A 57,671-nucleotide genomic window follows, 5' to 3' on the forward strand; every position below is an offset into this window, starting at 1 on the left:
TTGGATAGTTAGCAGCCAATAGCGACCATGGCCTTCCGGCCGACAGTCGTGTTGTGTCAATGTCCGCTTCTGGCCGAAAGCTGACGCCCGAACAATGGGAACTACTCCCCATCAACCTGCTTCAGCCAGTTCCAGAATGGATCGTTCGATTCCAGCGCATCCATACTTTCAGTGTCGCGAACAACCTCCGACGCTCTCACCGGAATGCTCAACCCAAGCGTTCGCTCTACATGGACCCGCAACAGAAGCGGCGGAGGCGGGTAATCGTCATCGCCGTATTCTTTTTCACGCACTTCTTCAGGTGTCAGCTGGAACTGTTCTGGCCAGCAGAGTTCGTCATACCCGATGGCCAGCAGGCGTAATAGATCCTGCACGTTATCGGTCAACACACAGAGCATGTCGGATCCTGACCCCGAACCTAGATGGACAATTCGTTGTTGCCCGTTGTCGTCCCGCCACAGTCCGGCCCATGAACCATCGCCACCGGTTCTCAAGAATATCGTTAGTCGGTGATTCACTTCGGGATCGTCACTTCGGGTCCATAGCGCGGTAAAGGCAGGATCCGGGACGTAGAAAGTTGTCGTGGCGATATCGCTGTTTTCAGGTTCCGGATGCAGCGTCATGTAGCGCACGCCATCGCGGTGTGTCCGGACACAGCCGTGTTCTTCCAATAGCTGAAGGGTTTGCTTCAGTTGCGGCGGCATCGGATTGCTGATGGGGAAGGCCGCGCTGATTTCCTCGGTGAACTTCATTTCTTTCTTGATCCAAGCGTGTGTTGACGAAGGGTAATGGGGATGACGATAAACAGACCATCCCTCCAATGAGATCTTTAAAAAACAAAGGGTGAGGGCCGCTCCTGATCCACCCGTTTAACCACCCCAAAAATCCCCGTTTAAAAGACACCATCCGTTACGTCCTCGAGGCTACATCACCTTGCGTCATTGCCTACGACTACGCCAGAATCCGCCGGCTTGTGCGTCCAGGGCGCGGGTCTTATCGTTCCATGGTCACTGAAAAACAGTGATCGGGTTTGGTAGCCCGGTTCCCCATATGACGCATAACGTCACCTAGCGCGGATGCTCTTTCGGCATCAGTCTTATGGTGGCCATGCGCAGGGCGTCCTCGGGCGCGCCGGATTTTCCATATGGGCCGGTCTACCAACCTTCGTATGGCCACCACCCCTCGTTTGGTAGCGAGAGTGATGGCTCCTTAAGTCCCATATGGAGTTTCACCATGATCAAACCAACACCCAACCCACCAGAAACCGACCCGGTTTCCCCCTACCAATTCCCCGATTCCCGAACCCTCAACGAAGCCGCCGAGCGCGCCCTCGATCATTACCTCACCCCGCAACAACGCATCATGGGCAGTCACACCAAACACGATCCCATGTTCCTGGCCAACCCCGCCTACAACAGCGAATCCCTCCTGGCCAACGCCAGCGAATCGCTCGGCTCCGTCACCGAAATGCTCAACAACTTCGCCGCCATCCTGGAACCCGCCCACCGCAAAACTGCGCTGGGTATTGCGCAGGTGGTCATGGTTGCGGGATTGGCTGTGAATCAGGCGCTGGATCATGTCGAAGTGAAGACGTGATCGGCTGATTGCTGTCGCTCAACAGCCGGAAAGAAAATGGCGAGGTTGTCAGGTGTATCTGACGACCTCGGCCATATTTTTATTTTTTCAGCACATCTCAAAACAAAGGCAACAAAACAAAGATGCCTCTCTGACCGCTCCCGGCCCGATGATAGAATCCGGTTTTTGAAAAGGGAGTTTCATCTGTGGTGGCTGGAAAAAAGAATTGCCCCTATTGCGCAGAAGTCATCATGGCTGACGCCATTTTATGCAAGCACTGCCAATCCAACCTTGGGCAGAAAGTACGGATTGCGCCGGAAGCGGCACCACGGTCAGAAGGAAAAGTGCGCTTCCCCAGCAAACTCCTCGCTGGAATCATGACTGCCGTCGCCTTGTACTGGGCTTTTGGTGTTTATCTCAGAGACAAGCCGCAAAACAACGAAGAAGCCCAAGTCCAGGATGCCATCGACCGATGCCGCCAGGAGGTAGAGAGCTACTCTGGCCCGGCACTCGGAAAAAGCGTAATCGCAGATGCCTGTCAGAAGCTGGAACACGAACTGCGTAAGAGTTTTAGCCACGCACCCTAGAACAAACCGATTACAAAGCCCGCCGTTGAGCGGGCTTTTTTGTTCTTGGGATCAGACCGGCATCCAGTTCGACAGCCTTGTCAGTCAGCGAGCTCTGAACTTTCCACCCGCTTGGTCACCACTTGGCGAGCATCCCGCCGCACCGCCTGTGGAGGCACGCCGAATCCTCGAATGAACGCTTCCCGCATATGGCGCCGATCACGAAAACCGGATTCGCTGGCGACCACATCGAGGGAATGTCGGCTTTGTTCGATCATCAATCGAGCGGCCTCCAGTCGAAGGCCTTCGATGGCTTTGGCGGGGGATTGGCCGGTTTCTGCGCTGAATATGCGGGTGAATTGGCGAGGGCTCAGGTGCGCCACGTCGGCCAGTTCTTCGACACTGAGCGGTCGGTTCAGATGCTGTCGTGCATAGTTCAGCGCGCTTTGGATGCGGTCGGATTTGGGGGCGAGGTCGAGCATTTCCGAATGTTGCGACTGGCCGCCGGACCGGTGCTGATGCATCACCAGTTTGTGTGCCACCGAGCGGGCGACCTCGGCGCCCAGATCCTTCTCCACCATGCCGACCGCGAGGTCGAGGCCGGCGGTCATGCCTGCAGAGGTCCAGAAGGGGCCGTCGACGATATAGATGCGGTCAACGTCGACGCTGATTTCGGGGTGACGCTTCTGCAACGCCTGCGCGTAGGCCCAGTGGGTCGTGGCGCGGCGTCCGGTCAACAGGCCGGCTTCGGCGAGGATGAAGCCGCCGGTGCAGATGCCGACAGTGCGCCGCGCCTGATTGCCGGCCTGACGCACGAAATCGAGCACCGCAGAGGCCGTATCGGTTTTTACCGGATCGTTGACCCCGACAACGATCCAGGTATCGGCCAGTCCGGGCGCCTCAAGCGGGCGGGTTTCCATGGCCAGCCCCAGCGAGGAGCGCACCATGCCGCCGTCCGGCGAGAAGTTTTCGACGCTGTAGAAGGGTTCTTCGGTGATCTGATTGGCAAACTCGAAAACGGCTTGAGTCGCCAGGGAGAGCACCTGAAAACCGTCGGTGAGCAAGTAGCCGATGCGGTGCATGGTGATTTCTCGGATGTCTTGAATCACTACCATATACGTCATTTGAGATGTGGCCAAGCCGTCGCATTCTGTTCTCCAGTACTTCCCACAACCCTGGAGACTCGACATGACTCAATCCCGCCTCGGTACCGCCCTGATCACCGGTGCGTCGTCCGGAATCGGTGCCATTTACGCTGAACGCCTTGCTCGCCGTGGCCATGACCTGATTTTGGTCGCGCGAAATCGCGATCGCCTGAATGTTTTGGCTGAGCGCCTGAGTGAAGAAACCGGCCGCCACGTTGAAGTTCTAGCGGCCGACCTGTCCGAAAGGGCCGATCTGGCACGGGTCGAAGATCGTCTCAAAACGGACGCCAACATTTCTTTGCTGGTGAACAATGCCGGGGTTGGCGCGACTCAGCCCTTGCTGGAGTCGGACGTCGACAAACTCGACGACTTGCTCACGCTCAATGTGAACGTGCTGATGCGCCTGACTTACGCGGCGGTCCCGGGTTTCGTTGCCCGTGGCGGCGGCACGCTGATCAACATTGCTTCGATCGTGGCCATCGCCCCAGAGGTGTTGAACGGTGTTTACGGCGGCTCCAAGGCTTTCGTCCTGGCGTTCAGCCAATCCTTGCGTCACGAACTGGCGGACAAGCATGTAAGGGTTCAGGTAGTCCTGCCGGGCGCGACGGCCACCGAATTCTGGAGCGTGGCCGGCACACCGCTGGAGCACCTGCCGGAAGCGATTGTGATGCGGGCGGACGATATGGTGGACGCTTCGCTGTCCGGCCTCGACCAAGGCGAGTTCGTCACCATTCCGGCGCTTCCTGAAATCGCCGACTGGAATGCCTACGAGGCGGCGCGCCAGAAGCTGATGCCTGATCTGTCGCGCAGTGAGCCGGCTGCACGCTATCGCAACTGATGCAAAAAGGGGACGGATTTATTTTCTGAAAATAAATCCGTCCCCTTTTCCCGTTGGCGCGACTCTCCTGTCAGCCAGACAGGGGGCCCAATGGGCACACAGGTTGGTATGGAAAATCAGGAGTGAACCGGGTAATCCACGTAGCCACGCTGGTCGCCACCGAAGAAGGTGCTCGGGTCTGGGGTATTGAGCGACAACCCGTCGCGAATTCGCCTTGGCAGATCGGGGTTGGCCAGAAACGGCCTGCCGAACGCGATGATGTCCGCGCGGCCATCAATCAGGGCCTGTTCCGCCGTCTCGGGGTCGTAGCCTCCGGCGATCATCAGCACGCCATCCCAGGCCGCACGCAACTGACTGATGATGGCATCCCAACGCGGATCGTAGTTTTCATCCTTGACGGTGCCTACGACGGCGGGCTCGACCAGATGCAGGTAGGCCAGTTTCCAGCGATTCAACGAACGCACGATATAGCCGAACGTCGCTTCAGGCGTCTCATCACCCATGCCCATGAAGCGCCCCATCGGCGTCAGACGAACGCTCACGCGCTCTTCACCGACTTCGTCGACCACGGCGGCGACCACTTCCAGCAACAGGCGTGCACGATTTTCCAGGTTGCCACCGTACGAATCTTCACGCTGGTTACTGTTGCTGTTGATGAATTGATCGAGCAGATAACCATTGCCCGCGTGAATTTCCACGCCATCCATCCCGGCGTTCAGCGCATTGCGCGCGGCCCGGCGGTAGTCGCTGATGATGTCGGCGATTTCCGACGTCTGCAGTGCGCGCGGTACCGGAACATCTCCCCAGATACCGTTGCCATCCGCGTCGACGATGAAGGTCTTGCCCGGTACGGGCAATGCGCTCGGGGCCACCGGCAATGCGTTGTCGGGTTGAAAACTGGGGTGCGATACGCGACCCACATGCCAAAGCTGCATGAAGATCAACCCGCCGGCCTCGTGTATCTGGCTGCTGACTTCGCGCCAGGCTTGCACCTGTTCATCGCTGTAGATTCCAGGCGTCCAGGCATAACCCTGGCCCTGGCGGGAAATCTGCGTTGCTTCGGTGATGATCAACGCGGCACTCGCGCGTTGGCGGTAGTACTCGGCGTTCATGGCCGTCGGAATGTCGCCGGGTTGTCCGGCGCGCGAGCGGGTCAACGGCGCCATCGCCACTCGATGGGGGAGTGTGTAGGGGCCCAGGGCGATAGGGCGGAACAGGTGCTGCGTCATGAGTGTTCTCCAGTCTTTGAAAAGCGTCGGCAGAGGGTGTCGGACGTTGGGTTGGGTCTGGCACCGGATGGCCTTACGTTAAGCGGCTGCGCAGCGCTTGATAATCCACGCGTGTCGCTACGCTGCATTGCGTGAAGTGCAACGCTGCGACGTTCAGGACGGTTGATCCGAGCGGGTCAGAGGAAGGTTCAACCAGCGCCGGCCGGTGGCGTTCGCCACGGCATTGCCGATGGCTGCCGCCATGGGGCCCTGGACGATTTCGGCAGCCCCCAGAAACGGTTGTCCCGGTTGGTCGAGCAGATGAACGTCGACCTTTTTCGGCACCTGTGGGAAGCGCAGGATCGGGTAGCCACTCCAGTCGTAGCTGCGTATGCCGCCGGCGTCGTAGGCGACTTTTTCATACAGCGTCCAACTGGTGGACTGGACAATCCCGCCTTCGACCTGGTTGCGCAGCCCATCGGGATTGACGATCTGTCCCACGTCCACTGCCGTGACGACATGATCGATCTGCACTTCGCCGGTCTGCGGATGCACCCGAAGACGCACGGCGATGGCGCAATAGCCCATGATGTTTTTGTAGCGAGCGAATGCGAAGCCGAGGCCCGTGCCAGGCTCGCTGCTTTTTTGCGGCCAGTCGACGGCGTCGCGAACCTTTTCCACCACGGCCCGTGCCCGGGAATCCGTCAGGTGCGCAAGGCGCAAGGCAACCGGATCGACCCCGGCCCTGGCGGCAAGCTCGTCCAGGCACGCTTCAATCGCGAAGATGTTGATGTGCGCGCCCAGCGAGCGCATGGCCGAGGTGCGAAACGGCATCTCGGTGACGAAATTCATGTTGATGCGTTTGGAGGCTAGCGCGTACAGCGGCACTGCATTGCGATCGCCGTCGCCTTCAGGTTGTGCGATCGGCACCGAAGGCGCGGAGACGAAGGGTCGAGCCAGAAGTCGCGCTGGAAGCAATCGTCCGGCATTGACGATGCGTTCGTTGTGCGGTGTTGTCCACAGTTCATAATTCCAGTCCTGCATTCTTCCGTGTACATCAAGGTTGGCTTGCACTTCGGTGACCATCGCTGAACTGTAAGGCTCCCAGAGGTTCTCCTGTTCGCGCATCCATTGCACTCGCACCGGCGTGCCCGGCAGGCGCATCGCAATCAACGCCGCGTCGGCCGCTGCATCGTCTGCGCCGTTGTGGCCGTAACAGCCGGAGCCTTCGGTATGGATACAGCGAACGCGCTCTGGCGGTAATCGCACCATTTCGGCGATCCCGGCACGCAGGGGATACACACCCTGGGTGTGGGTCCAGACGGTGAGGGTGCCGTCCTTGAACCTGGCCACGGCGCATGACGGGCCGATGGAACCGTGCATCAGATACTGCTTGGTCACGCGTGCGCGATAGCTGTTGTCGGTCGTACCCTGCGGCGTGCCCTCCTGGCTGATGGGGTAGCGGCGCGAGGGGAGGCTCTCCAGCAACGCATGAATGTCCTGCGCTTCGGGTATCGCCTGCCCGCCAGTCCAGCGCGCCGATTCGTATCCGCTGCGCATGGCTTTGATTGCTTGCCACTCGTCACGCGCCACTACGGCCAGATAGTTGCCGTCGCGAATCACCTGCACCACACCGGACTGCGTTTTGATCGACTGCGCGTCGAAGGCTTCCAGCGTGCAGCCCGGCCGAGGCGGGCGAATGACCCGGGCGTGCAACATGCCCGGCAGCCGTATGTCCTGAACAAACGCGGCGCCGCCGCTGACTTTGGCTGGAATATCCAGCCGTTGCAGCGAATGGCCGATCACCTTGAATGACGTCGCGGACACGCTAGGCGATTCGGGCTTGGCGTAGAGGTGCAGATCGACGTTTCTGACGGCATCGGCGTAGGACATTCTTTGTCCGGTGGGGCCGTGAATGATGCCTTCCCGAGTCGTCAGTCGGGCAGGTGCCATCTCCCAGCTTCGCCCGGCCGACGCCAACAGCAGCTCACGCACCTGTGCCGCCGCGTTGAACAGCGCGGTTCCGCTGTCGAAAATACTGTGGCTGCCGGCGGTATAGCCTTCGTTTGGCGTCAGTGCAGTGTCGGCGGTAAGCAGGTTGATCGCTGTCGGGGACACCTCCAGACGTTCAGCGGCAATTTGCAGCAAGGCTGTTTTGACGCCGGTGCCCAGTTCAACCTTGCCGGTGTAGACGGTGATGCCTTCAGGGCCGACGCGGATCCAGGCATCAAGCCAGGGGTTGGTGCGCAGGCTGCCGGGGAGGTCAGGCGCCAGCACCACGGTGCCAAGCGTATCGACTTCGGTGTCCGCCCAGGCACGCCGCGTTGCAGGCACCAGGGTAAACGCTACCAGCAAGGCGCCTCCACGCAAGAACGCGCGGCGACTGTGATCGACCTCTTTGACTCCTGTCATGGCGCGCTCCCGTTTTGCCCGGCCACCAGGCTGATCGCTTCGATAATCCGCAAGTGAGTGCCGCAGCGACACAGGTTGCCTGCCATGTGCTCGCGAATGGTCTGTTCGTCCGGGTGTGGGTTGCTTTCCAGCAACGCCTGCGCGCGCATCAACATGCCGGCAATGCAGTAACCGCACTGGGCCGCCTGTTTGTCGATAAAGGCTTGCTGCAAAGGGCCGGGGTGTTCGACGGTGCCGAGGCTTTCGACCGTTCGGACTTTTTTGCCATCGAGGCCCGCGCAGGGTGTCAGGCAGGAAAAGACAGGCTTGTCATCGACGATGACGGTGCAAGCGCCGCATTGCCCCAGGCCGCAGCCGTACTTGGCGCCGTTCAACCCCAGATGATTGCGCAGCGCATAGAGCAGCGGCATGTCAGGTTCCAGCTCCAGAGTCTGGACGGCGCCGTTGACGTTGAGCGTGAGTTGGGTCATTTCGTCTCCTGACGTAGCGCTTCGAGGGTGGCAGAAAGGTCGGTCCAGGGCTGGTCGGGTCTGGCTTGTCGACGCAGGTATGTCGCCAGGGCTGTGAGTTGATCGTTGTCGAGACTGGCGGCAAACGGCGGCATCACCGGCCCGGGCAAACCCGGTGTTGCCGGGACACCTTCGAGTACTGTTTTCAGGAAGTTGCGTGGGTGTAAGGCTTGCAGCGCTGAGGTGCGATCCAGCGACGGACGCCCGTCGATTTCGCGCATCGGTGCTGCGGAGGCATGGCAACCGGCGCAGGCGCTGGCGAACAGCAAGGCGCCCGTGGACGGATCTGAAGGGCCTGCATTTGTCGTTGCGACATGCGTTTCGGTGATCGTTTTTTTTGCCGGCAGGCTCAGCAGATATTCGGCAATCGCCTGTGCATCACCGACCGGCAAGCTGGCCAGACCGAGGCTGACCGGGCGCATCGGGCCGGCCGCCGTGCCGTGTCCGTCCACCACGTCTGCCCGCAGGTAGCTCACCAACTGATCGTTGCTCCACGCGTTTGCACGGTGAGCCATGCCGAGCAGCGACGGCGCTTCCCAGCCATCAACAGCACCGCCCGACAAGCTTTCGCCGGACTTCTCGGCACCGATCAGGTTCAACGGAGAATGACAGCCTGCGCAATGGCCGGGCCCTTCGACGAGGTAACGCCCGCGATTCCAGGCATCAGACTGCTGCGCCATCGGCGTCAGTGGTTTTGCATGCAGGAACAGCAGATTCCAGAACGACACCAGCGGGCGAATGTTCATCGGGAAATTCATGCGGTTCTCGCGGGCCGGCGAGTTCACGGCCGGGCCGCTCATCAAATAGGCATACGCATCGGCGATGTCGTCTGCGGTCATGCGCCGGTAGTGAACGTACGGAAAGGCCGGGTACAGGAAGTGGCCGTCGCGGGCGATTCCTTCACGCATCGCCCGTTCGAACGCCGGCAGCGACCATTGCCCGATGCCGGTCTGCGGATCGGGTGTGATGTTGGTGCTGTAGAGCGTGCCGAACGGCGTCACCAGGGGCAGTCCCCCCGCCAGGTATTGGCCGCCGGGACGTGTATGACACACCGCACAGTCACCGGCCTCGACCACTCGCGCACCGCGCTGCAGTTGCTCGGAACTGAATGTTCGCGGGCGTTCGACGGGCGCAATCGCCGGGTGCCACATCAGTACGACGGCCCCGATTGCACCGAGCGAAGCGAGAACTGCTGCGCTGATCCATAGAGGCCTGGATCTCAAGAGGCTGCTAATCATGAGGGTTTGACACACGAGAGGCGCGCGGCGGGCATTGATGACGGATTCGGGATCATGAACAGCTCCTTGTGCGACCGGGGGAAGGGCGCCGATGGGGAGCCCTGCGCCAGGTGCCCAAGGGTAGAGAAGGCGCTGGTGTTCGAGTATTGCCGGGCCGCGCAATAGCGTATTGCGCCAACTGCAACGCTCTGGGTGTTGCGGATGGCGCATCACTCAATTGCCCGAAGGATGGATTCTAGGTGTCGACCGGAGCCCTTAGCCTTGCCATCACTTTTACGAATCAGATGAGGTGTCACCATGCTCACGGGTAACCCGGCTGCGGCGGCCAAGGCCGAACAATCCGCTTCACTCTCCGGCCTGATGGTCGCGTTCCTGGCGTTTTGCTGTGGCGCGGTCGTGGCCAACCTCTATTACGCTCAACCTATTGTCGAACTGATCGCGCCGCAGATCGGTCTGTCCAGCGCCAATGCCAGCCTGATCGTTTCACTCACTCAGATGGGTTATGCGTTGGGTCTGTTGTTGCTGGTACCGCTGGCCGATCTCATGGAGAACCGACGTCTGGTGGTGGGGTTCACGCTGGCGGCGAGCGTGGCCCTGATGTGTGCCGGCCTCACGCATTCGCCATCGATGTTCCTCGTTTTGTCGTTGCTGATCGGTCTTACCTCGGTAGCGGTGCAGATTCTGGTGCCACTGGCAGCGCATCTGGCGCCCGAAGCAACCCGTGGCCGCGTGGTGGGTAACATCATGAGCGGTCTGTTGCTGGGCATTCTGCTGTCGCGTCCGCTGTCGAGCCTGCTGGTGGAAGTGTTCGGTTGGCGCGGGGTGTTTTTCAGCGCGGCGGCACTGATGGCCTTCATCGCCCTGATTACTGCGATTGCGCTGCCGCGTCGTGTTCCGACGCATCAGGCGACTTACGTGGCGTTGATCGGCTCGGTGTTTGCGCTGGCCCGTCGTCATCCGGTTCTGCGCCAGCGCTCCTTGTATCAGGGATTGTTGTTTGCCAGCTTCAGTCTGTTTTGGACCCTCGCGCCCATCGAGCTGATGCGTCACCACGGTTTCAGCCAGGTACAGGTTGCGATTTTTGCATTGGTCGGCGCCGTCGGTGCAGTCGCAGCGCCGATTGCCGGACGCCTGGCCGATGCCGGGCATGGCCGGCGCGGGACACTCGTTGCACTGCTGCTGGCACTGGTCTCATTGTTGATCGGCGCGTTGCCCGGCAGCAGTTACATCTGGCTGGTGGTCTGTGCGGTGCTGCTGGATTTCGCCGTGCAACTGAACATGGTGCTGGGCCAGCGTGAGGTGTACGCCATCGATCCGCATAGCCGTGCGCGCCTCAATGCCGTGTACATGACCAGCATTTTCGTGGGCGGGGCGTTGGGGTCGCTGGTGGCGAGCCCCCTCTACGAGCATTTCGGCTGGCACCTGTCTGCCGTCACCGTGGCATTGCTGCCGGCACTGGCCCTGGCGATGTTCCTGGGGCGCAAGGCCAATGCCTGAGGAACTGGCATCGAAGAGTCCGAGGGGGCACGGTCATACAAGACGCCTGGCGTTCGGTGATGCACAATCATCGCCGTTCCTTTTTGACCGGGTTGCGCTTATGGACAAGTTACTGGCACTGAAGATGTTTGTTGAAACCGTGCGGTGCGGCGGATACTCCTCTGCGGCGCGCAAACTCGGTATTTCGACTTCATCGGTGACTCGCCAGGTCGCGGGGCTGGAACACGAACTGGGTGCCAGTCTCCTCAACCGCACGACTCGCAACACCAGTGTGACCGTCGCCGGGCAAAACTATTTCGAGAAGGCCGTGGCCATTCTCGATGCCATCGACGAGGCTGACGCGGTCGTCGCCGACCGTGGAAGCGAGGTGCAAGGGCGCTTGCGCATCAGCGTTCCGGTGGAGTTTGGTCGAAGGATCATCGCCCCCCATCTGGGCCGATTGCTCGAGCGACATCCGGGACTGGAATTGAGCATTTCGTTGAGCGATCAGGTCAGCGACCTGCTGAGCGAGCAGATCGATGTGTCGGTGCGTCTCGGGTCGACAGTGGTCAGTGAAGACATCGTCAGCAAGCGGGTCGGCGCGTTCGAACGCTGGGCGGTGGCCAGTCCGGATTACCTGAGCCGTCACCCGGTGCCGTGTCATCCCCGTGACTTGCTCGAGCACTCTTGCCTGCGCTTCGATTACGGTGGCCCGCACCAGAACTGGACGTTCCAGGGTGATGAGGAAACCCTCCAGCTGAATGTGCACGGCCGCCTGCAAAGCAACAATGCCGACATCCTGCGAGAAGCGGCAGTGGCGGGTGGCGGGGTGACTTTGCTGGCCGATTGGCTGGTGCGCGACGATGTCGCTGCTGGCCGGCTGACGCGATTGCTGGCAGGTTATGAAATCAATCCCGGCAGTGCGAGCAGTTGCATCAATGTGCTGTATTTGCCCAATCACCGGGGTTCAAGCCGGATCAATGTGTTCATTGATTTTCTTGAAGAGATTCTTGCGCCAGGTTCATAGACCTCACGTACGACATCCATGTCCCTTTGATGTCGTCACAGTGGCGTAGGAAGTCTCCGATACTTATTTCGCGGTTTCCTACATTTTGTTTGCCTCTCCAGCAAAAAACGTGGTTATTATCCGGCGGCGCTTCGGGTCACAAACCCGGCGCCAGAAGATTGCCGTGTGTCTACAGACCCGGCAGTCGCAGCCGATCGGGACCACCCTGGCGCTGTCACCCACCGCGCAGGTTGTTCCTCGTCGTTGACCCTCAAATGGAAGTCGAGGTTTCAATTGATCACGCGGTTTGCAATCGACGATGCATTGGACAGGGCGACGGACGTCGTCAACGATTCTGTCATCTCCCCAGCTGCCTGCGCGGACCGCGCCGCGGTGTTCTTCGCCAGCCTTTCTCCCCCCGGTTTCCTGTGTGTGCCTGCGTGTGACGCGAGTCTGCATGCGCGCGCCGCGCCATCTTCCTGAATTCGAATGACCGAACCGGTACCTGATGCCGGGCCTGACTGGCAGGGCGCGTGCTGTCTCTGCCTGATCACAAAAATAATGCAGTCATGGACGGTAGCCTCCGATGCTCGACAACACTTCCTTGCGTGGGACGAATCCCGCGCAGCCCGACGTTTCATCCTCGATTCCGTTCGACACCGATCTGTGCGTGCACGGTCTGTTTGAAGCGCAGGTGCTGCGCAACCCCGTGGCCATTGCCGTACGCTGGCAGGAAGAGGCGCTCAGTTACCGCGATCTCAACACCCGCGCCAACCGCCTGGCCCATCACCTGTGCAGCCTCGGAGTCGGGCCGGACGTGCGGGTCGGGCTTTGTCTTGAGCGCTCGCTGGAGATGCTGGTGGGCGTGCTCGCGGTGCTCAAGGCTGGTGGCGCCTATGTGCCGCTGGATCCGGCGTATCCGACGGCGCGGCTGGCGCACATGCTGGCCGACAGCGCGCCGCCGGTGGTGCTGACCCAGAGCCAGGCGCGGCATGTCTTGTTGGCCGCGCTTGAACAATCGGCCACTGCACCGACGGTGCTCGACCTGGGCGATTCAACACATTGGGCTTCACAGTCACCTGACAATCCCGATCCCTACGCGACAGGCCTGACACCTCGGCACCTGGCCTACGTGATCTACACCTCGGGTTCGACCGGCACCCCGAAAGGCGTGATGGTCGAGCACCGCGGTCTGATCGCCGTGAGCGCTGCCTGGGCGCAACTCTATGCGCTGGATGAGCCGATCAATCACCTGCAAATGGCCGGTTTTTCCTTCGACGTGTTCAGTGCCGATCTGATTCGTGCGCTGGGGTTTGGCGGCACACTGGTGCTGTGCCCTCGGGACACTTTGATGGATCCGCCGGCCCTGTATCGCCTGATGCGGGAAGCGCAGATCGGTTTTGCCGACTTCGTCCCGGCGCTGCTCAATCCCTTGTTGGCCTGGATCGAAGAGACCGGTCATGACTTGTCGTTCCTGCGCACCGTGGTCTGCGGCTCGGATATCTGGACTGCCCACAGCGCACGGCAATTGCGCAGGTTGTGCGGTGAGCGGGTGCAGATCGTCCAGGCCTATGGCGTGACCGAAGCGAGCATCGACAGCACCTGTTTCGAGTTCACCGACGCCAGTCAGGTCGACACTGTGCTGCCCATCGGTCGGGCACTGCCCAATACCCGGATTTACCTGCTCGATGCTGACGGCGCACCGGTTGCCGAGGGTGTCGCGGGCGAACTGTACATCGGTGGCGTCGGCGTGGCGCGGGGTTATCTGAACCTGCCGCAACTCACCGACGAGCGCTTCATCGACAACCCGTTCGTGGTGGGTGAGCGCTTGTACCGAACCGGCGACCTTGCGCGTTATCGGGCTGACGGTCAGCTGGAGTTCCTCGGCCGCAACGACTCCCAAACCAAGTTGCGCGGCCTGCGCCTGGAGCTGGGAGAAATCGAAACCCGGCTGGCGGACATTGCGGGCGTGCGTGAAAGCGTGGTGCTGCTGCGACAGGACGGCCTCGGTGAACCTCGACTGGTCGCTTATTACTGCGAAAAACCGGGCACAACGCTGAGCCCGCGTTCCCTGCGTGACCAGCTGCAAACCAGCCTGCCGGATTACATGGTGCCGACCGCGTTCGTGCGTCTTGACGCGCTGCCGCTGACCGCCAACGGCAAGGTCGATCGGCCCGGTCTGCCGGCGCCGGACGTTGAGGCATTCGACCAACGGGATTACCAGGCACCACAAGGCTCGCTGGAAACCGCGCTCGCCGCGATCTGGGCCGAAGTGCTCGGCGTCGAGCGAGTGGGGCGTGAGGATCAGTTCTTTGCCCTCGGCGGTCATTCGCTGCTGGTGATGCGCGTGCTGGCGCAGGTTCGTCACACGCTGGGGCTGGAAGTCGCGCCTTCGACACTGTTTGCCGCGCCCGTTCTGGCAGCGTTCGCCGAACGGCTGCAAGCCAGTCAGGCTGCGGCTCGTCCAGCCATTGCGGCCCTTTCACGGTCGGGCGCGCAAACGTTGTCGTCTGCTCAGCAGCGCCTGTGGTTTCTGGCGCAAATGGAGGGGGGCAACGCGGCGTATCACATGCCGCTGAACCTGCGCTTGAGGGGTTCGCTGGATGTGCCGGCGCTCGAACGCAGCTTCAATCAACTGGTGGCGCGCCATGCTGCGCTACGCACGACGTTCATCGCCGTTGAAGGGGAAGGGCGTCAACTGGTTTCGCCGCCTGCGCACAGCATCCGGCTGACGGTGACTGACGTGCAGGGGCACGATGCGCAAGAGCGCCTGACCCGCTTGATCGACGAGGAGGGTGCCCGGCCGTTCGATCTGAGCCACGGCCCGCTGATGCGGGTCAGCCTGCTGCGGCTGGCGGCAGATGATCATGTACTGATGCTGACCCAGCACCACATCATCTCCGATGGCTGGTCGATGGGCGTGCTCACCCGGGAACTGGGCCAACTGTACGAAGCAGCGTTGCAGGATCGCGACGATCCGCTGCCGCCATTGCCCGTGCAGTACGTGGATTACGCCGTGTGGCAGAAGCAATGGCTGACCGGTGAAGTGCTGGAGCAGCAAAACCGCTATTGGCGCGAAACCCTTACCGGCGCGCCGGTGTTGCTGGAGTTACCGACCGATCACAAGCGTCCGCCCGTGCAGGATTACCTCGGCGGTTTTGTGCCGCTGGTCTTTGACGAAGCCTTGACCGCGCGCCTGAAAGCCTTGGGCATGCAGCAAGGCACCACGCTGTTCATGACTTTGCTGGCCGGTTTTTCGCTGCTGCTGTCGCGCCTGTCGGGGCAGAGCGATGTGGTGATCGGCGTGCCGTCGGCCAACCGTCCGCAACAGGAGCTGGAGGGGTTGATCGGCTTCTTCGTCAACACCCTGGCCCTGCGCATGACCCGGTCTGGCACACCATCGGTGGCGCAATGGCTGCAACAGGCGCGGCGGGTCGCGCTGGGCGCTCAGGAGCATCAGGATTTGCCGTTCGAGCAAGTGGTGGAGTTGCTCAATCCGCCGCGCAGTCTGGCCCACAGTCCGCTGTTCCAGGTGCTGTTTGCCTGGGAGCAGGATCAGGATTCCGATCTGCTGCTGACCGGGCTTGAAGTCACGCCGGTCGAGAGCAGTCATCACGTGGCCAAGTTCGATCTGCAACTGGCGCTCAGTGAACGGGACGGGCAGATTGTCGGCGGTCTGGAATACGCCTCGGGTCTGTTCGAGCGGGGCACTGTCGAGCAGTTCGGCGAGTACCTGCGTCGGGTACTGACGCAGATGGTCGAGGACAGCGAGCAGTCGCTGGCAGGGATCAAGCTGCTGAGCGCCGAGCAACATCAGCAGATTGTTCATGACTGGAACCGCACTTCACGCGATACGTCGTCACTGCCCGATTGCGTGGCGCGATTCGAGACCCAGGCTCGGCAACGTCCCGAAGCCGTGGGGCTGCTCGCCGAGCGCGAGCAACTGAGCTACCGCGAGTTGAATCGGGCGGCCAACCAACTTGCGCATTACCTGATCGAACAAGGTGTCGGCCCCGAGCATTGCGTCGGTTTGTGCCTGGAACGCTCGCCGCAAATGGTCATCGGCCTGTTGGCGATCCTCAAGGCCGGCGCGGCGTACGTGCCGTTCGACCCGGCTTATCCGAGTGAGCGTCTGGCGTTCATGTTCAGCGATGCCGCGCCGACTATGCTGCTGACGCAATCGAGCCTGATGGCCGGACTGCCGGCTAACGAGACGAAAATCTGCTGCCTGGACACTGACGCATCGCAATGGGCACAACACCCAACTGATGATCCGCAGGTCACGGTGAGCCCGGAGCACCTGGGCTACGTGCTCTACACCTCCGGCTCCACCGGGCGCCCGAAAGGCGTCGCCCACAACCGTCGCGCGCTGGATAACCTGATCGCCTGGCAACTCGATCAAGCCACAACACCACATCGCGTGCTGCAATTCGCCTCGCTGAATTTCGACGTCTCTTTCCAGGAAATCTGCAGCACCCTGTGCCAGGGCGGCAGCCTGTTGCTGATGACTGAAGACAGCCGCAAGGACCTCGCCGCATTGCGCCCGACCCTGGTGGCCGAAGGCGTGCAACGGGCGTTCCTGCCTTTCGCCGTGTTGCAGCAACTTGCCGGCCTGACCGAGGCTGATGCACCGATGCCGGCCGGTGGTTGCGAAATCATCACCGCCGGTGAAGCCTTGCAAATCAATGACGAGCTGCGCGGTTTTGTCCGTGGACTGGGCGGCGCGCAGTTGCACAACCAGTACGGGCCGACCGAAACCCATGTGGTCAGCCAGTTCAGTCTCGACTGCAACGAGGTTGAATCCTGGCCGGACGCGCCGTCCATTGGCCGTCCCATCGCCAACGCGCGGCTGTACGTGCTGGACGAGCATCTGAATCCGGTGCCGGTCGGCGTGGCGGGCGAGTTGTACATTGCTGGCACCTGCCTGGCCCGGGGTTATCTGAATCGCCCGGACCTGACCGCCGAACGCTTCCTGCCGGACCCGTTCACTGACGAACCGGGCGCGCGGATGTACCGCAGCGGTGACCTCGCGAAGTTCCAGGCCGACGGCAACGTGCAGTACCTGGGTCGTATCGATCAACAGGTGAAACTGCGCGGCTTCCGCATCGAGCTCGGCGAGATCGACAGCCTGTTGCACCAGCAACCCGGCGTGCAGGAAGCCGCCGTGCTGTTGCGCGAAGACGTGGCCGGGGACAAGCGTCTGGTGGCCTATGTGGTCGGCTCCGCGACCAGTGAGTTCTTGCGTGCCGAACTGCAACGCCAGCTGCCCGAACACATGATCCCGAGTGCCTGGGTCCGGCTTTCGAAATTGCCGCTGACCCGCAACGGCAAGCTCGACCGACAGGCGCTGCCGGCACCGGAGCGCAGTGCCGGAGCGACCTACGAGGCGCCGCGCAACGACATTGAACGGCAAATGGCCGAGATCTGGGCCGAAGTGCTCAAGTGCGAGCGGGTCGGCATCCACGACAACTTCTTCGACCTCGGCGGCCATTCGCTGCTGGCGACGCGGATGATCTACGCGATCAATCAGCGCATGGGCGCGCAGATGTCCCTGAGCAGCCTGTTTCAGACGCCGGTGTTGATGGATCTGGCGGCGCAGGTCTCGACTGATGATCAAAGAATCGAACCGGCGTTCATCCAGATCGAGTCGGATCGCAATAATCGACATGAACCATTCCCCCTGACCGATATCCAGCAGGCCTACTGGTTCGGTCGCGAAGCCACGGTCAGCCTCGGTGGCGTCAGCGCCCACGGTTACGAAGAACTGCGTATTCCCGAGTTCGACGCCGAACGTTTCGAGTTAGCGCTGAACCGCATGATCCAGCGGCACGACATGCTGCGCGTGATCTTTCTCAGCGACGGCACGCAACAGGTGCTGCCGATGGTGCCGACCTATCGCATGCCCCGCAGTGATCTGCGCGGTCTGCCCGCTGACGTGTCGCAGCGCACCCTTGAAGCAACCCGCGAACGCCAGTCCCATCAGGTGCTGGATGCCAGTCGCTGGCCGCTGTTCGAGTTCAGCCTGTCGCTGCTCGACGACGGCATCACTCATTTGCACATCAGCCTCGACGCGTTGATTGTCGATGCCGCGAGCACGCAGATTCTGGCGCGCGAACTGATGGCGTTCTACGTCGAACCGACGTTGGAACTGGCGGAACCGGGCCTGACTTTCCGCGACTACGTGCTGGCCGAACAGCAACTGCGCAACGGCCGCCGCTACGAACAAGCGCTGAGCTACTGGCGAGAGCGGGTGACCACTCTGGCCCCGGCGCCAGACCTGCCGCTGGTGCGCCAACCCGAAAGCATCGCCAACCCGCACTTCACCCGCCGCGACCGCGACATGTCGGCCGCGCAGTGGACTCAGCTCAAGGCCGTCGCCAAGCAGTTTGCGGTGACGCCGTCAGTGATGCTGCTGACCGCCTTCAGCGAAGTACTGGCGCTGTGGAGTCGCACGCCGCGTTTCACCCTGAGCCTGCCGCTGTTCAACCGTATGCCGCTGCACCCGGATGTCGACGAAATCATCGGCGACTTCACCTCGCTGGTGCTGCTGGAAGTCGGCATCGACGGGGCGCTGAGCTTCACCGACAAGGCTCGCGCCGTGCAGGCGCAACTGTGGCGCGACATCGACCATTCGGTGGTCAGCGGTGTGCGGGTGCTGCGCGAATTATCCCAGGCTCGGGGCGTGCAGCAGACGGCGATGCCGATCGTGTTCAACAGCACGTTGTCCGAGGCGGCGCCGGAACTGGCCGAATTCAACCTGGCCGACGCGTTGAATGCCAAACACATGCACAGCATCACCCAGACCCCGCAGGTGTGGCTCGACCACACGTTGCTGGAGCTGGAAGGACGCCTGTTGTTCAACTGGGACAGCATCGACGAACTGTTCCCGGAAGGGATGATCGAGCAGATGTTCGTCGCCTATAACACGCTGCTGGATCGCCTGTGCGAGCCGCAAGCATGGGCGGCGAACACGCCACAACTGTTGCCGCAGGCACGGTTGCCAGCGCCGGTCGACACTCAGAAAACGCTGCCCCTGATGCACGAACTGTTCGAGCATCAGGCCCTTGTCACGCCGAATGCACTGGCGGTAATCGGCGCGCGACAACTGACTTACGCCCAGCTACGCAATGAGGCCCGGCAACTCGGCGCCCGCCTGCAAGCGCACGGCGTGCTGCCGAACCGGTTGGTCGCGGTGGTGATGGAGCGCGGCTGGGAGCAAGTGGTCGCGACCCTTGCGATTCTGTATGCCGGTGGCGCTTACCTGCCCATCGAACCGAGTCAGCCAGCAGAGCGGCTGCGACATATTCTTGACCGGGCCGAGGCGAGTCTGGCCCTGACCCAACCGGCGCTGCTCGACAAGATCGAATGGCCGGCGCAGGTCACGACCATTGCCGTGACCGAAGAAGTCTCAACCGATGCATTGCCACTGCAACCGGTGCAGGTGAACGAAAGCGACCTCGCTTACGTGATCTACACCTCCGGCTCCACCGGCCAGCCGAAAGGCGTGGTGATCGACCATCGCGGTGCGGTCAACACCTTGCTCGACATCAACCGCCGTTTTGCCGTCGGCCCGACCGACCGTGTCTTGGCGATCTCGTCGCTGAGTTTCGACCTGTCGGTCTATGACTTCTTCGGCACGCTGGCCGTGGGCGCGGCAGTGGTCATCCTCGACCCGCAACTGACCCTCGATCCGGCGCACTGGCTCGAATTGATCAAGCGTCATCAGGTCAGCCTGTGGAACTCGGTGCCGGCACTGCTCGGCATGCTGGTCGAGTACGTGGAGGGCGAGAGCGGCGCGTTGCCTGCCAGCTTGCGGGTGGCGATGCTGTCCGGTGACTGGATTCCCCTCACCTTGCCCGAGCGGGCCTGGACCTTGCAGCCGGATTTGCAACTGATCAGCCTGGGCGGCGCCACCGAAGCGTCGATCTGGTCGATCTGCTATCCGGTGCAACACGTCGACCCGGCGTGGCGCAGCATTCCCTACGGCAAGGCCCTCGATCATCAGCGCTTCTACGTGCTGGATGAAGCGCTGCAAGTGCGACCGACCTGGGTCGCGGGGCAGCTGTACATCGGCGGTATCGGTCTGGCCAAGGGGTACTGGCGCGATGAAAAGCTCAGCGCGGGCAGTTTCTTCAACCATCCACTGACCGGCGAACGGCTGTATCGCACCGGCGACCTGGGGCGCTTGCTACTGGACGGCAACATTGAATTCCTCGGTCGCGAAGACAATCAGGTCAAGGTGCAGGGCTATCGCATCGAGCTGGGCGAGATCGAAGCCGCGCTCAATCGCCATCCCGGCGTGCAGAGCGCGGTGGTGCGGATTCTTGGCAGCACGCTGGGCGAGAAACGTCTGGCGGGTTATGTGCTCAAGGCCGATCCGGCGTTGCAGGCCAGTGACTTCACCGACTACCTGACGGACAAGCTGCCGGCGTACATGATTCCGACGTCGTTCACCTTCGTCGAAGCCTGGCCGTTGTCCTCAAACGGGAAGGTCGACAAGAAGCGTCTGCCGGAACCTGAGCAAGTCGAGGAACAAGGGCCGGCGCTGGAAGTCGAGGGCCCGCAGGAACAGCGGCTGGTGGAAATCGTGCAGGGCGTGCTCAAGCGCGAATCCATTGCCGCCAATGCCAACCTGCTGAACCTCGGCGCGACCTCGATCGATATCGTCAGGATCAGCAACGCCTTGTCCGGCGCCTTGCAGTTCCGCCCGCACGTGGCGCAACTGCTGGCCCAGCCGACGTTGCTGCATCTGCTGGGCATGTACCGCCAGAACCGGGCGCGGCAGGAATTGCTCGGCAACGTGCAGCAGGCACCGGAAACATCGCAGGACATCATCGAAGATCCGCAGCAGCGGGCGCAGTTCAAGGCTGAGCAACGCGGTCGCCGTGACTTCGCTCAAACCTTGCCGGAGGTGGCATTGGACTTGCCGCAAGACCCAGCGTTCGCCCGGCGTTTGAGCGATTACCGCTCGGTGCGCCAGTTCGGCGCGCAGCCGATTGCGACTCAAGCGTTCGCGCATTTGTTGGCGGCACTGGCCCAGGGGCAGCTCGACGGTGAGGTGAAATACCAGTTCCCGTCGGCGGGCGGGCTGTACCCGATTCAGGCGTACCTCTACATCAAACCGGATCGCGTGCTCGGCGTGCCCGGTGGCGCGTATTACTACGATCCTCGCCAGCATCGCTTGCTGGCGCTCCAGAGCGGACTGCTCGACCCGGACACCTACGACTATTTCGTCAATCGTCCGGTGTACGAGAACGCCGCGTTCTCGCTGTTTTTCATCGCCGACATGGCGGCGATTCGTCCGCTGTATGGCGAGCGCAGCCGCGACTTCTGCCACATCGAAAGCGGTGCGATGGCGCAACTGCTGAGCATGACCGCCGTCGAGCAGGGCCTTGGCCTGTGCGGAATCGGTTCGGTCGAGGAGCAGCAACTGACGGCGCTGTTCGACCTCGGGCCAAGCCATGAATTGATCTACTCGATGATCGGCGGGCTGCGCACGGCCGATGAGCAGCACCGCGCGCCGGTCGAGGCATTTGCCATCGAACCTGTGACCGAAAGCCTGGACGACGAAGACATGGAGGAGTTCGAAGTATGAATGCCGATCAATTGCTGGCGCTGTTCGCTCGCCATGGCGTGGTACTCGAGGTGGACGGTGACAGGCTGCGCTGCAAGGCGCCTCGCGGGTTTCTCACCGAAGAACTGACCCAGGCGCTCAAGCGTCACAAACAGGAACTGATTGTCTTGCTCGGTGGCCGGGATGACGCCGTGATTCCCCGCCGTGTTGGCGAAGAAACGGCATGGCCGCTGTCGTTCTCGCAGCGGCAACTGTGGTTTCTCGATCAGTTGGAGCCCGGCAATCCGTTCTACAACGTGCCGACGGCGGTGACGCTAAAAGGGCAACTGAACGTCGCGCTGCTGGAGCGGGCGCTGAACGAACTGATTGCCCGCCACGAAGTCCTGCGCACGACGTTTTGCAGTGTGGAGGGCGAACCACGTCAGGTGGTGCATCCGTCGATGCCGCTGTTGTTGTCGGTGACGGATCTGCGCCAGCTGTCTGCCGATGAGCGCGAGCAAAAAGTGCGATTCGCCGTCGAACAGGACGCCCGGGCGCCGTTCGATCTGGCCACCGGGCCGTTGTTGCGCGCGTCTTTGTTACGTGTGGCGGACGATGAATACCTGTGGCTGTACAGCGTGCATCACATCATCGCTGACGGTTGGTCGATGGGCGTGATCCTGCATGAGGTCGCCACGCTGTACGGTGATTATCTGCGTGGCGATACACCGACTCTTGCGCCGCTGCCGGTGCAATACGCCGATTACGCCTGCTGGCAGCAACAGCGCGTGGGCGGTGCGGTGCTGGACGCTCAACTTGATTACTGGCGTCGTGCCTTGGACGACGCGCCGCTGTTGTCGACCCTGCCTGCCGACCGGCCGCGACCATTGGTGCAGCGTTATGTCGGTGCCACTTTCCGTTCCTCCGTCGATGGCGGCACCTTGCGCGAACTCACGGCGCTGGCCCGCCAGACCCAGGGCACGCTGTTCAACGTGCTGCTGGGCGCGTTGGCGGTGTTGCTGTGGCGCCACAGCGGTCAGCAGGACTTGTGTATCGGCACACCGTTCGCCAACCGCAATCGTCCGGAAATCGAGCCGCTGATCGGTCACTTCGTCAACACGCTGGTGCTGCGTCAGCGCCTCAATCCGCAGCAGACCTTCGCCGAATTGCTGCGCGACGTGCGTGGCCAGATGCTCGATGTTCACGCCCATCAGGACGTGCCGTTCGACCGTGTGGTCGAAGCCGTCAACCCGCCGCGGGATCCCGGTCATTCGCCGTTGTTCCAGGTGATGCTGGTACTGCAGAACACCCCCGGCAGCGGCGTGCAGATGTCCGGCCTGCAACTGGCGCCGTACAGCACCAGCAGCGCCACGGCCAAGTTTGACCTGGCGTTCGAGTGGGTCGAGCGGGAAGGGCGGCTGGACTTGCTGGTGGAATACAACACCGACCTCTACGACGTCGCGACCATCGAACGCCTGAGCGGGCACTACCGTCATCTGCTCGAACAGATCGCCGCTGATCCCAAGCAACCGATCAATGCATTGCCGTTGATGAACGAGGCTGAGCGTCAGCAGGTGCTGGTCGACTTCAATCGCACCGCGCCACTGACGCAAGCGGCGCCCTGCGTGCACCAACTGGTCGAAGCGCAGGCCGCGAGCAACCCTCAGGCCTGCGCGGTGGTCTTTGAAGGTGAGTCGCTGAGCTACGCCGAACTCAATGCCCGGGCCAACCGACTGGCGCGGCACTTGCGCACGTTGGGTGTCGGCCCGGATGTGCGCGTGGCGGTGTGCATCGAGCGCTCGCTGGAATTGCCGGTGGCGTTGCTGGCGGTGCTCAAGGCCGGGGGTGCTTATGTGCCGCTGGACCCCGATTATCCGCTGGGGCGCTTGAGTCATATGCTCGGCGACAGCACACCGGCGGTGTTGCTGACCCTCGGCTCGGCGCACGGGATATTGCGTCAGGCACTGCAAGGTTCGACCTGGGAAGCGCCGATCCTCGACCTCAAAGAGGACGCTGTGAGCTGGGCGTCGTTGCCTGCGGACAATCTCGATCCGCGCAGTGTCGGCGTCACCCCTGACCATCTCGCCTACGTGATCTACACCTCCGGCACCACCGGATTGCCCAAGGGCGCAATGGTTGCCCACCGTGGCCTTAGCAACCTGCTGTTGTGGTGTTTGCAGGTCTGCGGCGAAGCGGGGGCGATGCTGCACAAGATCCCGTTCGGTTTCGATGCCTCGGCCTGGGAGACGTTCTGGCCGCTGGCAACCGGTGGGCGACTGGTGATTGCACGGCCCGGCGGACATTACGAACCGGCCTATCTGGCGCGCGAAGTTTGCGAGCAGCGGGTCACGGCGTTGGTGTTCGTGCCGGCGATGTTGCAGCTGTTTCTGGAGGTCGAAGAAGTCAGCCTGTGTGCTTCGCTGACCGATGTGTTCAGCGGCGGCGGTGAACTCCCGCCAGCCCTGGCCCGGCGTTTTCAGGAGCGCCTGCCCCATGCTCGGTTGCACAACGTCTACGGCCCGACCGAAACCACGGTGATCAACAGCGTCTGGACCCTGGAGCCCGGCGCCGAAGTACCGGCCCGGCAACTGCCGATCGGACGGCCGATTTCCAACAACCGTTTTTATGTACTCGATGACCGCGATGAGCCGGTGCCGGTGGGTGTCACCGGGCAATTGCACATTGGCGGTGTCGGCGTCGCTCGGGGTTATCTGGGGCTGGTGCGGCTCAGTGCCGAACGTTTTATCGACAATCCGTTTGTGACAGGCGATCGGCTCTATCGCAGCGGCGATCTGGCGCGCTATCGGCCGGACGGTCAGCTGGAGTTTCTGGGGCGCAACGATTTTCAGGTCAAGTTGCGCGGCGTGCGTCTGGAACTGGGCGAGATCGAAGCCCGGCTCGAAGCGTTTCCCGGCATTCGCAGCGCCGTGGTGCTGATGGTCGGCGAAGCGGCGCAGGATCAGCGGCTGGTGGCCTGTTGTGTGGTCGCCGAATCGATGGATGAAGCGGCGGTGCAGGCCCATCTGGCGACGACACTGCCCCGAGCGGTCGTCCCCGGCAGTTATCTGTGGCTGGACGCGCTGCCACTGACCGCCAATGGCAAGGTCGACCGTGCCGCGCTGACGGCGTTGGCGGATGAAGAAATGGTCAATCGTCAGGTCAACCTGAGCAGCCCGCGCGATCACATCGAGCTGACGCTGTACCAGATCTGGAAACGCCTGCTGCTGGTGCCGCAGATCGGCATTCGCGACAACTTCTTCAATGTCGGCGGCACCTCCATCGCCGCGATCAAGATGGCCCATGAAATCAGCCAGGTGTTCGCGGTTGAAATGCCGGTGCGCGTGGTGCTCAGCTACCCGACCATCGAAGCGCTGGGCGGTTGGCTGCGTGTCGGGGCCAACCCGGCGGTTGCGCAGGGCAATCTGATCGAGTTCCGTCGAGGCTCGGGTCACAGCAACGTGGTGTGCATTCACCCGGCGGGCGGTACGGCGTTCTGTTACCTGTCGCTGGCCAAGGTGTTGCCGGATGAGGCCGGCGTTTACGGCGTGCAATCGCCGGGGCTGAATCCGGGGGAGAGTACCGAGCCGACAGTCGAAGCAATGGCCGAGGCCTATCTGCGGCTGATCGAACCGCTGACCGCGCAACCGCTGATCCTCACCGGATTGTCGTTCGGTGGTCTGGTGGCCTATGAAATGGCGCGGCTGTTGACGGCGGCGGGGCATCGTCAGGTGACCGTGGTGCTGCTCGATACCCAGGGTAGCGACGATCCGGGTTTCCGCGAGCAGATCGGCACCGTGGACATGGCCGAGTTCCGCGACAAACTGGTGCGCTTCAACGGCATGTACCCCGGCATCGAAGACGCGCAAGTCGAGCGCTATTTCCACATTTACAACCACAACCGAATGGCGATGGCCGCCTATGAATGTGCGCCGCAAGCCCGGCGTGTGGTGCTGATTCAGGCCCGAGAAGATTTCAGCCGCCATCAGTTGCATGAACTGCGCGGATTCTGGCGTCGCCGCGCCGGCCACGGCTATCTGGCGAAACTGGTCAGTGGCGGGCACTGGGACATGCTCGAAAGCGCGGAAATCCATCGGGTCTCGCAGATCATCCGTCGGGAGCTGCAACGCTTCGACGCGCAGGAGGCGAAATGATGAACGCGTCCAATGACCTGACGTTGCTTGCACGCTTTGACGAACAGGTACGGCAACATCCGCAAGCCCCAGCCGTCATCGATGGGTCGGTAACCCTGACCTACGCCGAACTGGCCAGCGCCAGCGAGCGCATCGCCCGAGGGTTGCTGGCGCGTGGCGTCGAGCCCGGCCAGTCGCTGGCGCTGTGCATGCCGCGTTGCTGGCAATGGCTGGCGGCGATCCTTGGCGCATTGAAGGTTGGCGCGGTGGTCGTGCCGCTGGACCGTGCCAGTCCGCTCAAACGCCGTGAGTTGATGCTGGCGGATGCAGCGTGTGTCGGCCTGATTACCCAGGATGAGGAATCGCTGTGGTCGCCTTCATTGTGGCAAACCAGCGTCGAGGCCTTGCTCGATCAACCGGACATTCCACCGCAAGCGCTGGCTGAAGACTTTGCCGAGGTGATGTTCCTGTTCTACACCTCGGGCACCACCGGCACGCCGAAAGCGGTCGAGATCGGCGAGCGTGGCTTGCTGCGCCTGGCGCACACCGACGGCTATATCGAAATTCGTCCGACGGACCGCTTCGCCTGTCTGTCCAACCCGGCGTTCGACGCTTGCAGTTTCGAACTGTGGGCACCGCTGCTCAACGGTGGCTGCTGCGTGATGATTGCCGACGAGGACGTGCTGGATGCGCGCCGGCTGGCCGAGGTGCTGGAGCGGACGCGGGTCGACAACCTGTTCATGACGGTGTCGCTGTTCAACACCTTGATCGCCGAGTGGCCGTCGTGTTTTTCCAGCGTGCGGCAGGTGCTGATTGGCGGCGAGCAGATCAGCGCCGCAGCGGTCCGTGCCTGGTATCGGGCCAACCCTGAGAGCCAGTGCCGGATTCATAACGTCTATGGCCCCACCGAATGCACCACGTTTGCCCTGTGCTGGCCGATCAGCCGCGACTTTGCCGGCGACTCGGTGCCCATTGGCCGACCGCTGCCGGACACCGGCGTGCAGGTGCTGGATGAGCAGCAACGGCCGGTGCCGGCGGGAGAGGTGGGCGAACTGTATTTGAGTGGCAGCGGCGTCGCCCGTGGCTACCGCAATCGCCCTGAAGAAACGGCCCGTCAGTTCGTCCGTTTGCCCGACCTCGACGGTGGTGCACACGTCCATTACCGCACTGGCGATCTGGTGCGGTGCAATGCCGATGGTTTGATCGAGTGTCTGGGACGGGTCGATCGCCAGGTGAAAATTCGCGGCTTCCGGATCGAACCGGGGGAGGTGGAGCAGCGGATGCTGGAGCATCCGGGCGTGGCGCAGGTGTATGTCTGCACCCGGCGTCAGGCGGCTGAAGATCATCAGCTGCTGGCGTTTATCGTGCCGCGCGGGGAGCTGGACTATCACGCCTTCGAAACCCACTTGCGAGCGCAACTGGCGCCGTATATGCGGCCGCATCAGTTGTTCCTGCTGGAGCGCCTGCCGCTGACGGCCAATGGCAAGATCGATCGTGATGGCTTGCTGGGCCAACCGCTGAATCCGTGGCATCCAGTTTTGGCGGCGATGGACAACGACAACGCTTCGCCGGCGTTGGACTGGTTGCTGGGTCAGGCCCGTTCGCTGCTCGGTCAACCGAGCCTGAGCGCACAGGATGACTGGCTGGGCAGTGGCGGCGATTCGCTCAAGGCCATGCGCTTGCGCTCGGCGATTCGTAGCCGTTGGCAGCGCGAGCTCACCATCGACACGTTGCTCAATGAACCGTTCTCGGCACTGGCCGAACAACTGACCGCTGAGCTGACGTGGCCTTCGATCTATCCGTCCGCGCCACCGATCAGCACGGCCCGACGCTTGCCAGCCACTGCCGAACAGCGCCGCTTGTGGCTGTTGCAGCAACGTACGCCGAACTCGACCGCTTACAGCGTGCCGTTGATTCTGCATCTCGCGACAGGTGTCGATCTACCAGCGCTGGCCGAGGCTGTGGGACGTCTGGTGCTGCGCCATCCCGGATTGCGCACGGCGTTCGTGCCCGGTGCCGATGGCCTGGATCAGGTGATCGCCGAGCAAGGCCCGGCCTGCCGAACCTTCGCAGTCGGGCATTTCACCGAAGACAACTGGCAGGCGTTCGCGGAACTGGTGTTCAGCACACCGTTCGACCTGACCACGCCGAACCTGTTTCAGGCGTGGCTGTTGCCGTTTGCCGATGGCCGCTGCCGGCTGTTGCTGAACCTGCATCACATCATCGTCGATGGTTGGTCGGTGAACCTGTTGTTCGACGACCTGACGCAGCTCTACAACGATGCTGTGCAGGGTTGCGAAAGCCCTGAGCCGTCAGCACGTCTGACGACGCTGGAATTTGGCCAGTGGCAGGGCCAGTGGGGCGTCGATCCGCATTATCGCGACCAGCGTCGCGCATTGGCCGAGTTGCATCGTCGGCAGGAAGAACCGTCGCCCGCACTGATGCCAATGCGCGAAATCAGCCCGGATGCCCGGTTGCATCGAGAACCCTTGGGTGCCGTACGCAGCGCCGCCCTCGAGCGCTTTTGCACGCAACAGCGACTGACCCGTTTCGAAGTGCTGTTCAGTGTCTTCGCCTGGAGCCTGTACGCCTTGACCGGATGCGAGCGGCCACGGATCGCCAGCCCGGTGTCCAATCGGCCACTGGCAGAGTTCGAGGACAGCGTCGGCATGTTCGCCAACACCGTGCTGATCCCCACCACCGTAAACCACGCACTGACCCTCGGCGAGCAGTTGCGCCAGCAGACCGCTAGCGTGCGTGAGGTGCTGGCATTGCAGGACGTGGCGCTGGCGGATCTGGTGGAAGACCTGCGGCTTTCATCGAATACCGCACTGTTCGATTTCATGTTCGTGCTGGAAAACACTGATTACGCCGCACTGGCCGACTCAAACCTGCGCGCCACCCTTGAGTTCAACGAACACCTGCACGCCAAGTGCCCACTGACCTTGTTGATGGTGGGCAGCGGCTCGCAGCTGGAGTGCTGGTGGGAATATCAGTGCAGCTATTTCGATGCAGAACAGGTGAGCACGCTGAACGCATTGTTCCGCCGTGGTCTGGACCTGTTGCTGGAAAGCCCGGCGGCCACGCTCGACAGTCTGCTCGGTCCTTATCGACACGGTTTGGCTCCGGCCAGTGAAGGGCCGAAGGGCGAGCTGCCATTCAACACCCTTGCGGACTGGTTCGAGCATCAGGTCCATTGCACGCCGGATGCGGTTGCATTGGTTAAAGGTCAGCGCCGCCTCACCTATGGCGAGCTGAATGGACTGGCCGACGTTCTGGCTGCTGACTTGGTCGAGCGTCATCCGTTGCCGACCGGGAATGCTCCGTTGCATGTCGTGCTGTTTCTCGACGCGTCGGTGGAGCACATCGTCGCCTTGCTGGCTCTGGCCAAACTCAACCTGACCGCCGTGCCGCTTGATCCAGCTTACCCGGTGGCGATCCAGCGTCAGGTGCTGGAGCAGGCGCAGCCGCATTGCCTGTTGTTCAGCGACGCGACCGAAGCGGCGCTGGATGAGCTGAACGCGGGGCGGTTCGCCGTGCACCGGGTTGACCTGCGAACGGAGACAGGGCCATTCGAACGCCCACGTCATGCCGGTGAACGACCGCTTTACACGCTGTTCACCTCCGGCTCGACCGGTACGCCGAAAGGTGTGCAAGTGTCGGAAAGCACCCTGTGCAACCTGCTGCAATGGCAGCGCACGGAAGGGCAGTTGCCGGCGAAAGCGGTGACCTTGCAGTTCTCCATGCTGTCGTTCGATGTGTCGTTTCAGGAGATTTTCAGCACCCTCTGCGGGGGCGGCTGCTATCACCTGATCACGCCGCGCTGGCGTCAGGATGCCGAGGCGTTGCTGGGTTACATGGTCGAGGCGCGGATCGAACGGTTGTTCCTGCCTTACGTGGCCTTGCAGCATCTGGCGCAAACCGCCGTGGCCCGGGGCATCTATCCGTCGGCGTTGCGTGAGGTGATCACGGCTGGCGAGCAACTGCTCTGCACGGACGCGCTGCGCAACTGGTTCGGCGGCATGCCGCAAGCTTCGTTGTTCAATCACTATGGCCCGACCGAAACCCATGTGGTCAGCGCCTTGCGCTTGCCAGCCGTGGCGCGGGACTGGCCGTTGCGGGCGCCGATTGGCCATGCCGTTGGGAATGCCCGGTTGCTGTTGGTCGATGAACACGACCGCCCGGTGCCGAACGGCTGCCGTGGTTACCTGCTGGTGGCGGGGCCGATGGTTGAGCGTTGTTATCTGGCCGATCCTGCGCTGAACGCCGCGCGATTCGTCGAGTTGGCAGAGGGCCGCTTGTTCTATCGCACCGGCGATCTGGCGCGGGCCGACGCCCAGGGTTGCCTGCACTATCTGGGGCGCGACGATCAGCAGATCAAACTCAGCGGCCATCGTCTGGAACTGGGGCAGATCGAGGCGGCGCTGATGCAGGTGCCGGAAGTGGTCAACGCGGTGGTGGCGGTTCAGGTCGATCCGCCACGCCTGACCGCGTGGCTGCAACTCGATGGCGAGCCCGCGACGTCTCAACAACTGGATCGTCAGGTGGCGCACCGACTGCCATCCCATGTACGAATCGATGAATATCGGCGGATCGACGTCTGGCCACGCACCCCCAGCGGCAAGATCGACCGCAAGGCTTTGCCGAATTTAGGTGCGGCTTTGGAGCGGCGCAGCACACCACAACCGGTTGTTCAATTGACCTCGCTGGAACGGCAACTGAGCGAGCTGTTCCAGACAGTCATCGGGCGGGACATTGAGCCGGAGCAAACCTTCTTCGAGGCCGGCGCCACCAGCCTCGGCCTGATGCGTCTGCATGCGCGTTACACCCAGGAACTGCCGCACAAGGTGACGATGGCCGATCTGTTCGAACACGTCACGGTACGGCGTCTTGCGGCGCATCTGTCGACCGCGCCAGTGGCGGCGGTACGCGTACGACAAGCCGATGCAGGCCATCAACCGATGGCGATCATCGGCATGTCGGTCAATGTGGCCGGGGCGCAGAACCTGTCCGAGTTCTGGGCGATGGTGCAGGGTAACGAGCTGGGCATCGAGCACTTTGCCGCGGAAGAAGGCCTGATCGGCGCCCGCAGCCAACTGGCCGGCATGCTCGATTTCGATCCCGAATATTTCAGCATCAGCCGCCAGGAAGCACGGCTGATGGACCCGCAACAGCGGCATCTGCTGATGGGCTGTGTGCAGGCTCTGCAACACGCGGCCATCGTTCCGTCGGCGGATGGCCCGCGCATCGGCCTGATCGCCAGTTGCGGCGAAACCACGTACTTCCAGCAGATGCTGCGCGACACCGCGGAAGGCGATCTGCCGGACGGTTTCCAGATGGCGCTGCATCACGACAAGGACTTTCTGGCGACCAAAGCCGCGTATCACCTGGACCTCAACGGCCCGGCCCTGAGCGTGCAGGCGGCGTGCGGCAGCTCGCTGATCGCCGTGCACCTGGCCAGTTCGATGCTGCGCCAGGGCGACAGTGATGTGATGCTGGCGGCCGGGGTGTTGATCGACCCGACCCTGAGCGATGGCTATCGTCATCGCTCGCAGCACATCTTTTCCGCCGATGGCCTGTGCCGTCCATTCAGCGACGACGCCAGCGGGACCATCGGCGCCAGTGGTTATGGCGTGGTGGTGCTCAAGCCATTGGCCAGGGCGCGGGCGGATGGCGACCGGATCTACGCGTTGCTCGAAGGCTCTGCACTGAACAACGATGGCCGGGCCAAGATGAGTTACACCGCGCCGTCGGTGGCCGGGCAGAGTGCGGTCATCAGCGACGCCTTGAGTCGCGCCGGATTGACCGGTGCCGACATCGGCTACATCGAAGCCCACGGTACCGGCACCTTGCTGGGCGATCCGATTGAAGTCGCGGCGTTGACCAAGGCCTTCGGCGATGCGCCGGCCGGTCAATGCGCGTTGGCCTCGGTGAAGAGCCAGATCGGACATCTTGGGGCGGCGGCCGGGGTGGTCGGGCTGATTCGCGCAAGCCTCGCGGTGTTCCATGGCGTGCTGCCGCCGAACCTCGGGTTCGGCCGGATCAATCCGCAGATCGATCTGGAGCATTCGCCGTTCTACGTACCCACCACGTCCCGGCCATGGCCGGAAGGGCGGCGGCGTCTGGCCGGTGTCAGCAGTTTCGGGATCGGTGGCACCAACGCCCATGTGATTGTCGGCGCCGCACCCAAGGCGCAGGACTTGACCGAGGAAACGCTGCCACTGCTGATGGTTTCGGCCCACAGTCGAGCGGAATTGCTGCGCGATATCGCGGCGATCCGCGAGCACATGCAAGCGCATCCAGAGCAGCAGACCGCGTTGCTGCGCCACTTGCAGTCAGGTCGCCGGCAACTGCGCTGGCGCTTTGCGATGGTCTGCCGGCCGGGTGACGAAATTCCTTTGCTGCCGACAACGATCAAGGAAATCACCGCGTCGGGTGTACAGATGATCGCCCGTGATCATTCAGCGCAGGCATTGCTGGAGGCGTGGTACGAAGGCGCAACTATCCAGTGGCCGCAGCGCTCGGCGCCACCGCCGTGGGATTTGCCGCCATCGTCGTTCGATCTTCAGACTTATCGGTTTCAACCCGCTGCCGAAATCGTTGCCCCCGTTTCGGCAGGTATCGAGCGGCAACCGCTGGCGCAGTGGTTCCATCAGCGGCAGTGGGTGCGTGTCCAGCGCCTGAGTGTGAAGGCATCTGATGCCAAACGAGAAACGCTGATCCTTTGCTGCCATGAAGCACCCGGCGCGGCATTACTGGAAAATCTGCGAACGGTTTATCACCGCGTGATTCAAGTCCGCACCGGCAACGGCTTCAAGCATCTCGGCGCAGATCGTTTCGAACTGGATCCTCTGGACAACGAAGCCCTGAATCGTCTGCTCACCGAGGTCACAGAACCTGAACCCGGCGAACTCGACTGGCTGCACACCTTGCCGCTGGCGGTGTCAGGCGCAGTCAACGAGCAATCTCTGGATCTGGCGCAGTGGGCCTGTCTGGACACGGTCAGCGCGCTGATGCAGGCCTGGGGGCAAACTGCACGGACGACACGTCTGCGGTTGTGGTTGATGTCGTGGCAGGCGTGCCCGGTGGACGGCGAGGTTCGGCGTCCCGAACTGGCGGCACTGGCCGGGATCACCGAAGTGGTGCCGCAGGAATACCCGGTGCGTTGCCACTGGCTGGACTGGCCGTCGCCGCACCTTGATACGCAGGCCGGGGAATTGGCGGCGTTGCTTGTCGATCCGGCCGCGTTGCCTCGGCGAATGGCGGTGCGTGACGGTTACCTGTGGCAGCCACGACTGATATCCCAGCCATTGCCGAGCCTGGCGACCACCTCCAGCCTGTTGCCGGACGACGGCACGTTTCTGGTGCTGGGCGGCACGGGCGGGATCGGTCGGACCTTGTGCGAACACCTGCTGCAGGCACCCGCACGACGTGTAGTGTTGCTCTCGCGTCAGGGGCAATTGCCTGCAAATCTCGCGACTTATGCGCCGAGAATCGACTGCGTTCAGGCGGACATCGCTGACCTGTCGAGTTGGCCGCAGGTACTCGATCAACTGGCCCGGCGCTACGGCCAACTGTCCGGGGTGATTCATGCGGCAGGTGTCGGCGCGGGCAGTCTGATTCGCCACCGTGATGCCCGGCAGATGGCTGAGGCGATGGCCGCCAAGACCCGCGGCATGCTGGCGGTCGAAAGCCTGATCGAACAGCTTACGCCGGGCTTCGTCCTGTACTGCTCGTCGATGTCGGCATTGTTCGGCGGCGTGGGGCACCTGGACTATTCAGCGGCCAGCGGTGTGCTCGACGGCTTCACTCATTACCGGGCGGATTCGGCCAGTACTTGCCTGCGCCTGGGGATCAACTGGGACATCTGGCGCGACATCGGCATGGCCACGACCAGCAATGGCGGGGACGCTGCGCACCAGGAACATCTGACGGTCGGCTTGTCGGCCGAAGAGGGTTGTCGGGTATTCGATCTGGCGATGGCGGCGCAGTTGCCGCAATTGTTGGTTTCCACCACCGGCATTGACACGGCGCGGCGCTTCTATCCGGTTCGCCATGGCGCCGTGGGGGCGCAGGTCGAAGCGCCGAAGGGCGTGGATCTTTCCGTGCGTCTGCGTGAATGCCTGTGCAAATGGCTCGGTGTGACGGATCTGGAGGACGATAATTCGCTGTATGACCTGGGTGCGGATTCGCTGACCTTGCTGGACCTGATCGACGAGTTGCAAGCGGCCACCGGTGAGGTGTTCCAGCTGTCGCAGTTCAGTCACAAGGTCAGCCTGAGCGAGGTGTTGGGGTTGGTGAAAGGCTGCTCGGTCGAGGCGCCAACTGCCACGCAGAGCAGTTGGAGCGGCGCGGTGCGGATCGATCAGTGGCATGTCGGCGCCGGTCGCGAGTGGCTGTATCTGATTCACCCGGTGGGCGGTGATGTTCAGGCCTACCGGGAACTGGTTTCGGCGTTGCCTGCGGATCTTGGGGTGTGCGTGATTGCGGACCCTGCGTTGCGTCTGCCGGCGCTACCGAACATCAGTATCGTCGAGCGCGCCCGGTTGTATCTGGAGGTAATCAAGGCCCACCTCCCGGCCGGCTGTGCCTGGCGCCTGGCGGGATGGTCGTTCGGTGCCTGGGTGGCGCAGGCGCTGTGTCAGCAAGCCCAGGCTGACGGTTTCAGGCAACCGCTGCTGTACCTGATCGATCCACCCGCGCCGGATGCCGGTGCGGAGCTGGCCGGCATCGACGAGCGGACCATCGAACAGGTGTTCCAGCGTGAGTTCGCCCAGCGCTGGCCTGACGTTGAAGGGCAGGCGATGTCCGAGGAGCGTCAGGCTTATCTGCAACGGCTGACAGTGTGCTGTCGCAACAACATGACCAGCATGGTCGACTTCCAGCCACCCGCGTTGGCCGCCACAGCGGTGCGGATGTTCATCGCCGGGCATGCCAACCCTTATGGGCTGGGCAACAACTGGAACATGAATGACCTGCAACGCAACTGGCAGGCATTGCTGCCGCAACTGCGCAGTTGGCAACGGCTGGACACTGATCACTACGGCATCGTGGCGGGACGTTGGGCGCGGATGCTGGCCGAGGTCATTGGCACGGAGGGGCCGTCGATATGAATGAGCCGATTTCAATGCCTCGGTGGTTGCCGACCTTGGCGCAGGTGCTGTGCGAAGAGCAGCCCGATGTCTTGCTTCAAAGGATTTACAGGGTCGATGAACCGCAGTCGCTTCGGCCAGTTCATGGTTGGCAAGCCGACGTGGTGCTGCCGATGCTCTGCGAGGCCTTGCCGGAACATCGGCCAGCGCTGCTCGCCTTGCAAAGCCTGCATCAACGGGCGGCGCTCGGCTTGTCCGGGCGTCAGGGCGAATGGCGGGCCACGCTCAAACCGGTGTTGCTGGCGCTGTATCGACGGGCCTATGCCTACGACGCGGCGTACGCCCAGGCCCATGCCAGTGCGATGACATATGGTCTCGCACCGACCAACACCGCGATGATCGCCGAGCACTTCGGCGATGCCGAGGCGTTTGCGGTGTATTACGCGCAGTTGAATACCGAAGCCAGTGCTACGGCGTTTGCCCAGGCTCATGCGAGTGCCAATGTGGAGGTTTCGGCCAAAGCATTCGCGACTGACGATGCTGACGCGTACGCGCAGGTGTGTGCGGCGTCGGCGCGGGTGTACGTCTGGGCCTGTGCGCAGACCGACGAGCAGCGGCGTGTGCTGTTCAGCCACCTCGCAGAAGGTCTGGCCCTGAACCTGACAACGCTGCAATCCCGTTCAACAGGAGAACGACATGAATGACGCACAGCTGCAATTCGAGGTGGTGATCAATGCCCAGGGTCAGTATTCCCTGTGGCCGGCGGGCAAGCCGATGGCCAGCGGCTGGAGTGCAGCCGGGATGCGTGGCGAACGCCAGGTCTGTCTGGATTACATCAACGAGCACTGGATCGACATGCGCCCGCGTTCTCTGCGCGAGCAGTCATCGGCGTCGTTCCAATAAGAAAGGTGAGAGAACATGGATCAGTTGGCACTCAAGGCAATCGAGCGCATCGCCGCAGAAAAGCGCGCACCGTATCAGCGCATCACGGTCGACCGGATCACGCCGATCATCGGTGCCGAAATCGGCGGCGTCGATCTTTCGCAACCGCTGAGCGACGATCAGCTCAGGGAAATCCGCCGGGCCTTTCTGGAGAACCACGTGCTGGTGTTCCGCGATCAGCATCTGACGGTCGAGGAACACAAGGCGTTTGGCCGGCTGTTCGGCGAACTGCGGGCCTTGCCGGTGGAAGACATCGACGGCGATGACCCGGAGCTGGTGGTGATCCGCGCCAATGCGCAATCGCGCTACGTGGCCGGCGAAACCTGGCACACCGACGGCACGGCCGACCTGGCGCCGTCCATGGGTTCGATGTTGTACGTCAAGGAAACCCCGGCCATCGGCACGGGCGGCGATACGTTGTTCGCCAACATGCACCTGGCGATCGAAATGCTCTCGCCGACGATGCAGCAGTTTCTCGGCGAATTGACCGCGATTCACGACGGCGCAATTCCGTGGAAGGGCTATGAGGCGCCGGCCAACCTGCCAAAAACCGAACACCCGGTGGTGGTTCGTCACCCGGAAACCGGGCGCAAGTCGCTGTTCGTCAATTCCGGTTTCACATCGCACATCGTGCAGTTGTCCGGTGGCGAAAGTCAGGTGCTGTTGAACATGCTGTTCGACCTGGTGGCTCGGGAACCGTCTCTCAGCTGTCGCGTACGCTGGGCGCCGAACACGCTGGTGTTCTGGGACAACCGCTGCACCCAGCACCACGCGATCTGGGATTATTTCCCGCATTCGCGTTATGGCGAGCGGGTGACGATTCTCGGCACGCAGCCCAAGGCTTGAAAACATCAGAGGGAGCAATGCGCTCCCTCTTTTTCTAAATGCCGCGACGAATCAGTTGCTCGACGATCAACTCACCGAACGCCAGATTGCCGTGCAGCGGGTCATCCACTTCGCAGAACGCCTCACGCTGAAAACCCTGCTCATCATTCGCCGCCTCGCGCACGTCGATCAGCTCGACGCCAAGCCCTTGCAGGCGTTCGATCAGCAATGACTGTGCGGCCATGAACACGCGCGTGTCGGAGAGCTCCGGCACCCGTTGCGGCGGCAATACGGCGAACACCTTGAGGTTCAGCGCCAGGGCCTGTTCATAGAAAGCCAGCGCAGGGCGGGACAGGGTGTCGATGACCGCCTCGAACAACGGCCCGGCGAGAAAACCGTCGTCGAACTCACCGTGCGCATTCTGGTAGCAGGTCCAGTTCGGCGCGGTGGCGAGGTAGTGCAGGCTCAGGCCGAGGGTGCTCACCAGCGGCACCTCGACCTTTGCCAGATGCGGTACTTTCAGCGTGTCGAGGGCCTGGCGATACAGCCGATCCATTTCCCCATCCCGAAAGACCACGTCATTGCGCGCCAGGCTGAAGAAGTCGACGGTGAAGTCCCGACCGGTTCCCAGCGGGCCGCCGCCGAAAGGCAGTTCACGGGCCTGCGCTGCCTTGCCGATGACGCCGGCATGGGAGTCGCCCAGCAGCAGAAACCTAGGCGTAGTAATCGAGTACGGCGTCTTCACAGACAAGATCCTCGCTGGACACGCGGGTGGAGGGGGAGGTGGTCGGCGCCTGCACCGATTGAACCGCGTCGAGCCCTGCAAAGAATTGCTGCATCACGAACGCCACACCTTCTGGTGTGACTTCCCGTTGGTTGGGCTGGTAGAACGCGCCCTTGAACGGCGTGCCGGTGATGATTTCGTAGGACGGGAAATAGTCGACGTCGGGCAGGTCTTCACACAACTGCCCGGCGACGGCGCGCAGCACCGACTTGGAGTAGGTCGTCGAGCTCAGCACATGTTGCCCGGTAGCGGTTGCCGTCAACGGCACCGGTGACACGGTGAGCAACAGGCGCAGTTGCGGGTTGATCGAACGCATCAACTCCAGCGCCCTGACCATGTCGCCATAGGTGTCCATGAAGCCGAAGTTGCAAAATTGATGGAGTTGCGGATCGAAGGTGCCGCGAACAGTGCCGGGGCACACGGGATATACCAGACCGGTCTCGCGATGTTGCCAGGCTTCGGTCAGCCCGAGGGTGAAGACGAACACTTTGGCGCGGCGCAACGCTTCGCGGATGGCGTCGAGGGTGGCCTCACGCGACTCGAACAACGCCTGCTCGCTGGCAAATCCGTCAGGCTCCACGGCGGGGCGGAACGGATCGAAGAAACGCCCGTCATGTACCCAGACCTCATCCGGCGGAGCGCTCACGCCCAGCGCCCATTCGAGCCATTGGCACAACATCGCCGGGGTATACAGATTGCCGGTGCGGAACGAAAACACCCCGTAGTTGTGGGCTTTCCAGTCGGCCTCGGGCAACGCGTCGGGGGCGGGTTCCGCATCCAGCCAGTTCATGCCGCGCGCAACCAGCGCGCGGCCGATGTGCTGGGCAAAACAGGAACCGGCGGTGACGATGGCGTCCTTGTTGCCGATCTCGAATTGCGGTGTCCACAGCTCACCGATGTCCAGCGCGGACTTGTCGGCCACGGCCGTACGCCAGAAGGAACGTGGGGGCAGGCATTGATAGGGATTCACGACGAAAGGCCTCCTTGGCGAGTCGTTGAGCGTAAGGCTCAGCGGATTTGATAGTGATAGATCAGATCGTCGAACCACCGATCACCGATCTGGTAGGCCTGCGGCACACGACGTGCGAACACAAAGCCGCATTTCTCCAGCACCTTGCAGGACGCGATATTACCGTCGGTCACGGTCGACTCCAACGAGTCCAGCCCGATGGATGCGGCATGGTCGATGATTGCCTGCCGCGACTCGGTACCAAAACCTTTGCCCTGATGTTCCGGCAACAGCAGGCAACCCACCTCGGCATGCCCGGGCGAGAGAATGCGCAACCCGGTCACGCCCAGCTCCTGGCCGCTGACCCTGTCGATCACCACCAGGCACAACCAGTGCTCTGATTGCGGCCCCCACGCCGGGAGCCGATGTTCGAAACCTTTGCGAACCTGCTCCTCGGCAATTTCGCCGAACACGTACTGCATGGTCTGCGGCTCGGAATGCAGCCTGAGGAACAGAGGCCAGTCGGACTCGAGCATCGTGCGCAGGTCCAGTCGATCCGTGGATAGCTTGAGCATCCGCTGCTCCTTGCTAGGATGGAAAAGGGAGAGGGTTTTTTACTGGGTGTGGGGGGAAAGATCAATGCAAAAGCAGGCGTTTACGTAATGACGTTGTTCATGGAATTCCTTTCCGCAAAAACTCGGGTCTGACGACCTTCGAAGACGATTGATATCTTTTTGATATCAAAAGGCTACTTCAAATGGAGTGATTTTGGAAAGCCATCCTGGGTTTCGCTGACGGCGTCTTGTACGCGCAGGGCCAGATGGCTTGCCTTATCCGCCACTACGGCCAGGCCTCGAAGGCGCCACTCGTGCGTGGAAATGGTTCCATGAAATAACCTGAAAGTGGATCTCGTGGAGGGGCCAATCAATCCCTAAGATTCTTCTGCAGCTTATGAAAACAGCAGGTTTTTTCATTACTTCAGGAGGGTCTCCCGGAAGGGGGATTCATTGTCATGACGCCAGCCAGCAGCTATCCACTCGCCTGGAAACTCGCGGCCACCATTCTGTCGGTCGCCACGTTATCCGGCTGTGAGCCACCCACCCGGGCGGACTTCATTAAATATCCGACCTTGAGGCAAAAGTGGGCAATGATCTGCGATGCGCGCAGTCATGCAGCGGAAATCAACGTGGAGGGGTGCAAGCATTGGCGCGACTGGCAAGCCGCCAGTCAACAACCGGTACTGGACAATCTGATGAATCAGAATCTGGGTAAATGAACGGTCGCGAAGCGATCTCGGCAACAGTCGGTTTTTGGGCAAACGGTCATCCCGGGGCATTGAAGCGCCCGGGATTTTCGTCGTTACATTAACGCGCTCGTCGAGCCCGGCGCTCAGCCTGCCAACGTCGCGTTATCAATCACAAACCGATACTTCACATCACCCTTGAGCATCCGCTCATAGGACTCATTGATCTGATCCGCGCGAATCAGTTCGATGTCGGACACGATGCCGTGCTCGGCGCAGAAATCCAGCATCTCCTGGGTCTCGGGAATGCCGCCGATCATCGAGCCGGCGATGGTGCGCCGTTTCATGATCAGGTTGAACACGTTCGGCGATGGATGCGGCGAGGCGGGGGCGCCGACCAGTGTCAGGGCGCCGTCACGCTTGAGCAGCACCAGGAACGCATCGAGATCGTGAGGGGCGGCGACGGTGTTGAGGATGAAGTCGAAGCTCTTGGTGTGCGCAGCCATTTCTTCGGGATTGCGCGACACCACCACTTCATCGGCGCCCAGTGCTTTCGCCGCTTCGCGCTTGGACTCGGAGGTGGTGAACGCAACGACGTGCGCACCCATTGCGTGGGCCAGTTTGATGCCCATGTGGCCCAGGCCGCCGATGCCGACTACGCCGATCTTCTTGCCCGGCCCGGCGTTCCACTGACGCAGCGGCGAGTAAGTGGTGATGCCCGCACACAGCAGCGGTGCGACGGCGGCCAGTTGTGCTTCGGGGTGGCGGATGCGCAGCACGTAACGCTCATGCACCACGATGTTTTGCGAGTAGCCGCCGAGCGTCCAGCCGGGGGCGTCCGGGGTCGGGAAGTTGTAGGTGCCGATCATGCTGTCGCAGTAGTTTTCCAGGCCGGTTTCGCAGTCTTCACAGTGTTTGCAGCTGTCGACGATGCAACCGACGCCGACCAGATCGCCGACCTTGTATTCGGAAACATGGGCACCGACCGCCGAAACGCGGCCGACGATTTCGTGTCCCGGTACGCAAGGGAATTGTGTGCCGGCCCACTCGGAGCGCACCTGGTGCAGGTCGGAATGGCAGATGCCGCAGAAAGCGATGTCGATCTGGACGTCATGGGCCGCAGGGGCGCGGCGATTGATCTGGATAGGCTCAAGGGGTTTGTCGCCCGCGTGGGCACCGTAGGCTTGAACTAGCATGGGAACGTCCTCGATGGATCTGTCGGACAGCCATCCTCCCGCTCCGAACCCGCATTCCGTTAGTGCATTTCTACTGAATTCTTGCCTGATCCTGTGCGTCAGCGCCGCGCTGAAAGCTGCTGGGGGGCCAGAAACGCATCGTGGAAGTAATTGCGCAAGGCCTGCATCGCCGGGCTGAATTCGCGCTCGCGGTGCCAGGCCAGGCCGACGCTCATCGGGGTCACCTTGTCGGTGATGGTCAGGGTCTCGATGCGCTTGCCTTCCAGCGACCAGGGACGGTGCACCAGGTCCGAGAGAATCGCCACGCCACTGCCATTGGCGACCATGCTGCGTACGGCTTCTACAGAACTGGTACGCACCCGCACGTTGGGTTGTTGGCGGGCGTTTTCCCAATAGCGCATGGCACTTTGTTCCGCTTCATCCACGGTCAGCAGGATGTAGGGTTCCAGCGCGACATCCGCGAGGCTGACGGCCGAGCGCTCACAGAGTGGATGGTGGCTGGGCAGCCACAGACGACGTTCGGAGTTGAACAGGGTTTCCGAAACGATGTCGGGGTGCGTGAGGTTCGCGGTAAGCACCACCGCCATATCGAATTTTCCTTCCAGCAATCCCTGTTCGATGGCCTGCCGTTCCTGCTCGTGGACTTCGATGGCGACGTCCGGGTGCCAGTGCTCCAGTCGTTGCAGATGATGTGGCAGAAAATAGCCGATCACCGTGTAGCTCGCGGCCAGGCGAATCAGGCCGCTGGCGCGAATGTCGGGCAGCGGGCTGTTCAGCGCGTCGTCGACGCTGCGCAAAATCACGTAGGCGCGGTTCAGGAAGTGCCGGCCGGCATCCGTCAGGCTCATGCCTTGAGCCGAGCGCTGGAACAGCAACGTGCCGAGCATGCCTTCCAGTTCCTTGATCGCCGTGGTCACCGCCGACTGGGAAATATTCAAATGAATCGCTGCCTGGGATATCTGCCCGATCTCGGCGGTGGCAACGAAGTAGCGAATCTGACGCAAGGTCAACGACATGGGTGTTCCTGTTTTTCAGGTATCTGTTTTTCAGAAGATACCCTATCTGTTAATAGATCTTCCCAAGGGGGTGGCGGGAATTTAACGTGGCCTGCATGAAGTCACAAGTGTCAGGAGCAAGGGTTATGCAGGCAGTAGATTTCAACTCGGACATGGGCGAAGGCTTCGGCCCGTGGACCATCGGCGATGGTGTCGACGACGAACTGATGGCGTTTATCAGTTCCGCCAACATCGCTACCGGTTTCCATGCCGGCGATCCCGGCACCATGCGTCGCACTGTCGAGCTGGCCAAGCGTCTGAAGGTCGGCATCGGTGCTCATCCGGGGTTTCGCGATCTGGTGGGGTTCGGTCGCCGACACATCAATGCACCGGCTCAGGAGCTGGTCGACGACATCCTTTATCAACTGGGCGCACTGCGTGAACTGGCGAGGGTGCAGGGCGCGGCGCTGCAACACATCAAGCCTCACGGCGCGCTGTACATGCATCTGGCCCGGGACGAAGAGGCAGCGCGTCTGCTGGTGGAAAACCTGCAACGGCTGGAGCCCGATCTGTTGCTGTATTGCATGCCCGATTCGGTTATCTGGCGTGTCGCCAAAGAGCTCGGCCAACCGGTTGTTCGCGAATTCTATGCAGACCGCGAATACGACTTGAGCGGCTCCATCGTCTTCACCCGCAATGTTCGGGCCTACGATCCGGGATTTGTCGCCGCCCGTGTGCTGCGCGCTTGCCAGGAGGGCGTAGTGCGTACGGTCGAGGGTGAGGATCTGGCGATCGAGTTCGACTCCATCTGTCTGCACAGCGATACGCCGGGGGCGCTGGCTCTGGTCGAAGCCACCCGCAATGCGCTCGATGCCGCCGGGATCGAGGTGCGCCGCCCCCGCTGAATAAAAACGAAACACCCGGCACACAGACGCCGGGGTTCAAACATTTTTTTGCCTGCCTTTCTACAACTATTCCAAGAGGAACAGACATGGCCGAACACTCTGTCATCACCCCGTTACCCGGGACTTTCTACCGAAAGGCCACGCCGGATTCGGCGAATTACGTCGAGGTCGGCGATCCAGTCAGCGCCGACACGGTGATTGGCCTGATCGAAGTCATGAAGCAGTTTTCCGAACTGACCGCCGGGACGGCGGGGCGCCTCAGTGCCTTCCAGGTTGAAGACGGTGATCCGGTGGAGCCGGGTCAGGTCGTCGCTACGCTTGATAGCGAGTGAGGGCGTGAACATGACTCAACCTATACGTAAATTGCTGGTCGCCAACCGTGGCGAAATCGCCGTGCGGATTATCCGTGCCGCCAAGGCCCTGGGCATCCCCACAGTCGCCGCATGCAGCGAGGCAGATATCGACTCTCAGGCAGCGCGCCTGGCCGATGAGGTGCATCTTCTGGGGCCAGCCCGCGCCGATAAAAGCTACCTGAACATAGAGGCGTTGCTGGGTGCCCTGCAAGCGACGGGCGCCAATGCGGTTCACCCTGGATATGGTTTTCTGTCCGAGAACGCGGGGTTTGCCGAAGCCGTGATTGCCAGCGGCGCGATTTTCGTCGGCCCGGACCCGGACACGATCCGGCGCATGGGTGACAAGGCCGAGGCGCGGCGTACTGCCCAGGCGGCAGGTGTTCCAGTGGTGCCGGGCTCGCCGGGCGAACTGTTTGATGTCGAGTCGGCGCTTCGGGCGGCTGAATCGGTCGGTTACCCGTTGCTGATCAAAGCCTCGGCCGGCGGTGGCGGGCGGGGTATTCGTCTGGCAGAAAATGCCGCGCAATTGAGTGAAGAGTTTCCCCGCTCGCAACGCGAGGCACAGGCTGCTTTCGGTAATGGTGCGGTGTATCTGGAGCGCTTTATCGGCAAGGCCCGGCACATCGAAGTACAGGTTCTGGGCGACGGGAAAAACGCCGTGCACCTGTTTGAGCGTGAGTGTTCGCTACAGCGCCGGCGTCAGAAAATCTTTGAAGAAGCACCGTCGCCGGTACTCGACGCGCAGCAGCGGGAGACACTCTGCGCCAGCGCCGTACGCCTGACCGAATCCCTTGGCTACAAGGGGGCGGGCACGCTGGAATACCTGTATGACGACGTCTCCGGCGAGTTTTTCTTTATCGAGATGAACACCCGAATTCAGGTGGAACACCCGGTCACCGAATTGGTCACCGGTATCGATCTGGTGCAGGCGATGCTGCGAATTGCCGGTGGTGAACCACTGGGCCTGAAGCAGAGTGACATCCGTCTGAATGGCGCGGCCCTGCAAATGCGCTTGAATGCTGAAGACCCGGCCCGGGACTTTTTCCCAAGCCCCGGTCTGGTCGAATCGTTGGTCTGGCCGCAAGGCGAAGGTGTTCGTGTGGACACTCACCTGTATGAAGGTTATCGGGTGCCACCGTACTATGACTCGCTGTTGGCCAAGCTCATTGTGCATGGGCCGGATCGCTCCACAGCCCTGGCGCGTGCCCGGACAGCGGTGGCGCAAACCCTGCTGACCGGCATGGCCAGCACCTTGTCGCTGCACGCTGAACTGCTGCAGCAACCGTGGTTGCAAACCGCCGATTTTCATACCGGGACGCTGGAAAACTGGCTGTCCGCACGCCGCAGCGGAGGTAAAGCATGAGTCGTCCGATCCGCTACAGCTTTGGTGCCGATGAGCATCTGTTTGCCGAAGTCAGTGAAAGCATGTCCCTCGAGGCGTTTTTCAAGGGCATGGCGGTCACCCGCGCCGTGGAGCGGTTGAAACTCGATGGCGTACTCGATGTGTGTCTGGCCAACGCATCCTTCCAGATCCGCTTCGATCCGGATCGAATTGCACCGCAGGCCTTGCTCGATGCGGTGCAGGGCGCCGAGGCAGAAGCCGTTGCCGAGCGCACTTTGCAGACCCGGATCATTGAGATTCCGGTGCTGTACAACGATCCCTGGACCCACGAAACGCTGATGCGTTTTCGCGACCGGCACCAGGACCCGAGCGCCACGGATCTGGAATACGCCGCGCGCATCAATGGTCTGGCGGATGTCGATGCGTTCATTGCTGCACATAGCGGGGCGCCATGGTTTGTCTCGATGGTGGGGTTCGTCGCCGGTTTGCCCTTCATGTTCCAGATGGTCGAACGCGAACGTCAGTTGCAGGTGCCCAAGTATCTGCGTCCACGTACCGACACGCCGAAACTGACACTGGGTCACGGTGGTTGCTTCGGTTGTATCTACTCGGTGCGTGGTGCCGGGGGCTATCAGATGTTCGGTGTCACACCGGCCCCCATCTACGACCCGCAGCAGTCGCTGGCGTACCTGAAGGACCACATGGTGTTTTTCCGCCCGGGTGACATTGTGCAGTTCAAGCCGATGGATCGCGCAGCGTATGACCAGGCCGTTGCGGACGTGGAGGCCGGGCTTTTCGATTTACGGATTCGGCCGGTGGAGTTTTCACTGGATGCGTTTCTCGCCGACCCGGTCGGTTATCCCGCGTCGCTGCAGGAGGTGTTGGCATGATCAAGGTACTCAAACCCGGTCTCGCCACGTCGGTTCAGGATCTGGGCCGCGAAGGTTACTACCACCTCGGCATCCCGCCCTCCGGCGCGCTCGATCAATATGCGCTGAGTGCGGCCAATCATCTGGTCGGCAACGCGGCGGATTGTGCCGCGCTGGAATGTACGTTGCTGGGCCCTGAGCTGGCGTTTCAGCAAGACGCACTGGTTGCGGTGTGCGGCGCGCACATGGCGCCTCGACTCGATGGTGTGGAAATGCATCACGCCACCGCGTTCGCGGTGAAGGCCGGCCAGGTTCTGCGTTTCGATTTTCCCAAGGCGGGTGCCCGGGCTTATCTGGCGGTGGCAGGCGGAATCGACGTGCCGCTGGTGTTGGGCAGTCGATCGACTTATGCGCTCGGGACGTTGGGCGGTTTTGCCGGACGACGCTTGATCGCCGGAGACGAATTGCCGGTGGGCAAGCCCAGCGGCAAGGGGCGTCCCGGGGCCAGTCTGCCCATGGCGCTGCGCCAGTCACTGGGCGGGGAGATCACCCTGCGCGTGGTGCCGGGACTTTATTACGATCGCCTGACCGACACGGCAGCGAAGAGCTTTTTCGCCGAGGCGTGGACAGTCGGATCGGAAGCAGACCGCATCGGCTATCGCTTCAAGGGCGGCAGCGCGCTGGACTTCCAGCCGCGAGAACAACCATTTGGTGCAGGCTCCGATCCGTCGAACATCGTTGACAGCTGCTACCCGATCGGCTCGATTCAGGTACCCGCCGGCCTCGAACCCATCGTGCTGCATCGCGATGCCGTATCGGGGGGTGGTTACGCCATGATCGGCACCGTCATCAGTGCCGACCTGGATCTGATCGGCCAGATGCAGCCCAACCAGAAGGCTCGCTTTGTAGCGGTCAGCCTCGACGAGGCCCTGGACGCACGGCGCTCCTACAAGAAAAGACTCAGCTGCCTGAGCAAGCTTTTCCCTTCCTGACTCTGCCCGCCGCACCGCGCGGGCCCTGCCACACGCCAGGCCAACGCCGCACTTCGGTGCGGTGAAGGCTACCCGCGCTTCAACCTTTGACTGGTTCTGGAGTACACGCATATGGCTGCTTTATCGCAATCGAGTCAAACCGGGCAAGATCCGGCCCATCATTCCATTTCCACCGAGGCCCGCATGGGCCGACTGTCTCTGACCATGGCCTGGTGGGCCGTGTGCAGCGCCATGTTCTACATCGTGGTCGGCGCTTCGCTGGCCTTGTCTTTCGGCGCACGCAATGCGCTGATCGGGATGGTGCTGTCGGTGATCAGTTATGGGCTGGTCAACAGCGTTCTCAGTCGTTTCGCCATGCGCAGCGGATGGTCGGTCGCGTTGTTTTCAAGCGTGTTGTTCGGTCGGACCGGGGCCTGCCTGGCCACGCTGATTTTCTTTTCGACGGCGATTTACTACGCCGTGTTCGAAGGATCGGTGATCGCCGTGGCGCTCAATCACCTGTACCCGGAGCTGGTCTATCCACTGGCTGCCCTGCTGGTGGTGCTGTACAGCGTGCCGATGATTCTGGGTAGCGTGCAGCACTGGCTGGACAAGCTCAACGGCGTGTTGTTGCCGGTGTACCTGGGCGGTTTGCTGGTGGCGGTCGGGCTGTCGATCAGCCGTTATGGTTACCAGCCGCAATGGCTCGATTTCGGCCCGGCAACCCCCGCGACCTTCGGCTGGTGGGATTGCTTTGTGGCCTACATGGGCGTCTGGATCCTGATGCTGTTCACCTTCGACTACGCCCGTTTCGGCAAGCCGCAGGACGCTCAGTATCACGGTCGCTGGAACTTCGGCATGCCGTTCTATGCCGTGACTTTTCTGCTCAACGGCTCGGCAGGCATCTATCTGGTCAGCAGTATTCCTCATGAAGGCGCGCTGAACGAAGTCTCTGTGGTGATGGCAATTCTGCAGTTGATGGGGCTGTGGGGCCTGCTGTTCGTCTGGGCCACACAAACCCGGATCAACACCGCCAATTACTACCTGGCGACCCTCAATATGCAGGCATTCTTCGGCCGCTTCGGCATACGCGGTTCGTACCTGCTGTGGGCATTGGTGGTCGGGGTGATCGTGTACGGCTTGATGCTCGCCGACGTGTTTTCCTACCTGCTCAAGGCATTGGCGTATCAGGGCATTTTTGTGGTCGCCTGGGTCGGTGTGGCATTGGCGCAGATTGTCTATGGCAGCAATGACGAAGGCGCACTCCAACGCAGCCCGGCGTTCAACCCGGTCGGCCTGATGGCGTGGTTCGCCGCCACGGCGCTGGGGTTGTTGCTGATGTGGGTGGGCGGTGTTCCCGGCAGTTTTTCTGCGCCGGCGACGGTGGTGCTCGCGTTCAGCTTGCAGGCGGGGCTGGCTTATCGGCGACGGTGGGTAGGGCAGAGGGCAGTTTAAGAGGATCGGTGTTGGCCCGCTCGACTGCGGGCCAGCGTCGCGAGTCCATACTTATGTGATTCTGGTATCAGTGCTATCCAATTAGTGCCGTTTATCAATCAATCGCCGAAGGGTAGTTTGCCTCTCCATACCGTATTGATGGAAAGGAGAGGCAAATGATGCGAACCACGATGAAGGCCGGCGTGCTGGCCGCGATGATCGGGATGTCCGGTGCTGAAGTAGAGGCGGCGGATTACCGGCAGAACCCGTTCACCTTGACTTACGGTGGCGCGATCACCCGCAACGAGCCGGGCAAGGTCAACATTCATCCGGTGACCTACACGCTCAATGGCCTGGCCATTTCCGCCAACGTTTACACCCCCGCGAACTACGATCCGGCCCGGCACTATCCCGCCGTTGTCGTCGCGCACCCCAATGGTGGGGTGAAAGAACAGGTCGCCGGTCTTTATGCTCAGCGTCTGGCCGATCAGGGCTACATCACGATCACGGCGGATGCCGCTTATCAAGGCGCGAGCGGGGGAGAACCACGCAACATCGACAAACCGGCCAACCGCGTCGAAGACATTCATGGCATGGCCGACTTCATTGCCAGCTACCCCGGCGTCGACAGTGCTCATCTCGGTTTGCTCGGCATCTGCGGCGGTGGCGGTTATTCGTTGAAGGCCGCGCAAACCGACAAGCGCTTCCGCTCGATTGCCACGGTGAGCATGTTCAATTCCGGGCTGGTGCGCCGCAACGGTTATCAGGACTCGCAACTCGACACCATCCAGCAGCGTTTGCAGCAAGCCTCGGCCGCCCGCGCCCAGGAAGCCGCCGGCGGGGAAATCCAATACGTCGGCGATGCCAAACTGACCGACGAGCAGATCGCCAAATTGCCGTTCGACCTGTACCGCCAGGGCTTCGAGTATTACGGCAAGACCCACGCGCATCCCAACTCGACCTTCCGATACACCCTCAGCAGCCTGCTGGACCTGATGAGCTTTGACGCCACCGACCAGATCGAGCTGATCGACAAGCCATTGCTGATGATCGCCGGCAGCAAGGCCGACAGCCTGTATATGTCGGAACAGGCCTTCGCCAAGGCCACCGGGACTCAGGACAAGACCCTGTTCAAGATCGAGGGTGCCACGCACATCGAAACCTATTGGGTGCCGGCCTACGTCGATGTTGCCATGGAACAGCTGACGGCGTTTTACGCCCGAACCCTCTGATTCGAAGGAAGCCATCCATGAACAAAACCTTGTTGGGCCTCGCCATGTGCGCGGCCACACCTTTTGCCAGCGCTGCTGAAGTCGCGGGCGGCGGCAGTGAGCCGTTGAACGCGCAGCAGATCCGACGTGCGGGTTCTCAGGCTTCATTCGTGGGGCCTGAAGATTATTTCTCCGGTCGGGTGCGCGTCGATCCACTGTTCAACGACACGGGCGAAATCAATGCGTCCGGCGCTTACGTGACTTTTGAGTCGGGCGCTCGTTCGGCCTGGCACACCCATCCTGCCGGTCAACGATTGGTGGTGATTTCCGGTGTCGGGCAGACCCAGGAATGGGGCAAGCCTGTGCAGGACATTCACCCCGGCGATGTGATCGTCTGCCCGCCGGGCGTCAAGCATTGGCATGGCGCTGCGCCCAACAGCACCATGACCCATCTGGCGGTGACCGGCTCGGTGAACGGCAAGAATGTGGAGTGGCTGGAGAAAGTCGCCGAAGACCGGCCGGTGCCGCCGGCAGCTCCGACAGAAGTCGCGGTCTCCGAAGTGCTCTCCGCGAGGCAGCAGGCGATCGTGCCGATTGGCGCGGCCATGGCCAGCAGCAACATGCCGCGTCTCAACGCCGCTTTGAACGAAGGGCTGGATGCCGGGCTGACGGTCAGCGAGGCAAAGGAAATTCTGGTGCAGTTGTATGCCTACGCCGGTTTTCCACGCAGCCTCAATGCGCTGGGTGAATTGATGAAAGTGGTCGAGGCGCGCAAGCAACGCGGCCTCCACGATGAGCCTGGGCGCGAACCCGGTCACGCCGTGGCGACAGGCGACGCCTTGCTGGCCGTGGGCAAGGCCAATCAGACCCGTATCGCCGGGGCGCCGGTTCAGGGGCCGTTGTTCGACTTCGCGCCGGTCATCAACCAGTTCCTGCAAACGCACCTGTTCGGCGACATCTTCGAACGCGACAACCTGGACTGGCAAAGCCGCGAACTGGCCACGGTTTCAGCCCTGGCCGCTACGCCCGGCGCCGAATCGCAGCTGCGTTCGCATATCGCGGCCAGCCTGCGGGTGGGATTGAGCAGCGTGCAATTGCATCAGTTGACGCAGGTGCTGACCCAACACGGAGAAGTCGAAGCAGCGGTGCGCGCCAGCGAAGCACTGGAAAAACACCTGGCCCAACCCTGAGCAGCGTCAGCTTCCGTAGCGCAACGCATCACGCAGCAGGGTGAAGGCGGGTGAGCTCTGGCGTCGGCTGGGGTAGTAGAGGTGATAGCCGGAAAACGGCTCGCACCAGTCGGCGAGTACCCGAATCAGCCGGCCCTGCGCGACATGCTCCTGCACCAGGTCTTCCGGCATGTAGGCCAGCCCCAGCCCCTGGAGCGCGGATTGCAGGCGCATGGCAATGTTGTTGAACACCAGTTGCCCCTCGACTCGCACATTCAGGGCTTGCCCGTCCTTCTCGAATTCCCACAGCAGCAGGCTGCCATGGGTCGGCATGCGCAGGGTGATGCAGTTGTGTTCCATGAGATCGGGTGGAATCAGCGGTTTGCGATGGCGGGCGAAGTACGCCGGGGAGCCGACTACTGCCATGCGCATGTCCGGCCCGATGCGCATCGCGATCATGTCCTTGGCCACCTGTTCGCCCAGCCGCACGCCGGCGTCGAAGCCTTCGGCGACGATGTCGGTCAGGCCGTAATCGACGATGATCTCGACATTCAGGTCGGGGTTGTCAGGCATCAACTGTGTGAGGACGGGTTGCAGGATCGTGATTGCGGAATGCTCGCCAGCGGTGATGCGCAACTTGCCGGCCGGTTTGTCGCGAAACTCGCTGAGCAAGGCCAACTCGTGATCGATCTCCTCGAACCGGGGCGCGATCACTCGCAACAGATGCTCACCCGCTTGGGTCGGCAGGACGCTGCGCGTGGTACGCGCGAGCAAACGCACGCCCAGACGCTCCTCCAGTTGACGCATCGCCCGGCTCAAGGCCGGTTGTGACATGCCCAGTTTCGCCGCCGCACGGGTGAAGCTGCGCTCTTGCGCCACCGCCGAAAAGATTGCGAGCAGGTCGTAGCTTTCAACGGACATTGATGCGCCCCTGTTATGAACTGCTGGCGATTATGCCATCAGCCATAACAATCAGCCGACCTTAAAAACGTGCGCGACAGTTCGGGGCAGATCGATTTTTTACGCATTCTTTACGGTGGCGGATTTTGTTCGCATCGATACTGGCCGCGTTTTTTTGACCGCACCGCAGCCTTTTATGCCTGAAGGCCCCGGTCAGCGTATTGCCCAAGGATGGCATGCCACTTCTTCCCGCCGTTCGAGAGCCGCGACCCTTGAGTAAAAACAACGAAAATTCCCCGTCCAAATCCTCAGGCGCAGCCATGCTGGTGGCCGCTGTCGGTGTGGTTTACGGGGATATCGGCACCAGCCCCCTCTACACCCTCAAAGAAGTCTTTTCCGGTCACTACGGCGTGCAGCTCAATCACGACGGTGTGCTGGGCATTCTGTCGCTGATTTTCTGGTCGCTGATCTGGGTGGTCTCGATCAAGTACGTGCTGTTCATCCTGCGGGCCAACAACCAGGGTGAGGGCGGCATCATGGCGTTGACGGCATTGGCCCGTCGCGCGTCGGCGCCTTACCCGAACATGAGCAAAGTGCTGGTGTTGCTCGGACTGTTCGGTGCGGCGCTGTTCTACGGCGACAGCATGATCACCCCGGCGATCTCGGTACTCTCGGCGGTAGAAGGGCTGGAGCTGGCGTTCGACGGCATCGAGCACTGGGTGGTGCCGCTGTCGGTGGTGGTGCTGGTGGCGCTGTTTCTGATCCAGAAACACGGCACGGCGCGGATCGGCATCCTGTTCGGCCCGGTCATGGTGCTGTGGTTCGTGGTGCTGGGCGCGCTTGGGGTCTACGGCATTTTGCAGCGCCCCGAGGTGTTGCAAGCGCTGAACCCGATCTGGGCGGTGCGCTTCTTTACGGTCCATCCGGGCATGGGCGTGGCGATTCTGGGCGCAGTCGTCCTGTCGCTGACCGGTGCGGAAGCCTTGTACGCCGACATGGGCCACTTCGGTCGCAAACCGATTGCCCGTGCCTGGTTCATGCTGGTCCTGCCCGGTCTGGTCCTGAATTACTTTGGTCAGGGCGCATTGATCCTCGGCAACCCGGAAGCGGTGCGTAACCCGTTCTATCTGCTGGCCCCGGAATGGGCGCTGCTGCCGATGGTCGCGCTTTCCACGCTGGCGACGATCATTGCTTCGCAAGCGGTGATTTCCGGTGCGTTCTCCCTGACGCGCCAGGCCATCCAGCTGGGCTACGTCCCGCGCATGTTCATCCAGCACACTTCAAGCCAGGAGCAGGGCCAGATTTACATCGGCACCGTCAACTGGGCCTTGATGGTCGGCGTTGTGCTGCTGGTGATCGGTTTCGAATCTTCCAGCGCACTGGCTGCCGCTTATGGCGTGGCGGTGACGGGCACCATGTTGATCACCACGCTCCTGTCCGCTGCCGTCGTCTTGTTGCTGTGGAAGACGCCGCGCTGGCTGGCGATCCCGATGTTGTTCGGTTTTCTGTTGGTGGATAGCCTGTACTTCGCGGCCAACGCGCCGAAGATCCTGCAGGGCGGTGCGTTCCCGGTGATCGCCGGTATCGGTCTGTTCTTCCTGATGACCACCTGGAAACGCGGGCGCAAGATCATCGTCGAGCGGCTGGATGAAACCGCGTTGCCGCTGCCGTTGTTCATCAGCAGCATTCGTGCGCAGCCACCTCATCGCGTGCAGGGTACGGCGGTGTTCCTGACGGCGCGGGCCGACGCGGTTCCCCACGCGCTGCTGCACAACCTGTTGCATAACCAGGTGCTGCACGAGCAGGTGGTGCTGTTGACCGTGGTGTCCGAAGACAGCCCGCGCGTGCCGGTGGATCGTCGTTTTGAAGTCGAGTCCTATGGCGATGGCTTCTTCCGGGTGAACCTGCATTTCGGCTTTACCGAAGAGCCGGATGTGCCGCTGGCGCTGAGCCTTTGTCACTTGGCCGAACTGGATTTCAGCCCGATGCGCACCACGTATTTCCTGAGTCGTGAAACGGTCATTCCGACCAACCGCATCGGCATGGCCAAGTGGCGCGAGTACCTGTTCGCGTTCCTGCTCAAGAATGCCAACAGCAACCTGAAGTACTTCAAGTTGCCGCTGAACAGAGTGATCGAGTTGGGGACGCAGGTCGAAATGTAAGGACGGGAAGCAGCTCAGGGCTGATCGATGCTGACGGTGACACACAGTCCGCTGTTTTCGTTGACGTCGGTAAACCCCAGATCAACCTTGAGCCCCGTGCGATCGGCAATCGCCTTGACGATGGACAAACCCAGCCCCGAGCCCGACTCATCGGTGCCCAGGCTGCGATAGAACGGGTCGAAGACACGCGCCTGTTCTTCCACGGCAATCCCCGGGCCGGTATCGCTGACTTGCAGGACGACCGTCGCTTGCTCCCGTTTGACCGAGAGGTCGATACGCCCGCCGGGCGGGGTGTAGCGGATGGCGTTGTCCACCAGGTTGCGGATCAGGATCAGCAGGTCGGTTTCGTTGATGCTGACCTGTACGTCCTCGCTGCTTTCGACGCCGATATCGATATTCTTGCGGTCCGCCAGCGGCAGCAGGTCTTCCAGAATCCGCCGATAGATGTGCAGGACTGAAACGGTGGTCGGCGCTGTACTGGAATTTGACTGCGCGGCGGCCAGGCTCAGCAGTTGATCGATCAGGTTCCTGCTGCGCTCTATGCCCCGGGACAACGGCAACAGGCGTTCGCGGGCGGCTGCCGGTATTTCCGTGGCGGCCAGTCGTTCGGCCTGCAGGGACAGGGCGGTCATGGGCGAGCGCAGTTCGTGGGCCGCATCGGCGACGAAGCGCCGCTGGTTGTCCACGGACTGGGCGACGCGGGCGAGCAGGCGGTTGATGGCCACCACAAACGGCCGGATCTCGCTCGGCACATGGCTTTCGTCAATCGGGTGCAGGGCTTGTTCGTCACGCTGGTCGATATCGGCCGAGAGCATGGCGATGGGGCGGAACATCTTGCGCACCAGATCGCCGACCACCAGCAACAGCACCGGAAACAGGATCAGAAACGGCAGCAGACTGCGCCAGGCGCTTTCGCGGGCCTCCTTGTCGCGCACGCCGGTTTCCTGGGCGACGACGATGCGCTCGCCACGGGCCGTGGTTTTGACCAGCACGCGGAAGTCTTCACCGGCCACCCTCAAGGTCGACAGGCCATCGGACAGGGTCGTGGGGAAGGGCAGTGGCAGCAGGGCGTCATCGTTGCCGACCGCTTGGCTGCCGTCGGCCAGGTATTGCACGATGACCCGGGATTCTTCGTTGTCGTCATCCACGGCCTGAGCGGCGGGGTAGTGCAGGGTCATTTGCTGGCGGTCGAACAGGGCCGCCACCTGGCGCAAGGACTCGTCCTGCATTTCGTGGGCCTCGTCCAGCGCCGAGACGAAGGCGAAAACCGCCGCCAGCAGCGCGACGATCAGGATGGCCAGCGACAGCGTGACCGACAGCCGCAGTTGCACCGAATCCCTCAGGCGCCTTTTGAAACCATCCATCCCATTCCCCTGACGTTCTTGATGACGTGACTGCCGAGTTTGCGTCGCAGGGCGTGAATCAGAAACTCCACCGCGTTGCTTTCCACTTCGTTGCCCCAGCCATAGAGCCGGTCTTCCAGTTCACTGCGCGAGAGGATCGCCCCCGGCCGGATCAACAGGGCCTGCAACAGGGCGAACTCGCGGCTGGACAATTGCACCTCCGCGTTTTCCGCAGTGGTGGCTTGTTTGGACACCAGGTCCAGCGACACCACGCCATTGTCGAGCAACGACAGGGCGCTGCCACCCTTGCGCCGCAACACCGCACGCATCCGCGCCAGCAGTTCGGCCATGTCGAAAGGTTTGAGCAAGTAATCGTCAGCACCGCCGTCGAGGCCACGCAAGCGGTCGTCGAGACCGTCCCGGGCGGTGATGATCAGCAACGGCACCGGGTTGTTGCGAGCGCGAATGCTGTCGAGCACGTCCAGTCCGTCCTTGCCGGGCAAGCCGAGGTCCAGCAACACCAGGTCGTAGTGCTGGGTGTCCAGCGTGGCCAGTGCGGTGAGCCCGTTTTTCACCCAGTCAGTGGCGTAACTGGCGTCGTTCAGCGCACCCTGGATGGCATCGCCGATCATCGGATCGTCTTCGACCAGTAATATCCGCATGACCCGCTCCCCAAAAAAATAGCGCGACGGGCTGGGCCGTCGCGCTTGTATTGAAGCATCTGTGCAAGAGTTTGTCCGGCCCCGGATCAGGCGTTGCCCTTCAGCGAGTCAAAGGCTTTGAGCAACTCGTCCATCCGCGCCTTGCAGTCTTTCTGTTGCGGGGCGCTGGCACGCAAGGTGTCGAGCGAGCGGTCGATGGCCTTGTCCAGCATGTGCCAGTCCCCGGCAGCACGCGGCTTGATCCCGGCTTCGGCCGAGTCCCAGGCGGTTTCCAGATCCTTGATGCGGGTCTTGGCGCCGGGCAGGTCGTTTTTGTCGACGAGGGCGGCGACATCGGTCGCAATCGTGCGGAACTCGGACAGATCCCCCAGTTTGGAGGCGGCCTGGCCTTGTGTGCTGACTGCACCTGCAGCGGCGTTTGCAGCAGGCTTGTCTGCCGGTTTCGAGCAGCCGGCAGCAATGCTCAGCAGGCAGATGGACGAGACGATGGCGACGTGACGAATGAGGTTTTGAATCTGGCGCATGACGATTCCTTGATGAACAGTTGAAGGTTTATTCAGTGATTGCTTTGCGATTGCCGGTGCTGATCTGCGCGGCCGTCACCAGCAGGACGATGACGCAGAGGAAGATCGCGCTGGTCCAGGTCGCGCCCATACCAAGGCCGCCGTAGGTTTTGGCCTGGGTCAGCAGGTCGCCGAGGGACGCGCCGAAGGGGCGGGTCAGGATGTAGGCGATCCAGAATGTCAGCACCGTGTTGCCGCCCAATCGCCAGGCAATGAAGGTGGCGGCGATCAGTGCGCCGAAGATGACGGCGCCGACAGTGAAGCCCAGGCCCAGCGCTTCGGTCGCCAGGTCGCCGGCGGCCGTGCCGAGGGCAAAGGTGCAGAGCACTGTGGCCCAATAGAACAGTTCTCGACGCGGGGTGACGATTTCGCGGATCGACAGGCTGCGTTCCGTCCGGTACCAGACCAGGAAATTCACCACCAGCAATACGGAGAACACCGCGGTGCTGGTGTAGAGGCTGACGTCCAGCATGTCGGTCAGGATGTCGGTGATCTGCGTGCCGACGATGCTCACCAGCACCACGGTCAGCCAGTAGATCCAGGGCGTGTAGGCTTTGGTACGCAATTGACCGAACAGCGCAATGGCCAGCAGCGCCGCCATGCCGAGGCTGGTCGGGCCCGCGCCGAATCCGGCATCCACGGCCAGAAAGTCGGCACCGGTTTCACCCACGGTCGTGGACAGGATCTTGATCACCCAGAAGGACAGCGTCACTTCGGGTACTTTGTTGAGCCAGTCGGCTATGGCGGGTTTCATGGGTGGGATGCCTCTCCTGAGCAGCGCTGGAAGTGCGCAGGGGGAGAAGGTATCCAGTGAAACTTAGCTGAGCCTGAGGACGGAACCTTGCGGTCTCGTTTCAGCGCTCGCGCAAGGCGACGGCGCTGTAGAGACGCTGTTCATCAAACGCGTATCGGACATCCACCGTGAAGGGGGCGAGGCAGGATTCCAGATCGGGCGCCAGGCTGTGGATTGCGCAGTGTCCTGGTTCGGCCAACAGTTCCACGATCAGGTCACCGGCACGCACGTGGCGTTGGCAAAAGGAGAAGATGGCTTTGTAGAACGCCTCCCTGATGCTGAACTGCAATGTGCCTTCGCAGAAACCCTGTGTCGCGAAGTCTTTTGTCGGAGGACGGCCCAGCACCCGTCGATATAACGGCGCCTCCAACGGTCGGTTGCTCTGGGCATCAATGCCCAGGGCTGCGATGTGGCGCTTGAGGGCGAGGGCCGCCGCACAGTAGTTGTCGGTGTGCGAGATGCTTCCGCAGACACCGGGCGGGAACAGCGGTTCGCCCCCGGAACCCTTACCGATTGGCAGGCCCGGGAATCCGAGGTGTATGAGCGCTTCGCGGGCGCAGTTGCGCCCGGCAGTGTATTCGCGAAGGCGCTGCCGGTTCATCCCGACCGTCAATCCACGTTCCGCTTCGAGCAGGCCCGCAGACCACATAGCGCGGTCGCGGGCCTCGACGATGCAGCAATCTTCCCCGAGCAAGGTCGTAAAGCCCGTCATGCCCGGTCCAGCTCAACCGGCCGTGTAACCGGCGATGGTTGCAGTTCCTCCTTTATCAACGCACCGAGCGTTTCGACTTGCGGGGTCGTGAGCATGGACATGTGGTCGCCGGGGACATCCTGCAACTCGGGTACCTGGAGCAGGAGTTGCTGGCAGACACGGACAAATCCCGCTCGCAGTTTTTGCCGCAGGCTGGCGTCTTGCGCCAGAAAGACGGCAGCCCTTCCACTGAACCTGCCGTCGGGTACATAGCCGGCGAAAATCTGGCAATGCTGCTTGTAGAGCTCTTGAGCGGCGGTCCGCAACTGATGTTGCAATGCGTGGCTGCCCGGATCTTCCTCGGTGGATTCCAGCCATTCGGGAAGCGTATCCGGTTGTGCGCACAGTCCTGCCTGCTCTTCCAATACTCGCGGATCGATCAATGTGGCATCCAGCAAGATCAGTCGTACGGTTTTTGATTGCTGCTCCAGCAAGCGTGCCGTCTCAAAAGCGATCGTGCCCCCGAAGGAGTGTCCCAACAGCGTGATCGGCTCCTCGCTCCCACGGTTGAGGATCGCGTTCGCGTAACGATTGGCGAGTTCCTGGACGCCGAGCAGGTGC

Annotated in this window: 39 protein-coding genes (1 of these 39 running past the window's edge); 21 read left to right on the forward strand and 18 right to left on the reverse strand. The window is 62.0% G+C overall.

Translation table 11 applies throughout. The annotated features are described in order from the left end of the window. Positions 1-101: 101 nt before the first annotated feature. Positions 102-752, reverse strand: a complete 651-nt coding sequence (locus AC1RMX_RS27705; protein WP_493073666.1) for a hypothetical protein — start codon at positions 750-752, stop codon at positions 102-104. A 481-nt stretch (positions 753-1,233) separates the two neighbouring features. Between AC1RMX_RS27705 and AC1RMX_RS27710 the strand changes: the two genes are divergently transcribed. Both AC1RMX_RS27710 and AC1RMX_RS27715 read left to right on the forward strand, forming a co-directional pair. Beyond that, the gene (locus tag AC1RMX_RS27710) at positions 1,234-1,596 is read left to right on the forward strand and encodes a DUF6124 family protein (RefSeq protein WP_493073667.1); all 363 of its coding nucleotides are present in this window, start codon (positions 1,234-1,236) and stop codon (positions 1,594-1,596) included. Between the two features lie 230 nt (positions 1,597-1,826). After that, positions 1,827-2,162, forward strand: a complete 336-nt coding sequence (locus tag AC1RMX_RS27715; RefSeq protein WP_493073669.1) for a hypothetical protein — start codon at positions 1,827-1,829, stop codon at positions 2,160-2,162. 80 nt (positions 2,163-2,242) lie between these two features. Here the strand turns inward: AC1RMX_RS27715 and AC1RMX_RS27720 are convergent, their stop codons facing one another. After that, entirely contained in the window at positions 2,243-3,223 is a 981-nt protein-coding gene (locus tag AC1RMX_RS27720; RefSeq protein WP_493073768.1) for a GlxA family transcriptional regulator, read from the reverse strand. Positions 3,224-3,329: 106 nt separating this feature from the next. Here AC1RMX_RS27720 and AC1RMX_RS27725 point away from each other — a divergent pair, with 106 nt between their 5' ends. Then, positions 3,330-4,124, forward strand: a complete 795-nt coding sequence (locus AC1RMX_RS27725; RefSeq protein ID WP_493073670.1) for an SDR family NAD(P)-dependent oxidoreductase — start codon at positions 3,330-3,332, stop codon at positions 4,122-4,124. Positions 4,125-4,240: 116 nt separating this feature from the next. On the opposite strand, the gene AC1RMX_RS27730 is transcribed toward AC1RMX_RS27725, so the two are convergent. From AC1RMX_RS27730 to AC1RMX_RS27745, 4 genes are all read right to left on the reverse strand, one after another. Then, a complete protein-coding gene (locus tag AC1RMX_RS27730) occupies positions 4,241-5,353 on the reverse strand; it encodes an alkene reductase (RefSeq protein WP_493073671.1) in 1,113 nt (370 codons plus the stop codon). Positions 5,354-5,506: 153 nt separating this feature from the next. After that, a complete protein-coding gene (locus tag AC1RMX_RS27735; protein WP_493073672.1) occupies positions 5,507-7,744 on the reverse strand; it encodes a xanthine dehydrogenase family protein molybdopterin-binding subunit in 2,238 nt (745 codons plus the stop codon). Next, entirely contained in the window at positions 7,741-8,214 is a 474-nt protein-coding gene (locus AC1RMX_RS27740; protein ID WP_102622141.1) for a (2Fe-2S)-binding protein, read from the reverse strand. The genes AC1RMX_RS27735 and AC1RMX_RS27740 overlap by 4 nt, the downstream gene beginning before the upstream one ends. Continuing rightward, positions 8,211-9,476 carry a c-type cytochrome gene (locus AC1RMX_RS27745; RefSeq protein ID WP_493073674.1) on the reverse strand — a complete coding sequence of 422 codons (1,266 nt, stop codon included), beginning with the start codon at positions 9,474-9,476 and terminating at the stop codon, positions 8,211-8,213. The genes AC1RMX_RS27740 and AC1RMX_RS27745 overlap by 4 nt, the downstream gene beginning before the upstream one ends. Before the next feature lie 312 nt (positions 9,477-9,788). Here AC1RMX_RS27745 and AC1RMX_RS27750 point away from each other — a divergent pair, with 312 nt between their 5' ends. The 8 genes from AC1RMX_RS27750 (at position 9,789) to AC1RMX_RS27785 (ending at position 36,536) form a co-directional block, all read left to right on the forward strand. Continuing rightward, positions 9,789-10,988 (forward strand): MFS transporter, encoded by a 1,200-nt coding sequence (locus AC1RMX_RS27750; protein WP_493073675.1) that lies wholly within the window; start codon positions 9,789-9,791, stop codon positions 10,986-10,988. A 100-nt stretch (positions 10,989-11,088) separates the two neighbouring features. Next, positions 11,089-11,994 (forward strand): LysR family transcriptional regulator, encoded by a 906-nt coding sequence (locus tag AC1RMX_RS27755; RefSeq protein WP_493073676.1) that lies wholly within the window; start codon positions 11,089-11,091, stop codon positions 11,992-11,994. A gap of 565 nt (positions 11,995-12,559) precedes the next feature. Beyond that, positions 12,560-21,568, forward strand: coding sequence for an amino acid adenylation domain-containing protein (locus AC1RMX_RS27760; RefSeq protein ID WP_493073677.1), 9,009 nt, complete (start codon positions 12,560-12,562; stop codon positions 21,566-21,568). Continuing rightward, positions 21,565-25,677 (forward strand): non-ribosomal peptide synthetase, encoded by a 4,113-nt coding sequence (locus AC1RMX_RS27765; protein WP_493073678.1) that lies wholly within the window; start codon positions 21,565-21,567, stop codon positions 25,675-25,677. The genes AC1RMX_RS27760 and AC1RMX_RS27765 overlap by 4 nt, the downstream gene beginning before the upstream one ends. Further along, a complete protein-coding gene (locus AC1RMX_RS27770) occupies positions 25,674-34,769 on the forward strand; it encodes a hybrid non-ribosomal peptide synthetase/type I polyketide synthase (protein WP_493073680.1) in 9,096 nt (3,031 codons plus the stop codon). The genes AC1RMX_RS27765 and AC1RMX_RS27770 overlap by 4 nt, the downstream gene beginning before the upstream one ends. A gap of 14 nt (positions 34,770-34,783) precedes the next feature. Beyond that, complete coding sequence (locus AC1RMX_RS27775) at positions 34,784-35,452, forward strand: hypothetical protein (protein ID WP_493073681.1); 669 nt, start codon at positions 34,784-34,786, stop codon at positions 35,450-35,452. Further along, positions 35,445-35,651: an MbtH family protein gene (locus AC1RMX_RS27780; protein ID WP_493073682.1), complete on the forward strand. Its 207-nt coding sequence runs from the start codon at positions 35,445-35,447 to the stop codon at positions 35,649-35,651. Before AC1RMX_RS27775 ends, AC1RMX_RS27780 begins: the two co-directional genes overlap by 8 nt. Before the next feature lie 15 nt (positions 35,652-35,666). Continuing rightward, positions 35,667-36,536: a TauD/TfdA dioxygenase family protein gene (locus AC1RMX_RS27785; RefSeq protein WP_493073684.1), complete on the forward strand. Its 870-nt coding sequence runs from the start codon at positions 35,667-35,669 to the stop codon at positions 36,534-36,536. A 34-nt stretch (positions 36,537-36,570) separates the two neighbouring features. Here the strand turns inward: AC1RMX_RS27785 and AC1RMX_RS27790 are convergent, their stop codons facing one another. From AC1RMX_RS27790 to AC1RMX_RS27800, 3 genes are read right to left on the reverse strand one after another with little or no spacing between them, the layout of a single operon-like run. Then, positions 36,571-37,260, reverse strand: a complete 690-nt coding sequence (locus AC1RMX_RS27790) for a hypothetical protein (RefSeq protein ID WP_493073685.1) — start codon at positions 37,258-37,260, stop codon at positions 36,571-36,573. Then, complete coding sequence (locus tag AC1RMX_RS27795; RefSeq protein ID WP_493073686.1) at positions 37,229-38,269, reverse strand: GSCFA domain-containing protein; 1,041 nt, start codon at positions 38,267-38,269, stop codon at positions 37,229-37,231. The genes AC1RMX_RS27790 and AC1RMX_RS27795 overlap by 32 nt, the downstream gene beginning before the upstream one ends. 38 nt (positions 38,270-38,307) lie before the next feature. Then, positions 38,308-38,823 carry a GNAT family N-acetyltransferase gene (locus AC1RMX_RS27800; protein WP_493073687.1) on the reverse strand — a complete coding sequence of 172 codons (516 nt, stop codon included), beginning with the start codon at positions 38,821-38,823 and terminating at the stop codon, positions 38,308-38,310. A 437-nt stretch (positions 38,824-39,260) separates the two neighbouring features. On the opposite strand from AC1RMX_RS27800, the gene AC1RMX_RS27805 reads away from it, so the two are divergent. Then, positions 39,261-39,524 (forward strand): hypothetical protein, encoded by a 264-nt coding sequence (locus AC1RMX_RS27805; RefSeq protein ID WP_096820619.1) that lies wholly within the window; start codon positions 39,261-39,263, stop codon positions 39,522-39,524. 113 nt (positions 39,525-39,637) lie between these two features. On the opposite strand, the gene AC1RMX_RS27810 is transcribed toward AC1RMX_RS27805, so the two are convergent. Beyond that, positions 39,638-40,687, reverse strand: coding sequence for an NAD(P)-dependent alcohol dehydrogenase (locus AC1RMX_RS27810; protein ID WP_096820620.1), 1,050 nt, complete (start codon positions 40,685-40,687; stop codon positions 39,638-39,640). Positions 40,688-40,785: 98 nt separating this feature from the next. Further along, entirely contained in the window at positions 40,786-41,703 is a 918-nt protein-coding gene (locus tag AC1RMX_RS27815; RefSeq protein ID WP_119429207.1) for a LysR family transcriptional regulator, read from the reverse strand. Between the two features lie 125 nt (positions 41,704-41,828). Here AC1RMX_RS27815 and AC1RMX_RS27820 point away from each other — a divergent pair, with 125 nt between their 5' ends. From AC1RMX_RS27820 to AC1RMX_RS27855, 8 genes are all read left to right on the forward strand, one after another. Beyond that, complete coding sequence (locus AC1RMX_RS27820) at positions 41,829-42,587, forward strand: 5-oxoprolinase subunit PxpA (protein WP_192560534.1); 759 nt, start codon at positions 41,829-41,831, stop codon at positions 42,585-42,587. An 86-nt stretch (positions 42,588-42,673) separates the two neighbouring features. Next, positions 42,674-42,919, forward strand: coding sequence for an acetyl-CoA carboxylase (locus AC1RMX_RS27825; protein WP_085708515.1), 246 nt, complete (start codon positions 42,674-42,676; stop codon positions 42,917-42,919). Between the two features lie 10 nt (positions 42,920-42,929). Beyond that, entirely contained in the window at positions 42,930-44,303 is a 1,374-nt protein-coding gene (locus AC1RMX_RS27830) for an acetyl-CoA carboxylase biotin carboxylase subunit (RefSeq protein ID WP_493073689.1), read from the forward strand. Then, positions 44,300-45,172: a 5-oxoprolinase subunit B family protein gene (locus AC1RMX_RS27835; RefSeq protein ID WP_493073690.1), complete on the forward strand. Its 873-nt coding sequence runs from the start codon at positions 44,300-44,302 to the stop codon at positions 45,170-45,172. The genes AC1RMX_RS27830 and AC1RMX_RS27835 overlap by 4 nt, the downstream gene beginning before the upstream one ends. Further along, on the forward strand, positions 45,169-46,143 hold the full coding sequence (locus tag AC1RMX_RS27840) for a 5-oxoprolinase subunit C family protein (RefSeq protein ID WP_493073691.1): 975 nt from the start codon (positions 45,169-45,171) through the stop codon (positions 46,141-46,143). Before AC1RMX_RS27835 ends, AC1RMX_RS27840 begins: the two co-directional genes overlap by 4 nt. A 183-nt stretch (positions 46,144-46,326) precedes the next feature. Further along, positions 46,327-47,577, forward strand: coding sequence for a purine-cytosine permease family protein (locus AC1RMX_RS27845; RefSeq protein ID WP_493073693.1), 1,251 nt, complete (start codon positions 46,327-46,329; stop codon positions 47,575-47,577). Between the two features lie 155 nt (positions 47,578-47,732). Continuing rightward, entirely contained in the window at positions 47,733-48,788 is a 1,056-nt protein-coding gene (locus AC1RMX_RS27850) for an alpha/beta hydrolase (protein WP_493073694.1), read from the forward strand. 17 nt (positions 48,789-48,805) lie between these two features. After that, positions 48,806-49,957, forward strand: coding sequence for a (R)-mandelonitrile lyase (locus AC1RMX_RS27855; RefSeq protein ID WP_493073695.1), 1,152 nt, complete (start codon positions 48,806-48,808; stop codon positions 49,955-49,957). 6 nt (positions 49,958-49,963) lie between these two features. Here the strand turns inward: AC1RMX_RS27855 and AC1RMX_RS27860 are convergent, their stop codons facing one another. After that, positions 49,964-50,857 (reverse strand): LysR family transcriptional regulator, encoded by an 894-nt coding sequence (locus AC1RMX_RS27860; RefSeq protein WP_102622157.1) that lies wholly within the window; start codon positions 50,855-50,857, stop codon positions 49,964-49,966. A gap of 215 nt (positions 50,858-51,072) precedes the next feature. On the opposite strand from AC1RMX_RS27860, the gene AC1RMX_RS27865 reads away from it, so the two are divergent. Continuing rightward, entirely contained in the window at positions 51,073-52,998 is a 1,926-nt protein-coding gene (locus AC1RMX_RS27865; RefSeq protein WP_425220386.1) for a potassium transporter Kup, read from the forward strand. Between the two features lie 14 nt (positions 52,999-53,012). On the opposite strand, the gene AC1RMX_RS27870 is transcribed toward AC1RMX_RS27865, so the two are convergent. The 6 genes from AC1RMX_RS27870 to AC1RMX_RS27895 all read right to left on the reverse strand — a co-directional run. Next, positions 53,013-54,362, reverse strand: coding sequence for an ATP-binding protein (locus AC1RMX_RS27870; RefSeq protein ID WP_493073696.1), 1,350 nt, complete (start codon positions 54,360-54,362; stop codon positions 53,013-53,015). Next, a complete protein-coding gene (locus AC1RMX_RS27875; protein WP_096820631.1) occupies positions 54,338-55,003 on the reverse strand; it encodes a response regulator in 666 nt (221 codons plus the stop codon). Before AC1RMX_RS27875 ends, AC1RMX_RS27870 begins: the two co-directional genes overlap by 25 nt. Positions 55,004-55,089: 86 nt before the next feature. After that, positions 55,090-55,527, reverse strand: coding sequence for a hypothetical protein (locus tag AC1RMX_RS27880; protein WP_493073697.1), 438 nt, complete (start codon positions 55,525-55,527; stop codon positions 55,090-55,092). Between the two features lie 28 nt (positions 55,528-55,555). Further along, positions 55,556-56,320, reverse strand: a complete 765-nt coding sequence (locus tag AC1RMX_RS27885) for a COG4705 family protein (protein WP_096820633.1) — start codon at positions 56,318-56,320, stop codon at positions 55,556-55,558. Positions 56,321-56,420: 100 nt separating this feature from the next. Then, positions 56,421-57,071, reverse strand: a complete 651-nt coding sequence (locus AC1RMX_RS27890) for a 4'-phosphopantetheinyl transferase family protein (protein WP_493073698.1) — start codon at positions 57,069-57,071, stop codon at positions 56,421-56,423. Continuing rightward, positions 57,068-57,671: the 3' portion of an amino acid adenylation domain-containing protein gene (locus AC1RMX_RS27895; RefSeq protein WP_493073700.1), read on the reverse strand. It continues 5,543 nt past the right edge of the window; only the last 604 of its 6,147 coding nucleotides appear in the window; its start codon lies off the right edge, out of view; it ends in the stop codon at positions 57,068-57,070. Before AC1RMX_RS27895 ends, AC1RMX_RS27890 begins: the two co-directional genes overlap by 4 nt.

The organism is Pseudomonas sp. GW822-FHT03F04, from assembly GCF_058801405.1.

Bases quoted from the DNA above. Each gene is read 5' to 3' on its own strand.
- AC1RMX_RS27710 (WP_493073667.1), top strand. From the start codon at position 1,234: ATGATCAAACCAACACCCAACCCACCAGAAACCGACCCGGTTTCCCCC.
- AC1RMX_RS27805 (WP_096820619.1), top strand. From the start codon at position 39,261: ATGACGCCAGCCAGCAGCTATCCACTCGCCTGGAAACTCGCGGCCACC.
- AC1RMX_RS27755 (WP_493073676.1), top strand. From the start codon at position 11,089: ATGGACAAGTTACTGGCACTGAAGATGTTTGTTGAAACCGTGCGGTGC.
- AC1RMX_RS27890 (WP_493073698.1), bottom strand. From the start codon at position 57,071: ATGACGGGCTTTACGACCTTGCTCGGGGAAGATTGCTGCATCGTCGAG.
- AC1RMX_RS27770 (WP_493073680.1), top strand. From the start codon at position 25,674: ATGATGAACGCGTCCAATGACCTGACGTTGCTTGCACGCTTTGACGAA.
- AC1RMX_RS27875 (WP_096820631.1), bottom strand. From the start codon at position 55,003: ATGCGGATATTACTGGTCGAAGACGATCCGATGATCGGCGATGCCATC.
- AC1RMX_RS27840 (WP_493073691.1), top strand. From the start codon at position 45,169: ATGATCAAGGTACTCAAACCCGGTCTCGCCACGTCGGTTCAGGATCTG.
- AC1RMX_RS27855 (WP_493073695.1), top strand. From the start codon at position 48,806: ATGAACAAAACCTTGTTGGGCCTCGCCATGTGCGCGGCCACACCTTTT.
- AC1RMX_RS27780 (WP_493073682.1), top strand. From the start codon at position 35,445: ATGAATGACGCACAGCTGCAATTCGAGGTGGTGATCAATGCCCAGGGT.
- AC1RMX_RS27760 (WP_493073677.1), top strand. From the start codon at position 12,560: ATGCTCGACAACACTTCCTTGCGTGGGACGAATCCCGCGCAGCCCGAC.
- AC1RMX_RS27885 (WP_096820633.1), bottom strand. From the start codon at position 56,320: ATGAAACCCGCCATAGCCGACTGGCTCAACAAAGTACCCGAAGTGACG.
- AC1RMX_RS27750 (WP_493073675.1), top strand. From the start codon at position 9,789: ATGCTCACGGGTAACCCGGCTGCGGCGGCCAAGGCCGAACAATCCGCT.
- AC1RMX_RS27800 (WP_493073687.1), bottom strand. From the start codon at position 38,823: ATGCTCAAGCTATCCACGGATCGACTGGACCTGCGCACGATGCTCGAG.
- AC1RMX_RS27850 (WP_493073694.1), top strand. From the start codon at position 47,733: ATGATGCGAACCACGATGAAGGCCGGCGTGCTGGCCGCGATGATCGGG.
- AC1RMX_RS27740 (WP_102622141.1), bottom strand. From the start codon at position 8,214: ATGACCCAACTCACGCTCAACGTCAACGGCGCCGTCCAGACTCTGGAG.
- AC1RMX_RS27775 (WP_493073681.1), top strand. From the start codon at position 34,784: ATGCCTCGGTGGTTGCCGACCTTGGCGCAGGTGCTGTGCGAAGAGCAG.
- AC1RMX_RS27705 (WP_493073666.1), bottom strand. From the start codon at position 752: ATGAAGTTCACCGAGGAAATCAGCGCGGCCTTCCCCATCAGCAATCCG.
- AC1RMX_RS27865 (WP_425220386.1), top strand. From the start codon at position 51,073: ATGCCACTTCTTCCCGCCGTTCGAGAGCCGCGACCCTTGAGTAAAAAC.
- AC1RMX_RS27715 (WP_493073669.1), top strand. From the start codon at position 1,827: ATGGCTGACGCCATTTTATGCAAGCACTGCCAATCCAACCTTGGGCAG.
- AC1RMX_RS27870 (WP_493073696.1), bottom strand. From the start codon at position 54,362: ATGGATGGTTTCAAAAGGCGCCTGAGGGATTCGGTGCAACTGCGGCTG.
- AC1RMX_RS27825 (WP_085708515.1), top strand. From the start codon at position 42,674: ATGGCCGAACACTCTGTCATCACCCCGTTACCCGGGACTTTCTACCGA.
- AC1RMX_RS27810 (WP_096820620.1), bottom strand. From the start codon at position 40,687: ATGCTAGTTCAAGCCTACGGTGCCCACGCGGGCGACAAACCCCTTGAG.
- AC1RMX_RS27860 (WP_102622157.1), bottom strand. From the start codon at position 50,857: ATGTCCGTTGAAAGCTACGACCTGCTCGCAATCTTTTCGGCGGTGGCG.
- AC1RMX_RS27725 (WP_493073670.1), top strand. From the start codon at position 3,330: ATGACTCAATCCCGCCTCGGTACCGCCCTGATCACCGGTGCGTCGTCC.
- AC1RMX_RS27785 (WP_493073684.1), top strand. From the start codon at position 35,667: ATGGATCAGTTGGCACTCAAGGCAATCGAGCGCATCGCCGCAGAAAAG.
- AC1RMX_RS27830 (WP_493073689.1), top strand. From the start codon at position 42,930: ATGACTCAACCTATACGTAAATTGCTGGTCGCCAACCGTGGCGAAATC.
- AC1RMX_RS27720 (WP_493073768.1), bottom strand. From the start codon at position 3,223: ATGCACCGCATCGGCTACTTGCTCACCGACGGTTTTCAGGTGCTCTCC.
- AC1RMX_RS27845 (WP_493073693.1), top strand. From the start codon at position 46,327: ATGGGCCGACTGTCTCTGACCATGGCCTGGTGGGCCGTGTGCAGCGCC.
- AC1RMX_RS27815 (WP_119429207.1), bottom strand. From the start codon at position 41,703: ATGTCGTTGACCTTGCGTCAGATTCGCTACTTCGTTGCCACCGCCGAG.
- AC1RMX_RS27820 (WP_192560534.1), top strand. From the start codon at position 41,829: ATGCAGGCAGTAGATTTCAACTCGGACATGGGCGAAGGCTTCGGCCCG.
- AC1RMX_RS27880 (WP_493073697.1), bottom strand. From the start codon at position 55,527: ATGCGCCAGATTCAAAACCTCATTCGTCACGTCGCCATCGTCTCGTCC.
- AC1RMX_RS27730 (WP_493073671.1), bottom strand. From the start codon at position 5,353: ATGACGCAGCACCTGTTCCGCCCTATCGCCCTGGGCCCCTACACACTC.
- AC1RMX_RS27835 (WP_493073690.1), top strand. From the start codon at position 44,300: ATGAGTCGTCCGATCCGCTACAGCTTTGGTGCCGATGAGCATCTGTTT.
- AC1RMX_RS27765 (WP_493073678.1), top strand. From the start codon at position 21,565: ATGAATGCCGATCAATTGCTGGCGCTGTTCGCTCGCCATGGCGTGGTA.
- AC1RMX_RS27735 (WP_493073672.1), bottom strand. From the start codon at position 7,744: ATGACAGGAGTCAAAGAGGTCGATCACAGTCGCCGCGCGTTCTTGCGT.